The organism is Streptomyces coeruleofuscus (assembly GCF_039532725.1).
Taxonomy (GTDB): Bacteria; Actinomycetota; Actinomycetes; order Streptomycetales; family Streptomycetaceae; genus Streptomyces; species Streptomyces coeruleofuscus.
The window spans coordinates 280,299-325,888 of record NZ_BAAASE010000009.1; the positions used below are offsets into that span (position 1 = coordinate 280,299).

The 45,590-nt window shown below is 72.4% G+C and carries 44 protein-coding genes and 2 pseudogenes (1 of these 46 only partly in view); 27 read left to right on the plus strand and 19 right to left on the minus strand.

Annotation, left to right across the window (positions count from 1 at the left end):
* On the minus strand, window positions 1-1,223 hold the 5' portion of the coding sequence (locus tag ABFX81_RS32135) for a catalase (protein WP_086854321.1). Its footprint begins 436 nt before the window's first position; only the first 1,223 of its 1,659 coding nucleotides appear in the window; it begins with the start codon at window positions 1,221-1,223; its stop codon lies off the left edge, out of view.
* A 244-nt stretch (window positions 1,224-1,467) separates the two neighbouring features.
* Window positions 1,468-2,748 carry a hypothetical protein gene (locus ABFX81_RS32140; protein ID WP_086854326.1) on the minus strand — a complete coding sequence of 427 codons (1,281 nt, stop codon included), beginning with the start codon at window positions 2,746-2,748 and terminating at the stop codon, window positions 1,468-1,470.
* Window positions 2,749-2,838: 90 nt separating this feature from the next.
* Between ABFX81_RS32140 and ABFX81_RS32145 the strand changes: the two genes are divergently transcribed.
* Entirely contained in the window at window positions 2,839-3,453 is a 615-nt protein-coding gene (locus tag ABFX81_RS32145; RefSeq protein ID WP_086854320.1) for a hypothetical protein, read from the plus strand.
* A 78-nt stretch (window positions 3,454-3,531) separates the two neighbouring features.
* Here the strand turns inward: ABFX81_RS32145 and ABFX81_RS32150 are convergent, their stop codons facing one another.
* On the minus strand, window positions 3,532-3,768 hold the full coding sequence (locus tag ABFX81_RS32150) for a hypothetical protein (RefSeq protein ID WP_020276938.1): 237 nt from the start codon (window positions 3,766-3,768) through the stop codon (window positions 3,532-3,534).
* Between the two features lie 344 nt (window positions 3,769-4,112).
* Here ABFX81_RS32150 and ABFX81_RS32155 point away from each other — a divergent pair, with 344 nt between their 5' ends.
* Genes ABFX81_RS32155 through ABFX81_RS32180 form a run of 6 tightly spaced genes read left to right on the plus strand, consistent with a single transcriptional unit; the run spans window position 4,113 to window position 9,608 of the window.
* A complete protein-coding gene (locus ABFX81_RS32155; RefSeq protein WP_346139041.1) occupies window positions 4,113-5,777 on the plus strand; it encodes an ATP-binding protein in 1,665 nt (554 codons plus the stop codon).
* Window positions 5,774-6,196 (plus strand): roadblock/LC7 domain-containing protein, encoded by a 423-nt coding sequence (locus tag ABFX81_RS32160; protein WP_086855613.1) that lies wholly within the window; start codon window positions 5,774-5,776, stop codon window positions 6,194-6,196. The genes ABFX81_RS32155 and ABFX81_RS32160 overlap by 4 nt, the downstream gene beginning before the upstream one ends.
* Window positions 6,193-6,555 (plus strand): DUF742 domain-containing protein, encoded by a 363-nt coding sequence (locus tag ABFX81_RS32165; protein WP_086855612.1) that lies wholly within the window; start codon window positions 6,193-6,195, stop codon window positions 6,553-6,555. The genes ABFX81_RS32160 and ABFX81_RS32165 overlap by 4 nt, the downstream gene beginning before the upstream one ends.
* On the plus strand, window positions 6,527-7,150 hold the full coding sequence (locus ABFX81_RS32170; RefSeq protein WP_086855611.1) for an ATP/GTP-binding protein: 624 nt from the start codon (window positions 6,527-6,529) through the stop codon (window positions 7,148-7,150). The genes ABFX81_RS32165 and ABFX81_RS32170 overlap by 29 nt, the downstream gene beginning before the upstream one ends.
* Entirely contained in the window at window positions 7,147-8,385 is a 1,239-nt protein-coding gene (locus ABFX81_RS32175; protein ID WP_086855610.1) for a cytochrome P450 family protein, read from the plus strand. Before ABFX81_RS32170 ends, ABFX81_RS32175 begins: the two co-directional genes overlap by 4 nt.
* Complete coding sequence (locus ABFX81_RS32180) at window positions 8,382-9,608, plus strand: cytochrome P450 (RefSeq protein WP_086855609.1); 1,227 nt, start codon at window positions 8,382-8,384, stop codon at window positions 9,606-9,608. Before ABFX81_RS32175 ends, ABFX81_RS32180 begins: the two co-directional genes overlap by 4 nt.
* 228 nt (window positions 9,609-9,836) lie before the next feature.
* On the opposite strand, the gene ABFX81_RS32185 is transcribed toward ABFX81_RS32180, so the two are convergent.
* Window positions 9,837-11,330, minus strand: a complete 1,494-nt coding sequence (locus ABFX81_RS32185; protein WP_086855608.1) for a helix-turn-helix domain-containing protein — start codon at window positions 11,328-11,330, stop codon at window positions 9,837-9,839.
* A gap of 165 nt (window positions 11,331-11,495) precedes the next feature.
* On the opposite strand from ABFX81_RS32185, the gene ABFX81_RS32190 reads away from it, so the two are divergent.
* The 4 genes from ABFX81_RS32190 (at window position 11,496) to ABFX81_RS32205 (ending at window position 15,547) form a co-directional block, all read left to right on the plus strand.
* Window positions 11,496-12,116 carry an L-threonylcarbamoyladenylate synthase gene (locus ABFX81_RS32190; RefSeq protein WP_059416624.1) on the plus strand — a complete coding sequence of 207 codons (621 nt, stop codon included), beginning with the start codon at window positions 11,496-11,498 and terminating at the stop codon, window positions 12,114-12,116.
* A 145-nt stretch (window positions 12,117-12,261) separates the two neighbouring features.
* The gene (locus ABFX81_RS32195; protein ID WP_346139042.1) at window positions 12,262-13,017 is read left to right on the plus strand and encodes a dienelactone hydrolase family protein; all 756 of its coding nucleotides are present in this window, start codon (window positions 12,262-12,264) and stop codon (window positions 13,015-13,017) included.
* 120 nt (window positions 13,018-13,137) lie between these two features.
* Window positions 13,138-13,995, plus strand: coding sequence for an MHYT domain-containing protein (locus ABFX81_RS32200; RefSeq protein WP_346139043.1), 858 nt, complete (start codon window positions 13,138-13,140; stop codon window positions 13,993-13,995).
* 46 nt (window positions 13,996-14,041) lie between these two features.
* A complete protein-coding gene (locus ABFX81_RS32205) occupies window positions 14,042-15,547 on the plus strand; it encodes a metallophosphoesterase family protein (RefSeq protein ID WP_346139044.1) in 1,506 nt (501 codons plus the stop codon).
* A 138-nt stretch (window positions 15,548-15,685) separates the two neighbouring features.
* On the opposite strand, the gene ABFX81_RS32210 is transcribed toward ABFX81_RS32205, so the two are convergent.
* Together ABFX81_RS32210 and ABFX81_RS32215 are read right to left on the minus strand one after the other, a co-directional pair.
* On the minus strand, window positions 15,686-16,660 hold the full coding sequence (locus ABFX81_RS32210) for a TauD/TfdA dioxygenase family protein (RefSeq protein WP_346139045.1): 975 nt from the start codon (window positions 16,658-16,660) through the stop codon (window positions 15,686-15,688).
* 94 nt (window positions 16,661-16,754) lie between these two features.
* Window positions 16,755-18,299, minus strand: a complete 1,545-nt coding sequence (locus tag ABFX81_RS32215) for a GH32 C-terminal domain-containing protein (protein WP_086851954.1) — start codon at window positions 18,297-18,299, stop codon at window positions 16,755-16,757.
* A 159-nt stretch (window positions 18,300-18,458) separates the two neighbouring features.
* On the opposite strand from ABFX81_RS32215, the gene ABFX81_RS32220 reads away from it, so the two are divergent.
* The 4 genes from ABFX81_RS32220 to ABFX81_RS32235 are packed head-to-tail and all read left to right on the plus strand — an operon-like array spanning window position 18,459 to window position 23,063.
* Entirely contained in the window at window positions 18,459-19,868 is a 1,410-nt protein-coding gene (locus ABFX81_RS32220) for an extracellular solute-binding protein (RefSeq protein ID WP_086851953.1), read from the plus strand.
* On the plus strand, window positions 19,865-20,821 hold the full coding sequence (locus tag ABFX81_RS32225) for an ABC transporter permease subunit (protein ID WP_086851952.1): 957 nt from the start codon (window positions 19,865-19,867) through the stop codon (window positions 20,819-20,821). The genes ABFX81_RS32220 and ABFX81_RS32225 overlap by 4 nt, the downstream gene beginning before the upstream one ends.
* A gap of 14 nt (window positions 20,822-20,835) precedes the next feature.
* Entirely contained in the window at window positions 20,836-21,690 is an 855-nt protein-coding gene (locus tag ABFX81_RS32230; protein ID WP_086851951.1) for a carbohydrate ABC transporter permease, read from the plus strand.
* The gene (locus tag ABFX81_RS32235; RefSeq protein WP_086851950.1) at window positions 21,687-23,063 is read left to right on the plus strand and encodes a GH32 C-terminal domain-containing protein; all 1,377 of its coding nucleotides are present in this window, start codon (window positions 21,687-21,689) and stop codon (window positions 23,061-23,063) included. The genes ABFX81_RS32230 and ABFX81_RS32235 overlap by 4 nt, the downstream gene beginning before the upstream one ends.
* Here ABFX81_RS32235 and ABFX81_RS32240 read toward each other — a convergent pair.
* Window positions 23,026-24,090 (minus strand): substrate-binding domain-containing protein, encoded by a 1,065-nt coding sequence (locus ABFX81_RS32240; protein ID WP_086851949.1) that lies wholly within the window; start codon window positions 24,088-24,090, stop codon window positions 23,026-23,028. The genes ABFX81_RS32235 and ABFX81_RS32240 overlap by 38 nt on opposite strands.
* 97 nt (window positions 24,091-24,187) lie before the next feature.
* Here ABFX81_RS32240 and ABFX81_RS32245 point away from each other — a divergent pair, with 97 nt between their 5' ends.
* The 3 genes from ABFX81_RS32245 to ligD (ABFX81_RS32255) are packed head-to-tail and all read left to right on the plus strand — an operon-like array spanning window position 24,188 to window position 26,706.
* A complete protein-coding gene (locus ABFX81_RS32245; RefSeq protein WP_086851948.1) occupies window positions 24,188-25,018 on the plus strand; it encodes an aldo/keto reductase in 831 nt (276 codons plus the stop codon).
* A gap of 38 nt (window positions 25,019-25,056) precedes the next feature.
* Window positions 25,057-25,668: a DNA polymerase ligase N-terminal domain-containing protein gene (locus tag ABFX81_RS32250; protein WP_086851947.1), complete on the plus strand. Its 612-nt coding sequence runs from the start codon at window positions 25,057-25,059 to the stop codon at window positions 25,666-25,668.
* A gap of 6 nt (window positions 25,669-25,674) precedes the next feature.
* On the plus strand, window positions 25,675-26,706 hold the full coding sequence (gene ligD / locus ABFX81_RS32255; RefSeq protein WP_086851946.1) for a non-homologous end-joining DNA ligase: 1,032 nt from the start codon (window positions 25,675-25,677) through the stop codon (window positions 26,704-26,706).
* A gap of 9 nt (window positions 26,707-26,715) precedes the next feature.
* Here the strand turns inward: ligD (ABFX81_RS32255) and ABFX81_RS32260 are convergent, their stop codons facing one another.
* The 4 genes from ABFX81_RS32260 to ABFX81_RS32275 form a co-directional block, all read right to left on the minus strand.
* Window positions 26,716-29,058: an ATP-binding SpoIIE family protein phosphatase gene (locus ABFX81_RS32260; RefSeq protein ID WP_346139058.1), complete on the minus strand. Its 2,343-nt coding sequence runs from the start codon at window positions 29,056-29,058 to the stop codon at window positions 26,716-26,718.
* Window positions 29,059-29,119: 61 nt separating this feature from the next.
* Window positions 29,120-29,587 (minus strand): redoxin domain-containing protein, encoded by a 468-nt coding sequence (locus ABFX81_RS32265; protein WP_086855585.1) that lies wholly within the window; start codon window positions 29,585-29,587, stop codon window positions 29,120-29,122.
* On the minus strand, window positions 29,584-29,964 hold the full coding sequence (locus ABFX81_RS32270) for a DoxX family protein (protein WP_086855584.1): 381 nt from the start codon (window positions 29,962-29,964) through the stop codon (window positions 29,584-29,586). Before ABFX81_RS32270 ends, ABFX81_RS32265 begins: the two co-directional genes overlap by 4 nt.
* A gap of 76 nt (window positions 29,965-30,040) precedes the next feature.
* On the minus strand, window positions 30,041-30,787 hold the full coding sequence (locus ABFX81_RS32275; protein WP_346139046.1) for an AraC family transcriptional regulator: 747 nt from the start codon (window positions 30,785-30,787) through the stop codon (window positions 30,041-30,043).
* A 54-nt stretch (window positions 30,788-30,841) separates the two neighbouring features.
* On the opposite strand from ABFX81_RS32275, the gene ABFX81_RS32280 reads away from it, so the two are divergent.
* Window positions 30,842-32,035 (plus strand): MFS transporter, encoded by a 1,194-nt coding sequence (locus ABFX81_RS32280; RefSeq protein ID WP_086855583.1) that lies wholly within the window; start codon window positions 30,842-30,844, stop codon window positions 32,033-32,035.
* A gap of 8 nt (window positions 32,036-32,043) precedes the next feature.
* On the opposite strand, the gene ABFX81_RS32285 is transcribed toward ABFX81_RS32280, so the two are convergent.
* Window positions 32,044-32,559 (minus strand): MarR family transcriptional regulator, encoded by a 516-nt coding sequence (locus ABFX81_RS32285; RefSeq protein WP_086855582.1) that lies wholly within the window; start codon window positions 32,557-32,559, stop codon window positions 32,044-32,046.
* A gap of 171 nt (window positions 32,560-32,730) precedes the next feature.
* Between ABFX81_RS32285 and ligD (ABFX81_RS32290) the strand changes: the two genes are divergently transcribed.
* From ligD (ABFX81_RS32290) to hemC, 4 genes are all read left to right on the plus strand, one after another.
* On the plus strand, window positions 32,731-33,711 hold the full coding sequence (gene ligD, locus ABFX81_RS32290; protein WP_346139059.1) for a non-homologous end-joining DNA ligase: 981 nt from the start codon (window positions 32,731-32,733) through the stop codon (window positions 33,709-33,711).
* Between the two features lie 140 nt (window positions 33,712-33,851).
* Window positions 33,852-34,625 carry an NPP1 family protein gene (locus ABFX81_RS32295; protein WP_086855082.1) on the plus strand — a complete coding sequence of 258 codons (774 nt, stop codon included), beginning with the start codon at window positions 33,852-33,854 and terminating at the stop codon, window positions 34,623-34,625.
* 99 nt (window positions 34,626-34,724) lie between these two features.
* Window positions 34,725-35,747 carry a questin oxidase family protein gene (locus tag ABFX81_RS32300; RefSeq protein ID WP_086855083.1) on the plus strand — a complete coding sequence of 341 codons (1,023 nt, stop codon included), beginning with the start codon at window positions 34,725-34,727 and terminating at the stop codon, window positions 35,745-35,747.
* Between the two features lie 68 nt (window positions 35,748-35,815).
* Entirely contained in the window at window positions 35,816-36,751 is a 936-nt protein-coding gene (hemC, locus tag ABFX81_RS32305) for a hydroxymethylbilane synthase (RefSeq protein WP_086855084.1), read from the plus strand.
* Between the two features lie 27 nt (window positions 36,752-36,778).
* On the opposite strand, the gene ABFX81_RS32310 is transcribed toward hemC, so the two are convergent.
* The 4 genes and pseudogenes from ABFX81_RS32310 to ABFX81_RS32325 form a co-directional block, all read right to left on the minus strand.
* The gene (locus ABFX81_RS32310; protein ID WP_086855085.1) at window positions 36,779-37,300 is read right to left on the minus strand and encodes a hypothetical protein; all 522 of its coding nucleotides are present in this window, start codon (window positions 37,298-37,300) and stop codon (window positions 36,779-36,781) included.
* Window positions 37,301-37,491: 191 nt separating this feature from the next.
* Window positions 37,492-37,728 (minus strand): annotated as a pseudogene (locus ABFX81_RS32315) (ABC transporter permease); the annotation flags it as partial.
* A pseudogene (locus tag ABFX81_RS32320) lies at window positions 37,716-37,904 on the minus strand (ATP-binding cassette domain-containing protein); the annotation flags it as partial. The pseudogenes ABFX81_RS32320 and ABFX81_RS32315, both read right to left, overlap by 13 nt.
* Window positions 37,901-38,356 carry a MarR family transcriptional regulator gene (locus ABFX81_RS32325; protein WP_086855086.1) on the minus strand — a complete coding sequence of 152 codons (456 nt, stop codon included), beginning with the start codon at window positions 38,354-38,356 and terminating at the stop codon, window positions 37,901-37,903. The gene ABFX81_RS32325 and the pseudogene ABFX81_RS32320, both read right to left, overlap by 4 nt.
* 277 nt (window positions 38,357-38,633) lie before the next feature.
* On the opposite strand from ABFX81_RS32325, the gene ABFX81_RS32330 reads away from it, so the two are divergent.
* Window positions 38,634-39,425 (plus strand): SigB/SigF/SigG family RNA polymerase sigma factor, encoded by a 792-nt coding sequence (locus ABFX81_RS32330; RefSeq protein ID WP_086855087.1) that lies wholly within the window; start codon window positions 38,634-38,636, stop codon window positions 39,423-39,425.
* A gap of 33 nt (window positions 39,426-39,458) precedes the next feature.
* On the opposite strand, the gene ABFX81_RS32335 is transcribed toward ABFX81_RS32330, so the two are convergent.
* Window positions 39,459-39,779, minus strand: coding sequence for an ANTAR domain-containing protein (locus ABFX81_RS32335; RefSeq protein WP_346139047.1), 321 nt, complete (start codon window positions 39,777-39,779; stop codon window positions 39,459-39,461).
* A gap of 252 nt (window positions 39,780-40,031) precedes the next feature.
* Here ABFX81_RS32335 and ABFX81_RS32340 point away from each other — a divergent pair, with 252 nt between their 5' ends.
* Window positions 40,032-40,835, plus strand: coding sequence for a VOC family protein (locus ABFX81_RS32340; protein ID WP_086855090.1), 804 nt, complete (start codon window positions 40,032-40,034; stop codon window positions 40,833-40,835).
* A 676-nt stretch (window positions 40,836-41,511) separates the two neighbouring features.
* Here ABFX81_RS32340 and glgX read toward each other — a convergent pair.
* Window positions 41,512-43,668: a glycogen debranching protein GlgX gene (glgX, locus tag ABFX81_RS32345; RefSeq protein WP_346139049.1), complete on the minus strand. Its 2,157-nt coding sequence runs from the start codon at window positions 43,666-43,668 to the stop codon at window positions 41,512-41,514.
* On the minus strand, window positions 43,665-44,177 hold the full coding sequence (locus ABFX81_RS32350) for a pep a2 (RefSeq protein WP_086855088.1): 513 nt from the start codon (window positions 44,175-44,177) through the stop codon (window positions 43,665-43,667). The genes glgX and ABFX81_RS32350 overlap by 4 nt, the downstream gene beginning before the upstream one ends.
* Before the next feature lie 362 nt (window positions 44,178-44,539).
* Here ABFX81_RS32350 and ABFX81_RS32355 point away from each other — a divergent pair, with 362 nt between their 5' ends.
* Complete coding sequence (locus ABFX81_RS32355) at window positions 44,540-44,887, plus strand: DUF5133 domain-containing protein (RefSeq protein WP_086855091.1); 348 nt, start codon at window positions 44,540-44,542, stop codon at window positions 44,885-44,887.
* A gap of 71 nt (window positions 44,888-44,958) precedes the next feature.
* Window positions 44,959-45,590, plus strand: a 632-nt coding sequence (locus tag ABFX81_RS32360; RefSeq protein WP_346139051.1) for a maltotransferase domain-containing protein, incomplete at its 3' end; no start/stop codon positions are given.

Genomic DNA, 45,590 nt, shown 5'->3' on the forward strand with positions numbered 1-45,590 from the left:
GTGATCGACGGCTCGTAGTTGACCTGCGGGTTCTCGCCGCCGCCGTCCACGTGGTACGCCATCTGGCCGTCGCGCTGGTTGGTGCGCACGTCCGCGTTCTTGGCCTGGTTGACGGGCAGTTGCAGGTAGTTCGGGCCGACCCGGTAGCGCTGGGTGTCGCTGTAGGAGAAGGTCCGGCCGACGAGCATCTTGTCGTCGGAGAAGTCCAGGCCGTCGACGAGGACGCCGGTGCCGAAGGAGATCTGCTCGTTCTCGGCGAAGAAGTCCTCCGGCATCCGGTCGAGCACCATCCGGCCGACCGGCTTCGGCGGGAAGTCCTGCTCGGGCCAGGTCTTGGTGTCGTCCAGCGGGTCGAAGTCGAGCTCGGGGTGGTCGTGGTCGTCCATCATCTGGACGAGCAGCTCCCACTCCGGGTGGTCGCCGCGCCCGACGGCCTCGTACAGGTCCTTGGTGGCGTGGCCGAGGGAGTCGGCCTGGACGTTGGCCGCGTCCTCCTCGGTCATGCTGCGCACGCCCTGCTTGGGCATCCAGTGGTACTTGACGAGCTTGGTGTCGCCGTCGGCGTTGACCCACTTGTAGGTGTTGACGCCGAAGCCCTGCATGTGGCGGTAGTCCGCGGGGATGCCGCGCGGGCTGAACAGGTTGACGAGCATGTGCATGGACTCGGGCGTCTGCGACATGAAGTCGAAGATGCGGCGGGGCTGCTGCTCGAAGGTCACCGGGTCCGGCTTGAGGGCGTGGATGACGTCCGGGAACTTGATGGCGTCACGGATGAAGAAGACGCCGAGGTTGTTGCCGACCAGGTCCCAGTTGCCGTCCTCCGTGTAGAACTTCACCGCGAAACCACGCGGGTCGCGGGCGGCCTCGGAGGAGTCGCGTCCGCCGATGACGGTCGAGAAGCGGACGGCCAGGTCCGTGCGTTTGCCGCGCTCCTGGAAGAGTTTGGCCCGGGTGTAGCGGCTGATCGGCTCGTCGCCCCAGGTGCCGTAGGCCTCGAAGTGCCCGTAGGCGGTGACGCCGCGGGCGTGCACGACGCGCTCGGGGATGCGTTCCCGGTCGAAGTGGCTGATCTTCTCCAGGAACTGGTAGTTCTCCAGCGTGGCGGGGCCGCGGGGGCCGACGGTGCGCTGGTTCTGGTTGTCGTAGACCGGATGGCCCTGGCGGTTGGTGAGGACCCTGCGGTCGTCGCCCGGAGCGGGACCGGTACCGGATACGTCCGTCATATGCATGGGCTCCTTCGGCTCATGACCGGCGGCCGACCGGGTCGGCGCCGCGAGCGGCCGCCCGGCCGGTCCTGGCGGAACGCCCGGGTACCCGGCGGAGCGGGGTCAGTCACGTGCCGCTGCCGTACGTGCCGCACTTGCGCGCCGCGACCAGTTGTGCTGGCACGGCCGCCGCGATCCTCGTTTCCAGGGCGCTGCCGGCCTTGGTCGGAGTGCGTGAACCGGGGCCCCGGTCGGGCCCCGACTACCCGTGCCGCCCCTCGCACACGGACCAAACCTCCGCGAGGAGGACCGGGTGGTCCTCGCCGTACGTGACGACGGCCGCGAACACCGCGTCGAGGGCTGCCCGGAGCGGGTCGGGTTCGGCAGCACCGGTCACCGCGGGGAGGGCCATGTGCGGCTGCGACATCCGCAGGGACGGGTCCGGTCGGCCGATGGTGAACGCCCCGGCGCGCATGGCGGAGTCGGCGGCCGCCGCTTCCACCACGGCGGCCGCCGGGCCCACCACAGTCCGTGCCGCATCGTGGGGCTGCGGGACGGGATCGTCCGCAGACGCGGGCGGCCGGAAGGGAGGCCGCTCGGGTGGGACGGCCCGGCCGACGGTCCGGTCCGGGACACGCGGGTCGGTGGCAAGCCTCTGCCACATGCGGGCTTCGTCGTCGAACGGCGGCGGCAGCGGGCGGCCTTCGGCCAGGGCCGTGAGCGCGTCCGCGACCCAGTCGAGGGCGGTGAGACCGGCCCCCTCACACGCCCGGCGGGCCGCGAACACGGCCACCGCGCGCTGGGTGGCGGGGCCGCAGGCGTCGATCGCGTGGACCAGGGCGGGGTCGAATTCGAGCAGGCCGCGGACGTTGCCGCCGACGTCGCGCAGGGCCTGGCTCGGTGGCTGTCCGCCCCATTGCCACCGTTCGAAGGCGAGCCGGCGTTCCCGTTGCGCCGTCTCCTGCGCGAGGCGGGCCTGGCGTTCGGCTTCGGCGCGTTCGGCGGGCGTGGGCGGCGGCGGCAGTTCGCGGGCGTAGCGGTGCCAGTAGGCGGCGGCCTGCGAGGTCTGCTTCAGAACACGGTCCGGCTCGGGCGGAGCGGGCCAGAACTGGAGGAGGTAGCAGTCGAGCGGGGGCTCGCCGTCCAGGCGGACGTCCCGCTCGCTCGCCCGGTCCATGCCCTCGGCGCAGTACCGCACCCGGTAGTCGGTCTCCTCCAGGCCGAGCTGCCAGGAGGCTCCCCCTCCCCATTCCACCAGCGCGCTGTCCGCCGACACCGGACGGAAGGACACCTCCACCACGTCCTCCCAGGCCGGGTCCAGCGGCGGCGCCTGCTCGTGCACCTCGACCGTGAAGCCCACGTCGCCCGTGTGCAGCCCGGTGTTCAGCCACAGGGTGCCCGGTATCGCCGCCCCGCACAGTCCCGCACGCTGCCCGGCGAACGCCTCCGAGAGGCCCAGCTCGAAATTGTCCGGATCTGTCTCGACGTAGATCTGGCCGTAATGCACATGGACCTCTCCCTCGACCGGCCTGCGCACGATCAGCTCCTCCTCGTCCGGGGATGGGATGGTGAGCTGTCGGCATCGTGGCACCCACCACTGACAGTCAGAGCGCGATCAGGGGAGAGCACAGGCATGCGGCACGTCTACTGGGTCGGGGGCGGGAGCGGCGGGGGCAAGTCCACGATCGCCCGCAGGCTCGCCGAACGGCAGGGCTGGCGTGTGTACTCGACCGACGATGTGATGGGGGATCACGCCCGCCGTACCATTCCCGACGAGGCCCCGCTGCTGCACGAGTTCATGGCCATGGACATGGACGAGCGCTGGGTGAAGCGGTCTCCGGAGACCATGCTCGAGACGTTCCACTGGTTTCGCGGTGAGGGCTTCGGGCTGATCGTCGAGGACCTGCTGCGCATGCCGCGGGAGACGTGTGTCGTCGTCGAGGGCTTCCGCCTGCTGCCGCACCTCGTGCGGCCCCTGCTCACCGAGCCCGGACACGCGGTCTGGCTCCTGCCCACACCGCAGTTCCGGCAGGCCGCGCTCACGAGCCGGGCCACGCCGGGAGGGAGCTTCACGGCGAGGACCAGTGACCCGGAGAGGGCGAACCGCAACACCGCCGCACGGGACCACATGTTCACGGAACGCCTCCGCGAGGAGACCGCACGCCTCCGGCTGCCCACCGTCACCGTCGACCTCACGATCTCGGAGGACGAACTCGCCGAGCGGGTGAGCCAGGTCTTCCGGCTCTGACCTCACGGAAGATCGGGCACCAAAAGGGCCCGGACCCGCCGACCGGCGGTGTCCGGGCCCGGTGACCCCGGTGGGGCCTCAGCCGCCGTTGAGGCGTGCGCGCAGCAGGTTCTTGCCCAGTTCGGCACCCTTGCGGCTGTCCGCCTGGGCCTTGCGGAACAGGTCCGCTACCTCGGTGTCCTTGGCGCGCTCCGCGTCCTGGATGTAGCTCTCCAGGCGCAGGGCGTTGTTCAGGCACGCCTCGACGTACCAGATCAGGTTGTAGTCCTTGTCCTGCGTACCGGTCACGCCGCCGGTCTCCGTCTCGCTGGTCATTCGGACCTCCTTCTCGCGGAGCGGACCTCTCTTCAGGCGCCGGACGGGTACCCGCCCTCAGGACGGACACACAGCCCGACCGCATCACTTTCAGTGACCATCCGATCACGCCCTCCCGGAGCGAGCCGCCGACCAGGGAGTCAGATCCGTACGCACCACCAACTCCCCTCCCCCGTAAGGCAATCCCGACAGTTGCCACAGAAGCGAACAGACGCCGGTCACTTTCCGAAGGAAGTGCCGATCCACCGTGCGAGATCGGTCGATGACGGTGTGTACTGTGCTGCGGGTGGCTCGTCAGACCACCTCGGACTCCGCCATGCCCGACTCCCCCTGGACTCGACTCGATGATCGACATACCGGACCTGGTCGTCGGCGGTCTCGCCGTCGGCACACTGTCCGCGTTCGCCCTCGGCGGCGGGTGGCTGCGCTCACGACGGCAACTGGCCGCGCAGCGCGCCAAGACGGCCGCACTGCGGGCTCAACTCGACGGCACCACGAGGACGTTCACGGCCGAGGTCGAGCACCTGGCGGCGCGGCGTGTGCCCGCCGCGGCCCGGCAGGCGGCCCATCCGCACGTCACCGTGCCCGGCCCGCTCAACCCGCAGCTCGCCGGTTCGCCCCTGGGCGTCGCGCTGGAGCAGGTACTGAAGGGGCTGCACGCCGAACTCGCCGCGCAGCGCACCCGGATCGACGCCGCCGCGCAGGCCGGGATGCGCGGGGCCACGCGGGAGATCCAGGCGGCGCTGTACCGGTTGCAGGACGCCCTGCGCGGTCTGCAACAGCGCTATGACGACCCCGAGTTGGCACAGACCCTGTTCGAGCTGGACCACGAGAACGAGCAGTCGCTGCGGCGCGCACAGATCGCCGCGGTGGTGTGCGGGGCCTGGGTGGGACTCGCCCGGGAGGAGTCCCACCTCGTGGACGCGGTGACGGGCGGTCAGGCCCGGCTCGCGGGCTACCGGCGCGTCCGGGTCCACAACCACCTGGCGGCCGGCACCGCCCTGGTGTCCCACGCCGTCGAACCGGTCGCCATCATCGTCGCCGAGCTCCTCGACAACGCGCTGCGGCACTCCGCGCCCGACACCGAGGTCGTGGTCAACCTCGAGGACGTCCACCACGGTGTCTGTGTCACCGTGGACGACGCCGGGCTGGGCATGACGCAGGACGAACGGGCCCGTGCCCAGTGGTTGGTGGCCGGCTCCGAACCGATCCTGCTCACCGAGCTCGGCGATCCGCCGCGCATGGGACTCGCCGCCATCGGCCAGCTGACCCGGCAGTTCGATCTGAGCGTGGACCTGTCCTCCCCCTCCCCGTACGGCGGTGTGCGGGCGGTGCTGCGGGTCGACAGTCACCTGCTGACCCGTATCGACCCCGCCGAACTGCCCCCGGCGGCCAGCGCCCCGCGTCCGACGCGCAGGGCGGAGCGCGAGACGGCGGGCGGTGCCGCCTCGTCCGTCAGTGGCGTCCCGGCCGCCGGCGGCGCCCCGTCCCTCAGTGCCGAGCCGGACGCCTCCGCCCGAGCCACCCCTGCCACCCCAGCCGCCCCTTCCGGCCCGGCCCGTGAACCCGAGCCGGCCACGGACACCGCGTCCCGGAGGCCCGAGCAGCCGTCCACCACCACCGCCACCCATCCCACCCCGTCCGACGATCACGGCTACGGAACGGACCAGGACGACCAGGCCACCGCCCCGGCCCCCGGCCACCACGGCCCCCGTGACAGCGGTGGCCTCCCCCAGCGGCGCCGCCGCAGCCGGGCCACGTCCCTGCCGAACACCCCGGCCTCCGAACCCGCACCCGCACCGCAGCACCGGCCCCGGCGCCCCGAAGAGTCCGCCGCCGCCCTCGGCGCCCTCCAGTCCGGCACGGCTGCCGCACGTTTCGCCGCCCGGCCGAACAACGGCGCCGTTCCAGCCGTACCTGATGATGCCCCGGCCGCGACCACGGCCGACGGAGCGACCGACGACACCGGCCGAGACCGGAACGACCACGAAGGGGGAACGGCTCGATGACCAGCCGCGCAACGGGGGACACGGCCTGGGTGCTCGAACCGGTCTTGGAGGTGCCCCACGTCGTGGCGGCCGTCCTGCTCACCCGGGACGGGCTCGTGAAGGGCTACACCGACGCGCTGTCGCAGCCGTCGGCCGAGCGGGTCGCCGCCATCACCAGCACCGTGCAGGGCGCGTGCCGTACCGCGGCGGCGGCGTTCGCGGACACCGACCGGGCCGACATCCGGCAGGTCGTGATCGAGTCGGACCACGGCTATGTGCTCATCGTGCCGACGGACCACGGCACGTGTGTGGCCGCGTACGGCGACCCCGAGGTGCGACTGGACCTGCTCGCGCACCGGGTGCACTCGCAGGTGGCGCGGCTGGGTGAGAAGGCGATGGCCGCCGGGCCCCGAGGTGCCGACGGCGACACGCCGGCATGACCGGCCGCCGAGGCGGCCGTCCCCTGGTTCCCGCGTACCTGTCGACCGGCGGGGTGGCCCGGCCCAGCCGTGCCCATCTGGAGCGGCTCTCGGTCCTCACCGGCAGCGGCGAGCCGGCTCCCGCCGATCTGCCCGCCGCGCAGGCGGCCCTGCTGGAGGAACTGGAGCACGGGTCGCTGACGGTGGTGGAGGCCGCGGCCCTCCTGCGGCTGCCCGTCTCCGCCGTGCTGGTGCTGGCCGCCGGCCTCATCGACCGCGACCTGGTGCTGGCCCGCGCGCCGATCCCGCCCGCCCGGCGCTTCGACCCCGACCTGCTGAAGAGAGTGGCCGATGGCCTCCGCGACCTCAAGCACCGTTGACACCACCGCCGGCGGTGGTGGCATCCACCTCCCGGACACCGCCCGCGACCTGGTGAAGATCCTGGTCACCGGGCCTTTCGGGGTGGGCAAGACCACCCTGATCGGCTCCGTCTCGGAGATCCGCCCGCTGCACACGGAGGAGCAGCTCACCGAGGCGTCCGCGCCGGTCGACGATCTCGCCGGGGTCCGGGACAAGTCGACCACCACGGTCGCCATCGACTTCGGCCGGATCAGCCTGCCGGGCGGAATCGTGCTGTATCTGTTCGGCACGCCCGGGCAGGAGCGGTTCCGGTCGCTGTGGGACGACATCGCCCACGGGGCGCTCGGCGCGCTCGTGCTGGTCGACGCCCGCCGGATCGACGCCTCGTTCGACGTGCTCGGGCTGGTGGAGGAGAGCGGGCTGCCGTACGCGGTCGCCTTCAACACCTTTCCGGACGCGCCCCGCCACCACACGCCCGAGCAGTTGCGCGCCGCCCTGGACCTGGAACCGACGACCCCGATGGTGACCTGCGACGCGCGCGAGGCGGACTCCTCGATCGACTCCCTGCTCGCCCTCGTCCAGCACCTGATCGACCGACCCGCGGAGCACCGGTGACCCACCCGTCCCCTGCCGAGCAGGCCTTCTCCCTCGCGGCGCCCGTCCGCCTGTGGGAGGACGGCTTCGCCCGCGACCCCCGTCCGTACTACGCCGCCCTGCGCGCCCAGGGCCCGGTCGGCTGGGCGGAACTCGCGCCCGGTGTGCCGGCGTACGTCGTCACGGACCGGCGGGCGGCGCTTGACCTGCTGCACGACACGAAGACGTTCTCGCACGATCCCCGGCCGTGGCAGGCGACCGTCCCCGACGACTCCCCGGTGCTCGGGATGATGCGCTGGCGGCCCAACACCCTGTTCGCCGACGGGGCCGCCCACATCCGCTACCGCACCACGCTGATCGACGCCTTCGACCTGGTGGAGCCGCACGACCTGCGGGCCCGGGTACACCGGGCGGTGCACCTGCTGGTGAGCCGGATCGGACCGCGGGGCGAGGCCGACCTGGTCGGCGAGTTCACCCGGCCGCTGATGGCGCTGGTGTTCAACAGCCTGTTCGGGTTGCCGGACAGCGCGAGCGACCGGCTCGACGCCGCGCTCGGCAAGCTGATCGAGGGCGGCGCGCAGGCGGCACAGGGCGAGGCGGAGTACGCCGGGTACGTCCTGGAGCTGATCGCGGCCAAGACCGAGCGGCGCGGCGACGACCTGCCGAGCTGGCTGCTGGACCATCCGGCGGGGCTGACCCCCGAGGAGGTCACCTGGCAGGTGTTCCTCACGCTCGGCGCGGGCCACGAGCCGACGGCCAACCTGGTGTCCAACGCGCTGTCCAGGGTCCTCGGCAACCCGGCCTACTACTCGACGCTCACCAGCGGCGCGCGGCCGGTGACGGACGCGGTGCTGGAGGTGCTGCACCACGAGACGCCGCTCGCCAACTACGGCATCCACTACGCCCGCACGCCCGTCACCTTCCACGGCGTGTGGATCAGGGCCGCGGTGCCGGTGGTGATCTCCTACGGGGCGCTGGCGCAGGCCACCGAGCAGGAACGCGGCGCGGACCGGCACCCGGGCGACGCCTCCCACCTGTCCTGGTCGGCGGGCCCGCACGCCTGCCCGGTCAAGCAGCACACCCTGCTCATCGCCACCGAGGCGATCGAACGGCTCACCCAGTGGCTGCCCGACCTCGAACCCGTCCTGCCCCGCGAGCGACTGACCTGGCGGCCCGGCCCGTTCCACCGCTCGCTGACGGCGCTGCCCGTCCGTTTCAGTCCCCGCTCCCCCGACCAGCCAGGAGGACGACCGTGACCGTCACCGACCGCATCACTCTCGACCCGTTGGGCGCCGACATCGCCGCCGAGAGCGCCCGGCTGCGCGCCCTCGGCCCGATCGTGCCCGTGGAGCTGCCCGGCGGCATCCCTGCCTGGGCGCCCACGCGCTACGGCACTCTCAAGGAACTCATCCTCGACCCGCGGGTGAGCAAGGACCCGCGGCTGCACTGGCGGCTGTGGCCCGAGATCGGCGAACATCCGTCCTGGGGCTGGATCCTGGGCTGGGTGGGCGTGGTCAACATGCTCTCCACCTACGGCGCGGACCACACGCGGCTGCGCAAGCTGGTGGCGCCCAGCTTCACGCACCGGCGCACCGAGGCGATGCGGCCCCGGGTGGAGGCGATCACCGCGGAGCTGCTGGACGCGCTCGACGCGGCCGACGGCGAGGTCGTGGACCTCAAGGAGGGGTTCGCCCATCCGCTGCCGATGCGGATCATCTGCGAACTGTTCGGCGTGCCGGACGAGTTGTGGGAGGACACCGGTCGGCTCGTCGCGGCCATCATGGACACCTCCGACCCGAGCCCGGAGCACGCGGCGTCCGTGCAGCGGCAGATCGGCACGGTGCTGCCCGCGCTGATCGCGTACAAGGCCGCGCATCCCGGTGACGACATGACCACCGAGCTGATCCGGGTCCGGGACGAGGACGGCGACCGGCTCAGCGACGAGGAGCTGCTGTACACGCTGCTGCTGGTCATCGGGGCCGGCTTCGAGACCACCGTCAACCTGATCGGCAACGCGGCCGTCGCCCTGCTCCGCCGCCCCGAGCAGCTCGCCGCCGTACGGTCCGGGGAGATCGGCTGGGACGCCGTCGTCGACGAGACGCTGCGCGCGCACCCGTCGATCGCGTCGCTGCCGCTCCGGTTCGCCGTCAGCGACCTCACCGTCGGCGGCGTCACGATCCCGGCCGGTGACGCCATCATCACGACGTACGCCGCCGCGGGGCTCGACCCCGAGCACTACGGGCCGGACGCCGACGTCTTCGACGCCACCCGCGCCGCCGACGACCATCTGGCGTTCGGGATCGGGGTCCACCGCTGCATCGGGGCACCCCTGGCCCGTCTGGAGGCGCTGACCGCGCTGCCGGCGCTGTTCGAACGGTTCCCCGGCCTGAGCCTGGCCACCGGTGACGAGGGCCTGCGGCAGGTGCCGTCCTTCATCGCCTTCGGCTGGCAGGAGATCCCGGTGCGGCTGCGGGGCTGAGGCCACCGGCAGACGGGCCTCACGGGGCGGCTCGCGGGAGCGCGACCGGTCCCCCGTTCCGGTCGAGCCCCCGCGGCTCGTCGAAACTACGTGCATGGCGGAGGCCTTGTGAATCGCGTCGATGCCCGTTGCGCGCTCAACAGGGCTCACCCGTGCACAGCTGAGTCCGGATAGCCCTGTTTCGTCCCGCCCCGACCTGGTCGGCCGGTTGCCTCCGAGGCAAACCGGTCAGTCGTGGCGGTGGAGAACCGGCAGGTCGAGGTCGCCGACGGCCAGGTGCGCCAGCACGACCTCGTACAGGTCGGTGCCCGCGGCGAGCAGCTGGCGTTCCAGGACGGGTTCGGCGCTGCGGACGTGCTCGCGCACGGTCTGCGCGTGCATGCCCAGGGCCTGCGCGGCCCGTTCGGCGTTGCCGCCGGCGGCGATCCAGGTGCGCAGCGTCCGCCGCGGGTTCCTGGCGTCCGCGTCCAGCCGGCCCAGCAGGTTCTGGGCCCAGTTGCGTACGGCGGGTCCGGACAGCAGGTCGGAGAGCCGGAGCGTGGAGTCCGCGGTGGTGTCGCTGAACTGGGCGTCGGTCAGGCCGATCTGGGTGTTGAGCGCCAGGTGGACCACGGTCCGGACGGTGAGGTCGGCGAAGTCGGTGCCGAGCAGGGCCTCCACGCGTTCCATGCGGGCGCGGACGGTGTTGCGGCTGACGCCGAGGACCTTGGCGGCGTTGACGGCGGTGAATTCCAGGCCGAGGCGGGTGGTGGCGAGGAGTTCGGCGCGGGTGTGGTGCGGCAGGGTGTCGAGCGGGCGCAGCACCCGGGCGGTCCAGCCGCGCAGCGCCTGCGGGTCCATGAGGCGTTCGGGGTGGGTGCGCTCGGCGTAGACAGCGGTCTTGTCGGGCCGGAAGTGGGCGACGGCGAGGGCGCTGACGGCCTGTCCGTAGGCGGTGGCGGTCCGGGCGAGGCTCTGCCGGGCGCTGCCGCCGAGGAAGATGTCCGGGTGCCGGCCGACCAGTGACCGCAGGGCCTCGCCGGCGGCTTCGCGGGGGCTGACGACGATCACGTGGCCGTCCATGGCCGGGCAGCGCACGACCAGGGCGTCCTCCCTGGTGCTGTCCAGGCACTCCTCGGCGATCCGGTCGCGTACGGCGGGGTCGGACTCGACGACATACACGCACGCCGTGTCGGCGTCGAGCAGTCCGGGCCAGAGTCCGGCGGCGACGCGGCGGGCTGCGATGGTGTCCTCGACCATCAGCAGTTGGAGGATCGCCAGGCGCAGGTCGGAGGTGGCCCGCCGGAGCCGGTGTCCGGCGGCGGTCGACTCGCGCGCGGTCAGCAGGAGCTCGATCACCTGGGCGGTGTGCGTGACGACGTCGGCGGCCCGGCGGTCGAAGGGGGCCTCGCGGGAGACGGCCAGGACGCAGGTGTGGGACGGGTGCTCCACCCTGACCAGGCGCAGATGACGCTCCCGGCTCTCCCAGGCGGCGGAGGCGATCCGGCCGGCCGTGATGTCCGTGACGAGGTCCTCGTCCAGCGGGATCCGGGTTCCGGCCATGAGGTTCCCGGCGGCGTCCTGAAGGGCCACGGACCCGCGCACGGCACCGGAGAGCCAGCCCACGACCCTGCGCACGTCCCGTCCCGCCGGGCGCAGGTGCTCGAGCAGTTCCTCCGCCCACGCCGGACCCTGCCCGGCCTGCGTCTCCCGCTGCCGGTTCCCGTCCTCTCGGCCAGTCACCTCGGCCTTCCCCTCGCTCCTCGCACCGCCTCCGGCGCACCGGTCGGGGACGTTACCTCACCCGTCCCGCGCTCTCACCCCGGGCGAACGCGCCCCGGCGCCCGCCCGCAGGCCCGACACCCCACCCTGCGCCGCCGCGCCCCGCGGGCGGCATAAGCTCGACGGATGGCGAAGTACTACGACGTGCACCCCGACAACCCCCAGCCCCGCACCATCGGCCAGATCGCCGACAGCATCCGCGCGGACGCTCTCGTCGCGTACCCCACGGACTCCTGTTACGCACTGGGCTGCCGCCTGGGCAGCCGTGACGGCATCGAGCGGATCCGGACGATCCGCAAGCTGGACGACCGGCACCACTTCACCCTGGTGTGTCAGGACTTCGCGCAGCTCGGCCAGTTCGTGCGGATCGACAACGACGTGTTCCGCGCGATCAAGGCGTCGACGCCCGGCAGCTACACGTTCATCCTGCCCGCGACGAAGGAGGTGCCGCGCATGCTCCAGCACCCCAAGAAGAAGACGGTCGGTGTGCGGATCCCCGACCACGTCGTCACCCAGGCCCTGCTCGCCGAGCTCGGTGAGCCGCTGCTGTCCAGCACCCTGCTGCTGCCCGGCGAGGAGGAGCCGATGACGCAGGGCTGGGAGATCAAGGACCTGCTAGACCATGTGCTGGACGGGGTGGTCGACTCCGGTGACTGCGGCACCGAACCGACGACGGTGATCGACTTCTCCGGCGGTGAGGCCGAGATCGTGCGGCACGGCGCGGGCGACACGACACGGTTCGAGTAAAGGGCGCGCCAAGGGGCGTTCACGGTTGCACCGCCTGCGAGGGGTGGGCGAAATGCCCCGGGAAGCGGCGTGTCACGATGCCCGTGATCCGCCCGGTCACGCGGACGGGTCCCTGGCCGAGACCCCGCAGAGAGGCAGCACAGCCATGACCGCCGTACAGGGAACCGCTGTCGACATCCCCACCGAGGACGGCACCGCCGACGCGTATCTGACCCACCCCGCCGACGGGGCCGCCCACCCGGCGGTCCTGCTCTACATGGACGCCTTCGGACTGCGTCCCCGACTGCGGTCGATGGCCGACCGGCTGGCCGGCGAGGGCTACACGGTGCTGGTGCCCAACGTGTTCTACCGGCACGGCCGCGCCCCGCTGTTCGATCTGCCCGAGTTCATCGACCCGGGTGCCCGGCCGGAGATATTCGAGCGCATCATGCCGGTCATGCGGGCCCTGACGCCCGAGCTGGCGATGCGGGACGCCGGTGCCTATCTGCGCCGGCTGGCCGAGTCGCCCGCGGTGGCCGACGGTCCGGTCGCGGTGACCGGTTACTGCATGGGGGCGCGCCTGTCGCTGTTCACGGCAGGGACCTACCCGGAGCGGGTCGCGGCCGCGGCCGGCTTCCACGGCGGGCGGCTGGCGACGGACACGCCGGACAGCCCGCACCTGGTGGCCGGCGAGGTCACCGCCGAGCTGTACTTCGGCCACGCCGACCAGGACCCCTCGCTGCCCGAGGAGCAGATCGAGCGCCTGGAGGAGGCCCTGACCGCGGCGGGCGTCCGCCACCGGTGCGAGGTGTACACCGGCGCGCCCCACGGTTTCACGCAGGCCGACACCGCGTCGTACGACAAGGAGGCCGACGAGCGGCACTGGTCGGCTCTGCTCGACCTGCTGAAGCGTACATTCTGACCTCAATCGACTCCTGCTGAACAGAAGTTGCCGTCCTACCGACGGTAAGGGCTTGCTTTCCCTCGATCACTGCGCGTAGACCTTGCTGAAAACCAGCCATGACTCGGGGGGAGTTGGCTCATGGACGGCACGGTCGACGGGTTCCGCTACGGTGCGGTGACTCCGGTGGCGGCGTATCTGATGGCCTGTCTGGGAGGGGCGCTGGGGCTGCGGTGCATCGTGCGCTCGCTGCCCGACGCGCGGTCGTGGAAGCCCGGCTGGCTTGCGTTAGGCGCTGCCTCCATCGGGTGCGGCATCTGGACGATGCACTTCATCGCCATGATCGGCTTCCACGTGGAGGAGACCCGGGTCCGTTATGACGCGGCCACGACGGTGCTCAGTCTCGTCGTGGCCGTCGCCGTTGTGGGCATCGGCGTGTTCATCGTCGGCTACCGCGGCACGGGGGGTGTCACCCTGGCGGTCGCGGGTGTCGTCACCGGACTGGGGGTGGCGGCCATGCACTACCTGGGCATGGCCGCGATGCGGCTGCACGGCGACATCGGCTACGACCCGGTCGGCGTCGCCCTGTCCGTGCTGATCGCCATCGCCGCCGCGACGGCCGCGCTGTGGTCGGCCGTCACGATCCGCGGCTTCCTGACGAGCGTCGGGGCGAGCCTGGTGATGGGCGTGGCGGTGTCCGGGATGCACTACACGGGCATGGCCGCCGTCAGCGTCCATGTGCACGACACGACCGGCGGGACCTGGGAGGGCGACTCGCCCCTGTCCCTGCTGCTGCCGATGCTGCTGGGGCCGGTCGTCTTCCTGCTGCTGGCCGGGGTCGTGGTCATGTTCGACCCGATGCTGGTACAAGGCGAGCGGCCCGGGAAGCGGAGCCCCGCCCCGCACCCGGGGGCCTCCGCCAGGGACCGGGCCGCCAACTCGATTCCCTCCCCGCGCACTTCGTGGCACGACACGGACTCACCCAGTCGCAGCCGGTGAACGACCCGCCCGCGGACGGCGCGTAGATCATTGTTACGGTGCAGCGGTGTCCGACTCCTCACGCGATACCGCCGAGGGCGCCGGCTGGGGTACCGACGAACGCGGCGCGTACCAGCAGTTGATGCCTCCGAAGGCCGAGAAGATCTCCTGGCTGGACCCGAAGATGCTGTGGGCCGCCCGCAACGGCGTGCTGGCCTCATGGTTCGGGGACCCGACCGGCCGCACCCGCGGCCGGTGGGTGGCGCAACGCGCGGCCGCCGGCGCCCCGGGCGACAAGGTGATCCGGCGCGACGACCCGGACCGGTTCTCCTTCCTGGTCATCGGTGACACCGGCGAGGGCGACGACCCCCAGTACGCCGTCGTGCCGGGCTTTCTGAAGACCGGTCAGGACACCAGCTTCGCCGTGCTGGCCAGTGACGTGATCTACCCGGTGGGCAGCGCGGACGACTACGGCACCAAGTTCTTCCGCCCGTACCGGGACTACCGGGCGCCGATCTACGCGATACCCGGCAACCACGACTGGTACGAGGACCTCGGCGGCTTCATGCGCGTCTTCTGCGACGACGCCCCGCCGCTGCCGCCCGAACCCCGGCCGCGCCCCCTGACCCGCGCCTGGCTGCGGTCCCTGCTGTGGCACCGGCCGCGTCCCGACGACGGCCGGCACCTCGCAGAGGCACGCGAGTTGCGCTCCGCACCCGCCCAGCAGTCCGTCCAGCCGGGCCCGTACTGGGCGATCGACGCCGGGCCGGTACGGATCATAGGCATCGACACGGGCCTGCTGGGCACCCTCGACGCCGAGCAGGGCGCCTGGCTGCGCGAGGTCTCCCGGGGATCCCGCCCGAAGATCCTGGTCACCGGCTCCCCCCTGTACGTGGACGGCAGGCACGAGCCGTGCGCCATCGCAGGGGGCGGCACCGTCGACGACATCGTCCGCGACCCGGCGCACCACTACGTGGCGGCGATCGGCGGCGACATCCACAACTACCAGCGGTACCCGGTCCGGCTGGACGACGGACGCACCCTCCAGTACGTGGTAGCGGGCGGCGGCGGGGCGTTCATGCACGCCACCCACACCATCCCCCGCGTCGACGTCGCGAACGTGACCGAGCGGGACTTCCGCTGCTATCCGCTGCGCGGCGACTCCCTCGCCTTCTACAGCCGGCTCTACGGCCGCCGACTGCGCATGCCCCGCTTCTTCACGCTCACCGAGGCGGAGGCGACGGCCGTGATCGCCGAGCGCCTCGGCATCCCGCCGACCCGGGTGCCGGGCGCGGCCACCCGCGTCACCCGGCGCGTCCGGCTGGTCGCCGGGCTGCTCGGCACCGGCCGCCGGCCCGACCGGGCCAAGCGGTTCCGGCTGCCCGTGCGCAAGATCTACACGTCGCTGTTCTCGCCGAGCTCGGCGACCTACAGCCCGCCGTTCTTCAAGTGCTTCCTGCGCCTGGACGTCTCCCCGGAGGCGATCCGGCTGCGCTGCTTCGCGGCCACCGGCAACCGGGCCCAGGAGCTCGACCCGCCGGTCGAGGACGAGGTGACGATTCCGCTGCGCTGACCCGGTCCCCCGGGAACATCGCGGTCCGCCGCCGGGGCGCACAGGTGCACAGGTGCACACCACTGACCTGTGTCCCCACCGGTCCCGAGCCACCCCGACGGCACCGCTCCCCCGTCCGACCCGCCGGACCGGCGCAGGTCACCAGCGCCCGGGCGCAGTCCCGGTGATCGGCTCCGACGCCCTGCCGTCCACCCCGACCGGCACGTCCCCGGCGAGCATCACCCGGTGCATGATCCGCGGGTGGTCGAGGTGCGCGGTGTCGCCGGGCGCCAGATGCATCGTCGCGCGGTTGTCCCAGAACGCCACGCTGCCCGGCTCCCAGCGGAACCGGACCGTGTACTCGGGCCGTACCGCCTGCTCCAGCAGCATGTCCAGGATCGCGCCGCTCTCGGGCCGGGAGAGGCCGGCGATCTGCTCGACGTAGTAGCCGTTGACGTAGAGGATCCGTTCGCCCGTCTCCGGGTGGACGCGCACCAGGGGGTGCAGCGAGGCGACCTGGCGGTCCAGCAGGTGGCGGACGTACGCGTCGTCGCCGGGCCGGGGCTGGTAGCCGACGCCGAGCCGGTGCTCGGCCCGCAGGCCGTCGACGAACTCCCGCAGCGGCGCGGAGAGTCCGGCGTAGGCCGCCGCGAGGTTCGACCAGGTGGTGTCGCCGCCGTAGGGCGGCACGGTCTCGGCGCGCAGGATCGTCGCGGCGGGCGGGTCGACGCGGGCGCCGTGGTCGCAGTGCCAGCCGCGCAGCAGGGTGTGGCGGCGGCGCCGCAGCCACTCGTCGTGCTCCATGCCGAACCGCCCGCCGAGCTCCAGCCGGTCGGCGGTCGTCTCGATCTCCGGGAAGTCCGGGGGCGAGGCCTTGCCGCGTCGCGGCAGCACGACCGGTCCCCCGAACCTGCGCGCGAACGCCACATGCCCGGCGTGGTCCAGCCGCTGCCCCCGGAAGAACACCACCTTCCACCGCAGCGCCACCGCCCTGATCGCGGCGATCACGGTGTCGTCGAGGTCGGCGGCCAGGTCGACCCCGCCGATCTCGGCGCCGATGTGCCCCGCGACCGGCTTCACCTCCACCCCGGCGTCCCGCACCGCCTCGTCCGTCATCGGGCTGTCCGTCGTCATGCGCACTCCGCTGGTCGTGGGCGTGGTCGTGCCTACCGGAAGATCGTGACAGCGATCCCCGCCCAGGGCGACACCGCACCAGCGCCCGCGCCCCTCACACCTCGAACTCCCGGATCACGGTGTTCCGGAACACCGCCCTCCCGTCGACCGTGAACAGGGCGAGCCCGGTGTCGACCAGGTACGGGAAGACCTCCGACGCGTGCGCGTACCGGCCGTCGTCGATGAACAGCTCCACGGATGTCCGGTCGACCAGGATGCGCAGCCTCACCGTCCGCCGGGCCGGGTCGAAGGGGCTCCGGCTCTCCTGCCATCTGCCCGACAGGTCGGGTGACACGGTGGGGCGGCGGTTGAGGTAGGCGTAGTCGCGGTGGACGCCGGCGTCGATGTGCCGGACGCCGTCCGGGGAGCGCCGCAGCTGCACTCCCGCGCCCGTGAGCTGGTCCCAGGTGATCTCGCAGGTCAGCTCGTAGGCGGTGCCCCGGTAGTCGAGGACGCGGGTGCCCTCGACCACCAGGTCGCCGAGCGGCACCGTGCGGGAGACGTACCGGTCGAGCGCGGCGACCGGCCGGGACGCCAGGTGGTACGTGCCGTCGGCCGCGCGCTTCAGCGTGATCTCGCGGACGATCGAGTCGGTGCCGTTGAAGCCGTCGCTGTCGATGGTGGGCGTGATGTGGGCGTAGTCCCAGTTGTTCAGCCAGCCGATCGCGTAGCGCGTCCGCTCGTCGAGGGCGCCGTTCGCCGTCCGCTTCTCGAAGGTGACGGCCCCGTACCAGTCCCAGCCGTGGTCGAGCCACTGCGGCTCTTCGGCGTCGGCCGTGAAGGCGCTGCCGTCGAAGGAGCCCGTCCAGTACGCGTACGTGTTGGGCAGCCCGGCTCCCTTGCCGTTGGCGCTCACCCCGAGCACCCACTTGGCCGTGCCGTCCCCGGCGCGGATCCGGAACAGGTCCGGGCACTCCAGCACGCCGATGCCGCTCTTGACGAAGCCGCCCACGTACGTCCAGGACTTGAGGTCGGCGGAGTGGTAGAAGCCCACCTTGTCGTTCTCGGCGAGGGTCATCACCCACCGGCCGCGTTCCTCGTCGCGGATCACCTTCGGGTCGCGGAAGTCGCGCACGCCCGGATTGGGCAGCACCGGGTCGGTGCCGTGCGGGGTGAACGTCCGGCCGCCGTCGGTGGAGTAGTACAGGTACTGCGCCTGGTCGCTCGGGCCGTCGTGCGGCGACATCGTGGCCAGGACGACGACCGCCCCCGCCCCGAAACCCGCCGTGTTCTCCGTGTCGACCACCGCGGAGCCCGACCAGACATCGCCGTTGGGGGTGGTGTCCTTGGGCACGGCGATCCCCCGGTCGGTGAAGGAGACCAGGTCGGTGCTGGTGGCCAGCCGCCAGGCGGTGCCGATCGCGCCGGACAGGTAGTCGGCGTTGTGCAGGTAGTAGTAGTGGTACGCGCCGTCGATCCAGACGGGGCGCTGCGGGTCGTTCTTCCACTGCTCGGGGACGGTGAAGTGGTAGGCCGCGCGGTAGCTCGCGCAGCCGTTCCGCGGCCTGGCCTCGGCCGTGCCCGCCGCGGCGGGCAGCAACGCGCCGGCCGTGCCCAGGGCCGACCCGGCGAACAGGGCCCTCCTCGTGATCCCGCTCATCACACCTGGTTCCTCTCGTCGGAAACGGTGGCTCATGTGCATCAGGACTGTGGGACCTAACTCGTTAAAGGTCAAGCGGTCACGCGCTCTTGACACGTCCGGGCGGCGCTCACATCATCTGGGGCATCAGTCCTCAACTAACACGAGTTAGGCCCCACGATGACCGACTCGCACCTCACCCGCCGCAGGCTGTTGCGGTACGGCGCCTACGGCGCGGGTGCCGCCGCCCTGGGCAGCACCGCCGCGAGCTGGGAGCGGCTCACCGGAGCCGACATCCCCGGACGTGACGACGGTTCCCTCGTCGTCGCCACCCTCGGCCCCGCCTACGGGCCGGAGGCCATCCGCACGCTCCGCGAGGGCTTCCGCGAGCTGCACCCCGACATCAAGCTCGAGATCAACGCGGTGCAGGCCGTGGACTGGTCGGACTTCTTCGCGAAGATCCTCACGCAGGTGGCCGCGGGCACCGCCCCGGACCTGGTGTATGTGGCCACCGAGGGCGTGCAGTTGTTCGCGCAGCGGCTCGGCGTGGCCCTGGACAAGTGGGTGAAGCGGGACGCGGCCGAGCTGAAGGAGTACTTCGCCGACGTCCACCCGTCGCTGGTGGAGTCGATGATGTACGAAGGCAGCCTCTACCAGCTGCCGGTGGAGTTCAACGCGGCCGACATGTACCTCAACCGCCAGGTGCTGCGGCGGGCAGGTGCGGAGTACCCGCCGGCCGACTGGACCCGCGACGACTTCACGTCGCTGCTGCGGGACATGAAGCAGGCGAGCGGCTCCCGCTTCACTCCCTACTTCTGGACCAACCGGCTGTGGGGCGGTGTGGTGCCCTGGCTCTTCGCGAACGGCACCAATCTGCTCGCGGAGTCCAAGGCGCCCGGCGGCGAGTGGCTGTGGGACTCCTTCTACCCGGCCGGCCGGCGCAGGGGCCGCGGGGGCGGCTTCCGGTGGACGACTCCGCAGGCCACGCACGACCGGGTGGAGGAGGTCTACGACTATCTCGCCTCGCTCGTGCGGGACGGCCTGTGCACCCGCCCCGAGGGCGGCAACGGCCAGAACCTCATCGGCGTGTTCTCCACCGGCCGGGTCGGTGTCACCCCGGCGGGCGGCTTCTGGGCGGGCGGCCTGCACCTGGCGGGGATGGAGCGGGACGGGTTCGACGTGCAGTACTTCCCGCGCTGGCGCACCCAGCGCATGCAGTACGGCGCGGCGGGCTACGCGCTGCTGCGCACCTCGAAGAGGCAGGAAGAGGCCTGGGAGTTCATCAAGTACGCGGCCCGCAAGGACACCCTGACCCAGCTGTTCACGACGAACCAGACCACCCCGGCCCGGCGCTCGATGCTGACCGCCGGACGCTACGAGGAGACCGGCCCGGCGAACTGGCAGGTCTTCTACGACACCCTCGACCGGTTCCCCGACACGGGGCCGATCCCGGCGCCACCGCAGGTCGCCGAGGTCGAGCAGCTGCTGCTCAAGCACACCGGCACGGCCCTGGCCTCCTCGCGCTCGGTGCGTCCCGCGCTGCGCCGGTTGCAGGGCGACCTGGAGAAGGCCATGGGGCGTGACGCATGACGGACACCCGGATACCGCCCGCCCGAGCCGAACGGCCCGAGGCCCCACCCGCCGAGAAGGCACCGCGTCCCTCGGCCCGCGACCGCGGCACCCGCCTGCTGGCCACGCTGTTCCTGGCCCCGACGATCGTCGGCATCGTCGTCTTCACGGTCGTCCCCATCGTCGGCTCGGTGGTGCTGAGCCTCTTCCACTGGAACGTGATCGACTCGCCGCGCTTCGCCGGCGGTTCCAACTACGGCGCGGTGTTCGGTGACGAGACCGTGCTGGTGTCCTTCCGCAACACCCTCGTCTTCATGGTGCTCGCGGTGGCCCTGCAACTGCTCGTCGCGCTGGCGCTCGCCCTGACGCTGACCGGGCGGATGCCCGTGTGGCTGCGGTCGGTGTTCCGCTCGGCGTTCTTCTTCCCGCTGGTGCTGTCCGCCGCGTCGATCTCGGTGGTGATGAAGTACCTGTTCAACCAGGACTTCGGGGTGATCAACTGGCTGCTCGGCTTCGTCGGGATCGCGCCGGTGCCGTGGCTGACGTCGGAGAACGCGGCCATGGCGACCGTGGTGCTGGTCTACGTCTGGCAGCAGTTCGGCTTCTCGTTCCTGCTGTTCGTCGGCGGTCTGAACAACATCCCCAAGGAGATCCACGAGGCCGCCGCCCTGGACGGCGCGACCGGCCTGCGCAAGCACCTCTCCGTCACGCTGCCGCTGCTGTCGCCGACGCTGCTGGTCGCCTCGGTGGTCGGCATCATCAACGCGCTCCAGGTCTTCGAGCAGCCGTACGTCCTGACCAACGGCGGTCCCGGCGACTCGACCCGCACGGTCGTGATGGTGATCTACGAGACCGCGTTCGAGCAGCTCCGCTTCGGCGAGGCGTCCGCCGTGGGTGTGCTGCTGTTCGTGCTGATCATGGCGGTCACGGCCCTCCAGTTCCGGCTCAGCCGGCGTTTCGTCCACTACCAGTGAGCCGGGTGAGTCCCTTGAGCCAAGCAACCCTGTCCTTCAGCCGCGCGCGCCACGGGCTGGCGCCGTGGGCGCGGATCGCCGGGCTGACGGTGTGCGCCCTGCTCACGCTCGGCCCGGTGGTGTGGACGGTGTCCACCTCGCTCCGCACACCCGCCGAGGCGTTCGACCTGCCGCCGCAGCTCATCCCGTCCGACCCGTCGACGGAGGCGTACCGGGGGGTGTTCGGCCAGATCGACGTGTGGCTGCTCGCCCTCAACTCCACGCTGGTCACGGGTCTGATCGCGGTCGGCCAGATGATCACGGCTGGGCTGGCCGGATACGCCTTCGCCCGCCTGGAGTTCCGCTTCAAGAAGTCGCTGTTCGCCCTGGTCCTGGCGACGATGATGGTGCCCTTGCAGGTCACGATCGTGCCGGTGTTCCTGGTCCTGAAGTCGATGAGCCTGACCGACACCCTGCTCGGGCTGATCATCCCGGCGTTCCCGACGGCGTTCGGCACGTTCCTGATGCGGCAGTACTTCCTGGGCATGCCCAAGGATCTCGGCGAGGCGGCGATGCTGGACGGTGCCGGCCCCTGGCGGACGTTCCGGTCGGTGTACGCCCCGCTGGCCGCGCCCGGCCTCGCGATCGTCGGCGTCCTGGCCTTCAACTACCACTGGAACGAGTTCTTCCGGCCGCTGATCCTCGAAACGTCCGGGCAGAACTACACGTTGCCGCTGGGTCTGGTCTCCCTCCAGGGCAACCTGGGCACCGGCTCCGTCTCCGTGGTGCTCGCCGGTGTCGTCCTCTCCATGATTCCCGCCGTCGCCGTGTTCGTCGTCGGCCAGCGCCCTCTGCGTGAGGGCATCACGTCCGCAGGAGTCAACCGTTGAGCCTCGCCGCTCCCCCGCAGGACCCGCACGCCCCGCGCTTCAGGGTCCGCCCGCCCGCCAACTGGATGAACGACCCCAACGGGCCGTTCCGCTGGCGCGGCCGCTACCACCTCTTCTACCAGCACAACCCGGACGCCCCGGTGCACGCCAACGTCCACTGGGGCCACGCCTCCAGCCTCGACCTAGCCCGCTGGGAGCACCATCCGATCGCCCTCACCCCGACCCCGGGCGGCCCGGACGAGGCGGGCTGCTGGTCCGGTTGCGTGGTCGACGACGGGGGCGTGCCGACGGCCGTCTACACCGGGGTCGACCGTGACCACAGCGGGCTCGGCACGATCTGCCTGGCCCGGGCGGCGGATCCGGACGACCCGGCGCTGACCGACTGGACTCCCCTGCCCACGCCGGTGGTGACGGGCCCGCCCGAGGGCCTGGACGTGGTGATGTTCCGCGACCCGTTCGTCTTCCGGCACGACGGCCGGCGCCGGGCGCTGGTCGGCGCGGGGCACGGCGACGGCACGCCGTCGGTCCTGCTGTACGACTGCGACGACTTGGCCGACTGGCGTTTCGCGGGTGTGCTCCTGGACGGCCGGGACCCGGCCGCCGCGGCGGTGTTCGGCGACCGGGCGACCGGCTGGGAGTGCCCCCAGCTGTTCGCGACGCGGGGCGGCGAGTGGGTGCTGGTCGTGTCCCTGTGGGACGGCGACCCGTGGACCACCGGCTATCTGACGGGACGTCTGGATGCGGACCTGTGCTTCTCCGCCCGGGCGGGCGGTCTGCTCGACCACGGCCGTGACTTCTACGCGCCCGCCGTGCTCCAGGAGCCGGACCGGGCCCTGATGTGGGGCTGGTCCTGGGAGGCCCGCGAGCAGGACAGGGCCGGCTGGGCCGGCGTCCTGACCGCGCCCCGGGTCGTCGACGTCCATCCGGACGGGGCGCTGCGGGTGACCCCGGCCCCGGAGCTGCGCCGGCTGCGCGCCGCCGAACCGTTCGTCACCGCCCCGGGCCGGGCCGCGCTGCCGGCGGCCTACGACCTGACGGTCGGCGCCCGCGGTCACACCACCGTGAGTCTGCTGCGGTCGGCCTCGGGCGCCGAGCTGACGGTCCGGCTGGACCCGGGCGAGGGCCTCGTGACCCTGGACCGTGGCGACTGGCCCCGTGCGGAGGCCGGGGCGCCGGTCTCCGTCCATGTGCCGCCCGGCGAGGAGCTCACGGTACGCGTTCTCGTCGACGGCTCGCTGTACGAGCTGTTCGTCGGTGACCGGGCCATGGTCACCGAGCGGGTCTACCACCGGCCCGACGACCTACGGGAGTTGAGCGTGACGCCCGGCGCGACGGTCACCGGATGGGAGCTGGTCCCACCGACGCACGGCTGATCACCGGGCAGGCCAGGCGCCGCACGGTGGCGGGCGGGGTCCGGCCGGTGACGATGGAGTCCAGCAGGAGCCGGGCGGCGGCCTCGCCCATCTCCCGGTGGGGCAGCGCGACGGTGGTGAGGGGCGGCGTGAGGTACGCGGCCATGTGCTCCTGGTCGTCGTAGCCCACCACCGACAGGTCGCCGGGTACGGCGATCCCGAGCCGGGTCGCGGCGTGCAGGACGCCCGCCGCGACCCGGTCGTTGTAGGTGAAGATCCCGGTGGGCCGGAGGTCGGCCGGGGCGCCGTCGAGGAGGCGGACGGCACCCTCGTAGCCGCTGGAGATCTCGCCTCCGGTCCGTACGACCCAGTCCTTGGGCACGGTGATGCCCTCGGCGCGCAGCGCGTCGCGGAAGCCGCGCAGCCGCTCCGCCGAGGCGATGTCGTCCTGCCCGCCGACGACCGCGACCCGCCGGTGCCCTTGTTCCAGCAGCAGCCGGGCCGCCGTACGGCCGCCGGCGCGCTCGGCGGGGATGACGGCGGGCAGCGAACCGTCCTCGGGCAGGCAGTTGGCCAGCACGGAGTGGGTGCGGTGCAGGCCCTCGGGGACGCGGACGCGGCGCAGGGACATGGCCGCGTAGATGATGCCGTCGACGCGCCGGTCGAGGAGTTCGGCGACCGCCGCGTCTTCCTTGGCCGGGTCGCCGCCGGAGTCGACGGTGAGGACCAGGTGCTCGCCGGCCCAGGCGGTGTCCATGGCGCCGCGCAGCAGCCGCCCGGCGAACGGTGAGGAGGCGATCTCGTCGGTGACCAGGCCGATCACGGCCGTACGGCTGCGGCGCAGACCGCGGGCGACGGGGTCGGGCCGGTAGCCGAGCTGGACCGCGGCCTGCCGGATGCGCTCCTGCGTGGCGGGCGAGAGGTTGCCCTCGGCGCGGCCGTTGAAGACGAAGGACACCGCGGTGTGCGACACGCCGGCGAGCCGGGCGACGTCCCGCGAGGTGGGACGCCCCGGTCGTGTCGCCGGTTTCTCCTCGGCGCTGCCCATGCCGTCCGCCGTCCTCATCCCCCACCCGTCCGGTTGATCATTGCTCACCCTATCCGTGACGCTGGAGGGACGACACAGTCAACGGGAAGGTCCGACGGTGATCAGCATCCCGACGCACACGCTCAACGACGGCACGACACTCCCCGCACTGGGCCTGGGCACCTGGCCGCTCGGCGACGACGAGGCGCAGCAGGCGGTGCTCTCGGCTCTGGAAGCGGGCTACCGCCTGATCGACACGGCGACGAACTACCGCAACGAGACGGGGGTCGGCCGGGCCGTGGCCTCCGGCGTGGTGCCGCGCGAGGAGATCGTCGTGACGACGAAGCTCCCGGGCCGGCACCACGGCTACGAGGAGACCCTCGCCTCTTTCGAGGAGTCCCGGGCGCGTCTGGGGCTGGAGTACGTCGACCTGTACCTGATCCACTGGCCGCTGCCGCGGGTGGACCGGTACGTCGACTCGTGGAAGGCCATGATCAAGCTGCGCGAGGAGGGGCTCGTGCGGTCCGTCGGCGTCTCGAACTTCACGGCCGGGCACATCGAGCGGCTGGAGAAGGAGACCGGGGTGCTGCCCTCCGTCAACCAGATCGAGCTGCACCCGTTCCTGCCGCAGGAGGACCTGCGGGCCTTCCACGCGGGCAAGGGCGTGCTCACCGAGAGCTGGACCCCGCTGGGCCGGGGCACGTCCCTGCTTCAGGACGCCGCCGTGGCGCGGATCGCCGAGGCGCACGGGGTGACGCCCGGGCAGGTCGTGCTGCGCTGGCACACGCAGCTCGGCGCGGTGCCCATCCCGAAGTCGGCGAACCCCGAGCGGCAGCGCGAGAACCTCGACGTGTTCGGCTTCGAGCTGAGCGAGGACGAGGTGACCGCCGTCGCGGACCGGACGCACCGGCGCGTCGGCGGGGACCCCGAGGTGCACGAGGAGTTCTGACGGGTACCCGGGGCCCGCGCGGCAGGAAGGAGCCGCAGGTGACTGAGCGGGACCGGCTGCGGGACTACCGCGGCAAGCGCGATTTCGACCGGACCGGCGAGCCCCGGGGCAGCGGGGAGTCCGCCGGGGACCGGCCCCGGTTCGTGGTGCAGATCCATGACGCGAGCACGATGCACTTCGACTTCCGGTTGCAGGTGGACGACGTCCTGAAGTCCTGGTCGATCCCCAAGGGCCCGTCGGCGGACCCGAAGGACAAGCGGCTGGCCGTGCCCACGGAGGACCATCCGCTGGAGTACGAGGAGTTCGAGGGCGTGATCCCCCGCGGCGAGTACGGCGGCGGCACGGTGATCGTCTGGGACCACGGCACGTACGAGCCGCTGAGCCACGACCGCAAGGGGCGGCCCGTCGACTTCGCGGAGTCACTGGAGCGCGGGCACGCCACGTTCCGGCTGAGCGGGGCGAAACTGCGCGGCGAGTACGCCCTCACCCGGTTCCGCGGTGGTCAGGGCGGTGACGGCGAGGAGGCCTGGCTGCTGGTGAAGCGGGCCGGCGGCGCCCGTACGCACGGGGCTCCCGATCCGCGCCGGGCGCGTTCGGCCATGTCCGGCCGGACCCTCGCCCAGGTCGCCTCGGACGCGGCCGGGGAGTGAAGGGTGATGGCCGGTCTCCTCGACGCGCTGCCCGACGGACAGCGGCGGCTGCTGGGCCGGGCACGTCCGGGGGCGGAACTGGCCGCGCGTCCGATGCTCGCCACGCTGAGCGACCGGCGGGACTTCTCGGACGCGGACGAGGAGTGGATGTTCGAGCGGAAGCTGGACGGCATCCGGGTGCTGGCGGTCCGGGAGGGCGAGCGGGTAACGCTGCTGTCCCGGTCGGGCCGTCGGCTGAACGACACCTACCCGGAGATCGTGGAGGCGCTCGCGGCGCAGTCGTGTGCGGACTTCGTGCTCGACGGGGAGATCGTCGCCTTCTCGGGCGGGCGCACGGACTTCGGGCGGCTCCAGCAGCGCATGGGGCTGACCCGCCGTCAGGACGTGGCGGCGAGCGGGGTGGCCGTGACGTACTACGTGTTCGACCTGCTCCGGCTGGACGGGGCCGACACCAGGGAACTGCCGCTGCGGGCCCGCAAGTCGCTGTTGCGCCGGGCGCTGGCGTACCGCTCCCCGCTCCGGCTGACCCCGCATCGCAACGCGGGCGGTGCCGGGTTGCTGGCGGACGTCTGCGCCCGGGGCTGGGAGGGTCTGATCGCCAAGCGCGCCGACGGTGTCTACGAGCCGCGCCGGTCGGCGGGCTGGCTGAAGCTCAAGTGCTCCTTGGGCCAGGAGTTCGTCGTCGGCGGTTTCACCGAGCCGGCCGGGAGCCGCCTGGGGCTGGGCGCGCTGCTTCTGGGCCACTACGAGGGCGGGCGGCTGCGGTACGCGGGCAAGGTCGGCACCGGTTTCGGCCGGCGCACGCTGCTCGACCTGCGCGAGCGGCTCGACGGGCTGCGGGAGTCCGGCTCGCCGTTCGACGGGCCGGTGCGGGAGGCGGGCGCGCGATGGGTGCGGCCGGAGCTGGTGGCGCAGATCGCGTTCGCCGAGTGGACCCGTGACGGCATGCTGCGCCACCCGCGGTACCTGGGGCTGCGGGACGACAAGAAGCCGCGGGACGTGGTGCGGGAACGCCCGTCGGGGCGCGCTGCCGCGTGAGCGGTCCGGTCAGAACAGCGGCGTGAGCGGCTGTTCGCACCAGATGGTCTTGCCCCGGGTGGTCTGCCGGCTGCCCCAGCGCTGGGTGAGCTGGGCGACCAGCAGCAGTCCGCGTCCGCCCTCGTCGTCCTGGTGGGCCCGCCGCAGGTGCGGGGAGGTCGAACTGCCGTCGGACACCTCACAGATGAGGGTCTGGTCGCGGATCAGACGGAGCTCGATGGGCGTGGAGCCGTACCGGATGGCGTTGGTGACCAGTTCGCTGACGACGAGTTCGGTGACGAAGGCCGTCTCGTCCAGCCCCCACGCGGTGAGCTGTTCGGTGGCGGCCTGGCGGGTGGCGGCCACCTGCGCCGGGTCCGGGTCCACGTCCCAGGTGGCGACCTGGTCGGCGCCCAGCGCCCGGGTGCGGGCGAGCAGCAGGGCCACGTCGTCGCTGGGTTCCTCCGGCAGTACGGCCTTCAGCACGATGTCGCACTGGGCGTCGAGCGATTCGGCGGGCACGGTCAGCGCGCGGCACAGCTCGTCGGTGGCGTGGTCGACGTCGCGGTCGCGGTCCTCGACGAGTCCGTCGGTGTAGAGGGCGACGACGGAGCCCTCGGGCAGCTGGAGCTCCGTCGCCTCGAAGGGCAGCCCCCCGACGCCCAGCGGCGGCCCCGCACTCATGGGGATCAGCCGCGCGGACCCGTCGGGCAGCACCAGGGCGGGGGCGGGGTGCCCGGCGGCGGCCAGGTTCAGCCGGCGCGTGACGGGGTCGTAGACGGCGTACAGGCAGGTCGCGCCGAGTTCGGCGACCTCGTCGCCGTCGTCGTCCGACGCGAGATGGGTGACCAGGTCGTCGAGGTGGGTGAGGAGTTCGTCCGGTGGCAGGTCCACGTCGGCGAGGGTGCGTACGGCCGTGACCAGCCGGCCCATGGTCGCCGTGGAGGGGATGCCGTGGCCCACGACGTCACCGACGACGAGCGCGACCCGGCTGCCGGACAGCGGGATCACGTCGAACCAGTCGCCGCCGATGCCGGCCGCCGAGCCGGAGGGCAGATAGCGGTGGGCGACCTGGACGGCGGCCTGGCCGGGCAGTCCCCTCGGCAGCAGGCTGTGCTGGAGGGCCAGTGCGGTGGTGCGTTCGCGGGCGAAGCGGCGGGCGTTGTCGACGCAGACCGCGGCGCGGCTGGCGAGTTCCTCGGCGAACACGGCGTCGTCGGCGGCGTAGTCGTCCACCTGCCGGATGCGCACGGCCACGGCGACACCGAGGGTGGTGCCGCGGGCCCGCAGCGGCACCGCCATCATCGAGTGGACGCCCTGGCGGTAGGGGCGGCCCTGGGGAGCGCGTGTGTTGCGCTCCGCGACCCAGCGCATGAAGGACGGCTCCCCCGCCTGGCTGACGATCGCCCGGCCCTCCCGCATCGCCCGCGCGATGGGCGAGAACGCGGGGTAGACGTCCACTTCTCCCAGGTGGACGGCCGCTTCGGGGGTGCCCTCGCTGACGGAGCCGTGGGCGACACGGCGCAACACGATCTCCTCGGTGGACACGGTCGGCGACTCCTCCGCGCCGAGGACCCAGTCGAACAGGTCCACGCTGGCGAAGTCGGCGAACCGGGGCACCACGACCTCGATCAGCTCCTCGGCCGTGCGCACCACGTCCAGGGTGGTGCCGATGACCGCCGCGGCCTCGTTCAGCAGGGCCAGCCGCTGCCGCGCCCAGTACTGCTCGGTGCTGTCGATCGCGGCCAGGGCGGTGCCCAGGAGGTCGCCGGAGGGGTGGCGGACCGGCCACATCTCGGTGACCCAGGCGTGCTCCCGGTTCAGGGCCGGGGCACCCGTGTAGCTCTCGTAGCGGAGCGGGCGGCCGGTCTCGACGACGTGGCGGAGGTGCCAGTTGAAGCCGCGGCTGTGCTCGGCCTCCTCGACGGTCTCCGGGAAGTGCCGCCCCAGCAGGGTCTCCTCCGGCACGCCCATCACATGGCAGGCCGCGTCGTTGAGCCGCAGGTAGCGCTGGTCGGTGTCGAACACGGACATCGATATGGACGCCTGCTGGAAGGCCTGTCCGGCCAGGGACGTCTCGGCGCTGCCGGGCGGCTCGGCGGTGATCACGTAGCCGTCCGGTGTCCCGTCCCGGCCGGTCACGACGCAGGCTCTGATGCGGAGGCCCACCAGATAGCCGTCGTGGTGCCGCACCATGACGGTGCCCGACCGCGCGGACACCGCCCCGGACGGCACGTCCTCGGCGAGCAGTCCCCGTACGGACCGGCCCACGGCCTCCTCGGCCGAGTAGCCGGTCAGTCGCCGGGCACCCTCGCTCCACCCCGTCACGGTGCCGCGGGCGTCGATGATCGCAGCAGCGGAGGCGTCCTCCATATCATCCAGGATCATCCCTTTGCCGCCCTGTATCAACCGCGACGGAGTATTCGTGACAGTGTCAGGCCCGGTGAGCCCGCAGGACGGCGAGCGCCCGGTCGGCGTGCGCGTTCATGCGCAGCTCGCTGCGTACGACGTCGAGCACGGTGTGGTCGCGCGCTATGACGAACGTGGTGCGCTTGGTCGGCGCCAGGGAGAAGCCGCGCTTCACACCGAACCGCTCGCGGACCGTGCCGTCGGCGTCGGACAGCAGGGGCATGCCGAGGGCGTGCTGTCCGACGAACTCCTGCTGGCGCTCGACGGTGTCCCCGCTGATGCCGACGGGGCGTGCGCCGACGGCGGCGAACTCGGCGGCGAGATCGCGGAAGTGACAGGCCTGTGCGGTGCAGCCGGGGGTCAGGGCGGCCGGGTAGAAGAACAGCACGACCGGCCCTTCGGCGAGCAGTCCGGACAGGCTGCGGACGGTGCCGGTCTCGTCGGGCAGGGAGAAGTCCTCGACCTTGTCCCCGGCCTCCACGCGCGCGGTCACGACCGGCCCTCGGCGTTCCGTGCGACGCCGCGCGCCCAGAGCACGAGGGGGACTTGGAGGGGCAGGCGTCCGAAGGCCGCGGCCTTCTGCGGCGCGGGGCGGTGGCGCCAGTCGGCCGCCATCTTCACGTTGGCGGGGAAGACCCCGACGAAGAAGGCCGCCGTGGCCAGCGCCGCCGCCTTGCGGGTACGCGGCAGCGCCAGTCCCGCGGCCAGCGCGAGCTCGGCGGCGCCGCTGGCGTAGGTCCAGGTCCTGGGCGTGCCCGGCAGGCCGCGCGGGATGGTCGCGTCGAACGGGCGTGGGGCGGCGAAGTGGGCGACGCCCGCTGCGGCCAGCAGGCCGGCGAGCAGCAGGGGCGAGCGTTCGGACCGGGACACGGTTTTCTCCTCTGATGGCCTGCCGCGCGATATTACTGGACGGTAAAGGGGTGGCCGCGGCGGGGGTTTCGACGGGTCAGGCGCGGCTCTTGTGCGTGCCCGGGGTGTAGCCGAACGAGCGGCGGAAGACGTCGATGAAGGCGCTGGCGGAGGACCAGCCGCAGCGGTGGGCGACGGTCGTGACGGGCAGGCCGTCTGCCAGCATCCGCAGGGCGTGGTAGAGCCGCGACTGGGTGCGCCACTGCGGGAACGTCATGCCGAACTCGCTGCGGAAGAGCCGGCTGAGGGTGCGCTCCCCCACCCCGGTCGCGGCGCCGAGGGCAGCGAGGGTGCGCGCGTCGGCCGGGTCGGCGTGCACGAGCGCGCAGACGGCGGCCAGGCGCGGGTCGGCGGGCGTGGGCAGGCGCAGCGGCTGCTGAGGCGAGTGCCGCAGCTGGTCGCGGAGGACGGCACGCAGCCTGCGGCGCTCGGGGCTGTCGTCGCCGGGGTCGCGGGTGTAGGCGAGGATCAGCTCGCGCAGCAGCGGGCTGACGGCGACGACGGCCGGGTGGTGCAGGCCGAGGGGGTTGTCCTCGGCGGGCAGGCCGACCAGGTGCAGGTCGAGCCGGCCGTGTGCGCGGTGGGCGTGCACGGTACCGGCCGGGACCCAGATGGCGCGGGTGCCGGGCGCGAACCAGGTGCCTGCGTCGGTGGTGACGGCGACGACGCCGGAGCCCGCGTAGACGATCTGGTGGTCGTCGTGCCGGTGTGCGTCGATGCGGCCGCCCGCGGTCAGCCGCTGCGCCCGGGTCGGCGCCGTGGGGGTGTGGCGGATGTTCGGCACAGTCCGGCAGATTATCGGAAGCGGGCCGGCCGCCCCGGCGGCGACGATCGCCGGGTGACCGCTTCCCGCCGCAACCGGCCCGTCGCTCTGCTGTCCCTGGGACACGCCTGCGTGGACGTGTACCAGGGCGCCGTGGCCGCTCTGGTGCCGTACTTCGTCGCCGAGCGCGCCTACTCCTACGCCGCCGCCTCCGGCGTCGTGCTGGCCGCTTCCCTGCTCTCGTCGCTGGTGCAGCCGCTGTTCGGGGTGCTCACCGACCGGTGGGCGATGCCGTGGCTGCTGCCGCTCAGCGCGCTGACGGCCGGGGCGGGCGTCGCCCTGAGCGGCGTGACCGGCTCGTACGCGTCGACGCTGACGGTGGTCGCCGTGTCGGGGGTCGGCGTGGCCGCCTACCATCCGGAGGCCGCCCGGGTGGCCCGGGCCGTCGCGCACGGCCGGCACTCGGCGATGGGCTGGTTCTCCTTCGGCGGCAACGCCGGTTTCGCCCTGGCACCGCTGCTGGTCTTCGCCGTGGTGGCGACGGGCGGGCTACGGGCCTCTCCCCTGCTGGCCGTCCCGGCGGTGGCGGGAGCGGCACTGTGTGCGGCGGCGGTACGCGCGGCCGCGCCCGGGGCGGCGGGGGCCGGTGCGTCCGTCGCCGAGGGCCGGGACGACTGGGTGTCCTTTCTGCGGCTGTCCGGGGCCGTGGTCTGCCGCTCGGTCGTGTTCGTCGGCCTGAGCGCGTTCGTCTCGCTGTACGTGCGGAACCGGACCGGTGGCGGTGAGGTGGCCGGTACGGCGGCGTTGTTCATGCTCTACGCCGGTGGTGCGGTGGGCACGCTGGCCGGGGGACGGCTGGCCGAGCGGTACGGGCGGCTGGCGGTGGTGCGCCGGTCGTACGCCCTGACAGTGCTCGCCGTGGCCGGTCTGGTCCTGGTGCCCGGGCCGCCGGTGTACCTGTTCGTCGCGTTGACGTCGGCGGGCCTTTATGTGCCGTTCTCGCTGCACATCACGCTGGGCCAGGACTGTCTGCCCCGGCGGGTGGGCACCGCGAGCGGGGTCACGCTGGGGCTGACGGTGAGCGTCGGCGGCCTCGCCGCTCCCCTGCTCGGGGCGCTGGCCGACGCGACGTCCCTGCGGACGGCCCTGCTGCCGCTCATCGCCCTGCCCGCGGTGGGCCGGCTGCTGCTGTGCCGGCTGCGCGAGCCCGGACCGCCGGGACCCGCTGTCGCCGAGCGGGCGGATCCGCGTGACCCGGCCGCACGGTGACCGGGGGATCAGGATCGGCCCGCCGGGGCGGACTGGGGCTCGGGCATCTCGTCGACGGAGTGGGCGAGGAAGTCGTCGACCATGCGGTGGAAGAGCGTGGCGAGCTGCCGCAGCTCCTCGGGGGACCAGTCGGACAGGGCCATCTGCATGCCGCGGACTCCGACCTCGCGGATCTTGGTGATGGCCTGCCGGCCCGCGTCGGTGAGCTCGATGCGCTGGGCGCGCCGGTCGTCGGGGTCGGGGACGCGGGTGACGTAGCCCGACTTCTGCAACTGCTGCACCGTCCGCGTGACGTGCGAGGCCTCCACTCCCAGCCGGGCGGCGAGCTCCCCCGGCCGCAGCGGCTCGGAGTCGGCGACCTGCCGCAGCAGCGCGACGGCGGCACGGTCGAGCGGCACTCCCGCCAGGGCCATCAGCCGGTCGTGCTGGCGGGCGCGCGTGCTCAGGTAGGTGATGCGGGTGAGCGCACGCTCGATCTCGGTGACTTCCGGGGAGGGGACGTCGGGGAGCGGGGGTGTGGACATACGAGCCACTTTACCATCTCGTTGCCTAACTCAAGCAATGTAGCTTCCGAGTCAGGTCGAGCACCCGCCCGCGGCGGCGTGCCGGTGAGGCCGGCGCCCACATCGACGCCGTTCAGGGGAAAGACCCGCAGAACGCGCGTGAGCGAACCCCGGGACGTCCACAACTCACCCGTGGACCTGCCCCTGATCCCGCCCATGCTCGCCACGCCGGGCACCCTGCCGCCCGCCGCGCAGGACGCGCGCTGGGCCTATGAGACCAAGCAGGACGGCCAGCGCGTGGTGGCCTACCTCCCCGGGGACGGCAGCGTGCTGCTGCGCGCCCGGTCCGGGGAGGACATCACGGCCGCGTACCCAGAACTGCGGCCGCTGGGCGCCGCCTCGGGCCCCGTGCCGGCCGTGCTGGACGGCGAGGTCCTGGCCCTGGACGAACAAGGCCGGGCGAGCTTCCAGTTGCTCCAGTCCCGCATGGGGCTGGCGCACGCGCCCGCGAGGGCGGCGCGGCGTGCGGCCGAGGTGCCGGTCCATCTCGTGCTGTTCGACCTGATGCATCTGGAGGGCCGGTCACTGATCCGGCTCCCCTACGCACGACGCCGCGCGGCGCTGGAGGACCTCGGCCTCGCCGGGCCCTCCTGGTCGACCCCGGCCGCGATCGTCGGCCACGGCGCCGAGGCCCTGGCCGCCACACGCGAGCACGGACTGGAGGGCCTGGTCTGCAAGCGGCTGGACTCGGTGTACGAACCGGGGGTGCGCTCCCGGGCCTGGATCAAGATCCGCAACATGCGCACCGAGGACGTCCTGGTCGGCGGCTGGCAGCCCGGCAAGGGACGGCTCACCGGCCTGCCCGGAGCGGTGCTGGTCGGGCAGCGTGCCGCGGGGCGGCTGCGCTACGTCGGAAGTGTGGGCACGGGCTGGAGCGAGGCCGAGCGGACGGAACTCGCCGGGCTGCTGCGGGCCGCCGCGACCGACGTCTGCCCCTTCGACCCCGCCCCGCGCGCCCCGGGTGCGCACTGGGTCGTCCCCCGGCTGGTCGGCGAGGTCCGCTACAGCACCCGCACCCGGGAGGGCCTGCTGCGGCAGCCGTCCTGGCTGCGGCTCCGGCCGGATCTCGCGCCCGAGGAGGCCGCGGCCGACATCCCGGACGACACGGTCTGAAACGGCGTCCGGACGCCGGTTGTTGGACCGCGATTCACCTCTGAGATCACTCCTCCCTCTTGGCATGGACGCGTTCAGCCAGGAAGCTGAACCTCCCTTTCCCCCCACAGCCGTTGGGCTGCGCCCAAGAGGAGGACGCAGTGTCGTCACGCCCGTTCGTACCCCCCAGGAGATGGCTCACCGGACTGGCCGGTGCCGCCGCCCTCGTCCTCGCCTTCCCCGCCACGGCCTTCGCCGCCCCGCCGCGGGCGCTGCCCGCCAACGCGGAGACGCTGGAGCAGACGTTCCAGCCCGCCTACGACTACGACACCGACGGCTGTTACTCCACTCCCGCCGTCGGCGCGGACGGCACCGTCAACGGCGGGCTCAACCCGACCGGCGCCCTCAACGGCGACTGCCGCGACGCCTCGGACCTGGACAACACCAACGGCTACTCGCGCTACAAGTGCAACAACGGCTGGTGCGCCATCCTGTACGCCCTCTACTTCGAGAAGGACCAGGCGGTGGCCGGCAGCGGCATCGGCGGCCACCGGCACGACTTCGAGCACGTCGCGGTGTTCGTACAGGACAACCAGGTCAAGTACGTGTCGGCGTCCGCCCACGGTTCGTTCAGCGTGCACGCGGCGTCGCAGGTCCGCTTCGACGGCACGCACCCGAAGATCGTCTACCACAAGGACGGCGTGAGCACCCACTGCTTCCGTCTCGCCAACTCGAACGACGAGCCGCCGGAGAACCACGAGCGCACCTGGCAGTACCCGCCGCTGGTCGGCTGGAACGGCTACCCCGCCGGAGTGCGCGACAAGCTCACGTCCTACAACTTCGGCAGCGCCAACTTCGGCCTCAAGGACGGCAACTTCGCGAACCACCTCGCGTCGGCGAAGCCCTCCGGCATCGCCTTCGACCCCTACGCCTGATCCGGGCCAACTCCTGCCGGGGGCTTAGGTCCCCGGCCGGGTCCGGTTTCCGCCCCGCGTCCGATCCGTCGGCGCGGGGCGGCCGCATAGCGTCCCCTCATGGACACGCACGACACGACAGGGACACTCGAAGAAGCCCTCGAACGGCTCCACGCCTCGGGGCCGGAGCGGCTCGGCCGGCTCACCAACCACGCCCCCATGGTCGTGGAGGCGCTCACCGCGCACGGGCAGGCGGGCGCCGTGCACCGCTGGCTGGATCTGTACCGGCCCAAGCTGGAGGACTTCCCCACGCCCGTGGCACCCGTGACCGACGCCAACTGGCGCGAGGCGCTGGGAGATCCACGCCGGGCCGCCGACTGGATCGGGCATTTCGGCCGGGCACTCGCCGAAGAGCCGTGGCGGGACGTCCTCGCGACATGGTGGCCACGGCTGCTGCCCGGGCTGTACGGCGGCTCCACGCACCCCGTCATCCGCGTCGGCCACGCCGTACGGGCCCTGGAAGCCGGCGAGAGCGCGCCGCGGCTCGCCGAACTCGCCCACGGGCTGGGCTACTGGGCCGCCCGGCACCGCCCCGTGTCCGGCATCACCGCGCTGCCCGCCGCGCCGGGTGCGGCACGGTCCCTGGACGCCGTGCCGCCGATCACCGATCCCCGAGGGGGATTCCCCGACCGGCTGGCGGCCGTACGGCGGTTGCCGCTGTGGGCGGGCGACGTGACCGACCCGGACACGGCACGGGCACGCCTGACCGAGCTGGTCCGGGCCGCGACCCATCGGTACGCCACTCATGGCCACGGGGAGGAGACCATGCTGGTGCACGCGGCGACGGCGCCCAACGCCGTGCTGCGCGCCCTCGGTTCCCTGCCCCGCGAGCTGTGGGCACCGAGCCTGCACGCGGCGTGGACCGCGTCCGCCGCGGTCACCGCCATGTACGCCCCCGCCGAGCCCGTCACCCATGTCCCCGCACCCGGCCGCACCGCCCAGGAGGTGCTGGAACGAGCCCTCGCCCACGGCGACGAACACGTCATCAAACTCACCGACACCGCCCTCGACGTCGGCGACGAGCGGGCCCTGGCCGCGGCCCTGCGCGCGGTCGAACTCAGCGAGCCCCTCGTCCCGAACTGACGTACGTCGACGGGCGGTCGGGGGAGGAACGGCACGGGCGGACCCCCGGGAGGGACTATCGTGTCCGCATGTCCGTCCCCGAACTGATCCGCATCGTCTCCCGCGACTCCCCCATGGCGCTCGCCCAGGTGGAGCGAGTCCGGGCCGAGCTGGCCGCCGCCCATCCCGGAGTGCGCACCGAGGTCGTACCGGTGAAGACCACCGGCGACAAGTGGATGGGCGACCTGTCCAAGGTCGAGGGCAAGGGCGCGTTCACCAAGGAGGTCGACGCGGCGCTGCTGGCCGGTGAGGCCGATCTCGCCGTGCACTGCGTGAAGGACGTGCCCGCCGACCGGCCGCTGCCGGCGGGGACGGTGTTCGCCGCGTTCCTCAAGCGGGACGACGTCCGGGACGCCCTCATCCACCCGGGCGGCCTCACCCTGGACGAGCTGCCGGCCGGGACCCGGATCGGCACCTCCTCGGTGCGCCGGGTCGCCCAACTGGCCGCCACGCATCCGCATCTGGAGTGCGTGCCGTTCCGGGGCAACGCCAACCGGCGCCTGGCGAAGCTGGCCGCCGGAGAGGCCGACGCGCTGCTGCTCGCGGTCTCCGGTCTGGAGCGCATCGGCCGGCAGGACGTGATCAGCGAGATCCTCTCCACCGAGACGATGATGCCGCCCATCGGCGCGGGCGTACTGGCGCTGCAATGCCGTGAGGACGACGCCGACCTGATCGACGCGGTGAGCGGTCTCGGCGACCCGGACACCCACCGGGAGACCACCGCCGAGCGCATGTTCCTGCACGTGCTCCAGGGGCACTGCAACAGCCCGATCGCCGGGTTCGCGCAGGTGGACCGCAGCGGTGAACTGTCCCTCCGGGCCTGTGTGTTCACCCCGGACGGCAAGACCCGGCTGAACGCCCACGAGTGGGCGGGCCGGCTCGACCCGGCCACGCTCGGCACGTCGGTGGCCGTGGCGCTGCTGCGCCAGGGTGCCCGCGAGATCATCGACGGCATCCCGCACTGACCGGCCGGGCGACGCCCTGACGCGGGATCAGGCGGTGCCTTCCCCCGCCTGATCCTGGAGGAAGACGCTCACCTGGTGGGCGAGGCTGTCGCGCACCGCGCCCTGCTGGGCCCCCGCGGGTCCCTCGTGCGCACCGATGCCGCCCGACCACAGCCGGCGGTCGGCCCACTCCTCCTCGACGCGCAGCTGGACCTGGACGTCCACGAGGCTCAGGGACGCCTCGGCGCCGGCTGCGTACAGCACGGCGGTGGCCCGGCGCAGCGGGTAGACGTCGAAGCCCTCGATGAACTGCGAGTTGCGCCAGTCGAGGAAGGCACTCTCCCCCTCCGGCCCGATCCGCACGTCGATCTGGCCGTCCTCGAGGTGGATGCCGAGATGCCGGCTGCCGCGGTTCTCGACGGTCACGCGGAGGCTGAAGTACGTCAGCCCCTCTGCGGCGTCGTCGCGGCCGCGGGGCGGCTCGGTCAGTTCCAGACGGTGGACGCGGACGCGCAGACCGGCATGCTCGTCGTACTCCTGCCAGTCCCCGACCACGTTCGGCTCGTACACGCTGCACCTCTCGACCTCTGGAAGCTGCTTCCTATCTGTGCTCTCAGCGCACTGTCAAATGAGCAGAATGCGCTGTGGCCAGGCAGTTCATCCCTTTTGATCGGTGATCAAGCCGTGCCCAGCGGTTATCCGGAAACAGTTCGCGAAAGCGCTTGCCCCGGCGTGCCGCACATCACTTCCACGAGTGAAGATCAACGGGCCAGACGGCCCAGCAGGGCCGAGGCCGCGGTGACGCCGAGGGCGGCGGCCACGAGCAGCACCGCGACGTCGGAGGCCAAGCGGTGGGGCGTGCCGAGGAGGAGCCCGCGCAGGGCGTCCACCTCGTAGCTGAGCGGGTTGGCCTTGCTGACCGCCTGGAGCCAGCCCGGCATCACGGAGACCGGGTACAGGGCGTTGGAACCGGAGAACAGCGGCATGGGGATCGCCTGGTGAGGCAGCGGATGGCCGTGGTCTTGCCGGCGCTGTTGGGGCCGAGCAGCCCGGAGACCTCGCCCTGCCGGACGGTGAGATCGAGCCCGTCCACGGCCCGGGTCTCGCCGAAGGCGTGGACGAGCCCGGCGCAGGCGACGGCGTCGGCCTGTGGTCGGTCGGTGCCGGGGGTCATGTCTCCTCGGCCTCCTCGTGCAGGGTGCCGGCCAGCCTAAGCAGGGCCGGGATCGCCGCGTGCAGCGCTTGGCGGTCCGTCTCGTCGAGCCGCGACACATGGCGTCGTACGAGATCGGCGCGGCGGCGGCGCCACTCGCGCAGCCGTGTCCCGGCGGCGGGCGTGGGCAGCAGCCGGGCGGCCCGCCGGTCGGCCAGGTCGGTCTCGCGGACCAGACAGCCCGCCTGCACCAGCTGGTTGACCAGGGTGGACACCGAGTTGGCCGCCAGTCCGAGGTCCTTGGCCGCGTCGGAGATGCCGATGCCGGGCCGCGTCACGACCAGGCGCAGCAGCTCCACCTCGGCGCCGCGCAGCCGGGGGTCGGGCATCTCGCGGCGCAGGCGCCGCCGCATCAGCCGCTGGACCCCGACGAGCGCGTCGGCCAGGTCTTCGGGGAAGGTCTCCGGCTCCATGCGGCGAGATTAGCTCTGCTAAAGAGGTAAGCGGCCCAAGGCGGGGTCAAGAGACGCACTCGAAACGGCAGCCGCCCTCAGGGACGCCTGGGATCACAAATGAGCGTATTGTCGGAAATGTTTCGTAGTCTCCCCGCCCGGGAATGGGCGATGAAGTGCTTCGGACAGGAGGCACGTCCGTGGGAGCCGCCCCGGCCCGCGGTGCCCTCCGTGAGGTCCGAGTCCGCGCTTCCCACGGTGTCTGTCCTTTCGGCACCTGCTCAGGGAGGTGCGCACCATGCGTATCGCCGGCAGCACCAGAACGCACCCCCACGACGACGCCCCCGACACCGCAGAGGCGTTCGAACGTCTCGCGCGGCTGCCCGAGGGGCCCGAGCGCAAGACCCTGCGCGACGAACTGGTCGAGGCCTGGCTGCCCATGGCCGAGCGGATCGCCGTCCGCTTCCGGGGCCGTGGCGAGGCCCTGGAGGACCTCTACCAGGTGGCGGCCCTCGGTCTCGTCAAGGCCGTCGACCACTACGACCCGGCGCGCGGCAACGCCTTCGAGGCCTACGCCGTGCCGACGGTCACCGGCGAGATCAAACGCCACTTCCGCGACCACATGTGGACGCTGCACGTCCCCCGCCGGGTCCAGGACCTGCGCAACCGGGTGCGGCACGCCGCCAAGGAACTGTCGCAGACCACCCCCGGCCGCTCCCCCACGGTCGCCGAGATCGCCGAGTACGCCCACCTCACCGAAGGGGAGGTGCGCACCGGCATGGAGGCCCTGGAGTGCTTCTCCGCCCTGTCGCTGGAGGCGGAGATGCCCGGCACGGACGGCTACGCCCTCGGGGACGCGATCGGCGGGCCGGATCCGGCCTTCGACACCGTCGTCAACCGCGTGGCCGTCAAGCCCTGTCTGGAGGCGCTGCCGGAACGCGAGCGGATCATCCTCTACCTGCGGTTCTTCAAGGGCATGACGCAGAGCCGCATCGCGGAGCAGCTCGGGATCTCGCAGATGCACGTCTCGCGGCTGCTCAGCAGCTGCTTCGCCCATCTGCGTGAGGAGCTGCTGACCGAGGCCGGGTGAGGCCACAACCCCAGGCCGGCGCCGCCGGGCAGGTCACTGCTCCGGCGGCGCTTCGGGGATCTGGGTCGGTCCGGCACGGTCGAGGGCGTCCTCCAGCTCGGCCCGTATCTCCCGGGGCATCACACCGGTGCGTCCCCAGACGAGGATCAGTTCCGCGACGTTGCGCAGCTTGGTGTTGGTGTGCTGGGAGACCTCCTTCAGCACGGCCCAGCCCTGGTCCGGCGAGATCCGGCCGAGCACGACGACCATCCCGATCGCCTGGTCCACGACCGCGTGGGAGACGACCGCCTCCTTCAGCTGCCGGACCTCTTCCTGCAACTCGAAGATCCGCTCCGAGCCCCCGTCCGTGGGCATGGTCACCTCCGGGTCCGGTGCGCCGCTGTCCCCATGGCCTCGTGGGGTGCTTGAGTGCCTTGACGCAGTGTCCGACGCCTCCATCGTCGTCACTCGGCCCGCCCGGTGCCACCGGGGCGGTCCAGGCCGGTCCACCACACCGTTTCGGCGCCGTCGCCGGGGTACTCGGCAGGCGCCCACAGCGGTTCCGGTTGGACACTGGTGTCATTCCTCCGGTGGCTGCCAGGCCGACGAGATCAGGACGCGACTGCCATGAACCACGACACCCCCATCCCCTCCGGCACGAAGGACGTCGTCTCATCACACTCCGTATTCGGCGCGCCCTGTTGGGTGAGTCTGACCAGCAGGGACGTGAAGGCGACCGAGGAGTTCTACGGCGCCGTGCTGGGCTGGCAATGGCGGCCGGCCAAGCTGGGCGACCGGTTCCGGATCGCGCTGGCGGACGGCTCGCCCGTGGCCGGGATCGCGGGGGTGGCCACCATGTGGCAGATGGCGGTGGCGTGGACGCCGTACTTCGCCGTGCGGAGCGCGGACGACGCGGTGGCGCGGGTGCAGGAGCGCATGGGAACGGTCGCGGTCGGGCCGATCTCGCTGCCGCCGGGGCGGGCGGCGCTGCTGGCCGACCGGGACGGGGCGACCTTCGGGATCTGGGAGGGCGACCTGTTCACCGACTGGGAGACCTGGCGCAACGCGCAGCCGGCCTTCATCACGCTGCACACGCGTGACGCCTTCGACGCCGCCATCTTCTACGGCGAGGTCCTCGACTGGGCGTCGGAGAGTCCCGGTTGCTGCGAGGTCCACTACGAGGGCGGCGAGGTCGTCCTGCGCAGCCGCGGCGACGTGGTGGCGCGGATCGAGTCAGGAGCGCTGGAAGCGGCCCCCGACCCGACGATCCGGCCGCACTGGCAGGTCCACTTCACCGTCGACGACGTCGAGGCCTGCACCAGGGCCGCGGAACTGCACGGCGGCAGCGTGCTGTCCAAGGGCAGCGATGAGGCCGTGCTGCGCGACCACGACGGCGCACAGTTCACGGTGACGAGCCGCCGGGAACGGTGACGGCCCCGCCGGGAACGGCGACCCGCCCCCCAGGAACGGTGACGCGCCCGCCTGGAGCGGTGGCTCGCGCGACGGGACGGTGACTCGCCCACCGGGAGCGGCGACGGCCCCGCCGGGAGCCGTGACTCGCCCACCAGGAACGTGGCTCGCCCACCGGGAACGGTGACGGCCCACCGGTGACCGCCCGCCAGGAACGGCGGCTCGCCCGCCGGGGACGGTGACGGTCCCACTGGGAACGGCGGCTCGCCCACCAGGAATGGTGACGCGCCCGCCGGGGGTGACTCGCGCGCCGGGACGGTGGCTCGCCCACCGGGAGCGGCGACGGCCCACCGGTGACCACCCGCCAAGAACGGCGGCTCGCCCGCCGGGAACGGTGACGGCCCCGCCGGGAACGGCGACCCGCCCACCAGGAACGGTGACGCGCCCGCCGGGGGTGACTCGCGCGCCGGGTGGCTCGCCCACCGGGAGCGGTGACGGCCCACCGGTGACCGCCCGTAGGAACGGCGACAGCCCACCCGTGACCGCCCGCCAGGAACAGCGGCTCGCCCACCGGGGACGGTGACGGTGACGGGCCCGCCGGCCCACCAGGAACAGTGACGCGCCCGCCAGGAGCGGCGACAGCCCGTCGGGAACGGCGGCTCGGGCGTCGGTGTCCGTGTCGGGTCGGCTGCCCCTCTCACTCCGCCTCGTCTCGGGCGCGTCGGGACGGCCGGGACAGCAGGACCATGCTGCGGGGCCCGACCGTCAGGGCCGTGCCCGCCTTGTGTTCCGATTCGTCGGGGGTGCCCTCCGGTTCGGCGGTGTCGATCAGGGCCGTCCAGCGTTCGCCGTAGGTGGCGTCCGGGAGACGGAAGGCGACCGGCTCCCAGTGGCTGTTGAACAGCAGGAGGAACGAGTCGTCGATCACGGGGCGGCCGCGCGGGTCGGGCTCGGCGATGGCGTCGCCGTTGAGGAAGACGCCGACGCAGTGCGCGTCGCCGCGCTGCCAGTCCTCGTCGGTCATCTCCTGGGCGTCCGGCGCCAGCCACACCAGGTCCGGCAGCGGCTGGTCCGCACGGGTCAGGGTCTCGCCGAGGAAGAAACGGCGCCGGCGCAGCACGGGGTGACCGGTGCGCAGCCGGATGACGTACCGGGTGAACTCCAGCAGGTCGCGCTGTTCCTCGGTGAGCCGCCAGTCGATCCAGGAGATCTCGTTGTCCTGGCAGTAGGCGTTGTTGTTGCCGCGCTGGGTGCGACCCAGTTCGTCGCCGTGGCAGAGCATCGGGATGCCCTGGGAGAGCAGCAGCGTGGCGAGGAGGTTGCGCTGCTGGCGGATGCGCAGCTCCAGCACGGCCGGGTCCCGGGTCGCGCCCTCGGCGCCGCAGTTCCACGACCGGTTGGTGCTCTCGCCGTCCTGGTTGTCCTCGCCGTTGGCGTCGTTGTGCTTGTCGTTGTAGGAGACGAGGTCGCGCAGGGTGAATCCGTCGTGCGCGGTGACGAAGTTGACGCTGGCCCGGGGCCGGCGCCTGCTGTGCTGGTACAGGTCGGAGGACCCGGTCAGCCGGGAGGCGAACTCGCCCAGCGTGTGGTCCTCACCGCGCCAGAAGTCCCGCACCGCGTCGCGGTACATGCCGTTCCACTCCGACCACAGCGGCGGGAAGTTGCCCACCTGGTAGCCGCCCTCGCCGACGTCCCACGGCTCCGCGATCAGCTTCACGCGGCTGATCACCGGGTCCTGCTGGATCAGGTCGAAGAACGCCGACAGCCGGTCCACCTCGTGGAACTGCCGTGCCAGGGTGGCCGCGAGGTCGAAGCGGAAGCCGTCGACGTGCATCTCGGTGACCCAGTACCGCAGCGAGTCCATGATCAGCTGAAGCACGTAGGGGTGGCGCATCAGCAGGCTGTTGCCGGTGCCGGTGGTGTCGTAGTAGTGCTCCCAGTCGCCGTCGACCAGGCGGTAGTACGAGGAGTTGTCGATGCCGCGGAAGGACAGGGTGGGGCCCTTCTCATTGCCCTCGGCGGTGTGGTTGTAGACCACGTCGAGGATCACCTCGAGCCCGGCCGCGTGCAGGGTCTTCACCATCGACTTGAACTCGGCGACCTGCTGGCCGCGGGTGCCGTGGGCGGCGTAGCCGTTGTGCGGCGCGAAGAAGCCGATCGTGTTGTAGCCCCAGTAGTTGGCCAGGCCGCGGTCGTGCAGCACGCCGTCGTGCACGAACTGGTGCACCGGCATCAGCTCCACCGCGGTGACACCCAGCGAGGTGAGGTGCTCGACGGCCGCGGGGTGCGCCAGTCCGGCGTAGGTGCCGCGGAGTTCGGCGGGGACGTCGGGGTGGGTGCGGGTCAGGCCCTTGACGTGTGCCTCGTAGATCACCGTGTCGGCGTAGGGCCGGCCGGGCCGGGTGTCGTCGCCCCAGTCGAAAGCCGGGTCGGTCACGACCCCGAGCATGGTGTGCCCGGCGCTGTCGGCCGGGTCGGGGCCGTCCGGGTTCCGTTCGTAGAGCGAGGGGTGGTTGTCGATCTGCCCGTAGACCGCGCGTGCGTAGGGGTCGAGGAGCAGCTTCGCCGGGTTGCAGCGGTGGCCGGCGGCCGGGGCCCACGGCCCGTGCACGCGGTAGCCGTAGCGCTGGCCGGGGCCGACGCCGGGGAGGTAGCCGTGCCAGACGAAGCCGTCGACCTCGGTCAGCGGCACCTGGGTGTGGGTGCCGTCGTCGTCGACGAGGACCAGCTCGACACGTTCGGCCACCTCGCTGAAGAGGGCGAAGTTCGTGCCCTCCCCGTCGTACTCCGCACCCAGCGGGTAGGGGCGTCCGCTCCACGCGGACACCCCTTTCCGGGTCCGCCGCCGGGTCACCGGGCGTCCTCCAGGACCTCGTCCGGGGTACTGGCCGGACCGGCCAGCTGGGCGATCCGCACTTCGCGGGGCACGTCGAGACCCTCGCGCAGGTGCGGGGCGGGCGCGGTCGGCACCAGCGGGACGCGCTCGCCGGCCCGGGCGCGCTGCGAGAACCAGATGACCTTGCTGCCGGTCTCGGTGGCGCAGCACCCCCAGCCGTCGCTCATCGCCGCGAGGTGCTCCAGGCACCCACGCAGTTCCTGGTCCGGGCGCAGGGCGCGGTCGTTGTCCCCGATGGCGGTGATCAGGTGCTGGCCGTTCCACCACATCTCGATCGACGTGTTCTTGTCCGTGGCGTGTTCGTCGATGGCCTTGAGCAGCATCTCGGTACCGCCGCAGACGGGCTGGACCAGGTTGTCCAGGTCCCAGAACTTCAGGTGAGCGGCCAGAATGCGGCTGACCTGTCCCACCCGTTCCGGGCTGACTTCCACATCGAGGTGGTAGTAGCAGGGCACTGCGGTCTTCATCGGTCGGCTCCTCACCGCGAAGCTCAGCTCCTCCTCGCTCCCGCGGTCCTGCGGGACGAGCCCCGAACACGGAACGTGAGCGTGTATCGCTTCTGAGTCACCCTCAGCCTGAGGGTGCTAGCCCGTTCGTGCAACACGAGCGCACAGTTGAGGCGCGTGAACACCCAAGTGAGCATTCCCGGATCGCCTCAACGGCTCAGTCGAGCCGCCATTGGTTGAGCATCCAACAAGACGCTGCGTCGTCACACGTGCACCATGTGTGAAGAACTCGATCGCCGTTACGGGTCCGTGCCGCTGTGGGCACGGCCGCCGTCCGACCGTCGGGAGACCGTGCCCCTCGAGCCCGAAAGGTGATCGGCGCCATGCTGCTACCCGCCAAAGCCGAAGTCGCCCGGCAGTTGCGGCGTTACCGGGCCTGGGAACGCGTGATGCTCGCGGCACCGAACGACCGCACGGTGCGGACCACGTTCGAGGACTCCGGCTACACGCTCTGCGTGCTGATGGGCAAGCGCTGCGCGCGGGAGGCGGCGGACGCGGCCGAGCGGTACCTGCGCACGAACCAGGTCACCTATCTGGAGGAACAGCAGGTCACCTGTCTCCAGGAACAGCACGTCACCTGTCTGCAGGACCAGAACGAACGGCCCCGTCCGGCCACCGCGGTCCGGCGAAGACCGCCGGCGGCGGAGCGGCGCTCCCCCGCGGGACGGTAGCCGCCCCGCACATCTCGTCCCCTGAACCGGGCCCGTGGGCCCGGCTTCCGAGCACGGTGGAGGTGAGGACCATGAGTAGGACCCGGGCCATCGGCCGCATCCCGGTACGGGACGTCCGCCCGGCCGTGGAGTGCGGCAACCGGCCGGCCAAGGCGGTCGTGGGAGAGACGTTCGAGGTCACCGCCACCGTGTTCCGGGAGGGGCACGACGCGGTCGCCGCCAATGTCGTCCTGAAGGATCCCGAGGGCCGCCCCGGGCCGTGGACGCCGATGCGTGAACTGGCCCCGGGCAGCGACCGCTGGGGCGCCGAGGTCACCGCGGACGCCGTCGGCCGCTGGACGTACCGGGTGGAGGCCTGGAGCGATCCGGTGGCCACCTGGCGCCACACGGCGGGCATAAAGGTGCCGGCCGGCATCGACCCCGGTCTGGTCCTCGAAGAGGGCGCCGATCTCTACGAGCGAGCGGCGGCCGGCGTTCCCAGGGAAGCCGGCCGCGGCGTGCTGCTCGACGCGGCGAAGGCGCTGCGCGACGACTCGCTGGCCCCGGCGGCGCGGCTGGCGGCGGCGCTGACGCCTCAGGTGGACGAGGTGCTGGCCCGGCATCCGCTGCGGGACCTGGTCACCACCTCAGAGCCGCTGCCCCTGCTCGTCGAGCGGGAGCGGGCCCTGTACGGCTCCTGGTACGAGTTCTTCCCCCGCTCGGA

What these genes read in the sequence shown, in the direction of transcription:
- ABFX81_RS32145 (WP_086854320.1), top strand. Translation starts at nt 2,839, where the DNA reads ATGCGGCACGTCTACTGGGTCGGGGGCGGGAGCGGCGGGGGCAAGTCC.
- ABFX81_RS32150 (WP_020276938.1), bottom strand. Translation starts at nt 3,768, where the DNA reads ATGACCAGCGAGACGGAGACCGGCGGCGTGACCGGTACGCAGGACAAG.
- ABFX81_RS32155 (WP_346139041.1), top strand. Translation starts at nt 4,113, where the DNA reads ATGATCGACATACCGGACCTGGTCGTCGGCGGTCTCGCCGTCGGCACA.
- ABFX81_RS32160 (WP_086855613.1), top strand. Translation starts at nt 5,774, where the DNA reads ATGACCAGCCGCGCAACGGGGGACACGGCCTGGGTGCTCGAACCGGTC.
- ABFX81_RS32165 (WP_086855612.1), top strand. Translation starts at nt 6,193, where the DNA reads ATGACCGGCCGCCGAGGCGGCCGTCCCCTGGTTCCCGCGTACCTGTCG.
- ABFX81_RS32170 (WP_086855611.1), top strand. Translation starts at nt 6,527, where the DNA reads ATGGCCTCCGCGACCTCAAGCACCGTTGACACCACCGCCGGCGGTGGT.
- ABFX81_RS32190 (WP_059416624.1), top strand. Translation starts at nt 11,496, where the DNA reads ATGGCGAAGTACTACGACGTGCACCCCGACAACCCCCAGCCCCGCACC.
- ABFX81_RS32195 (WP_346139042.1), top strand. Translation starts at nt 12,262, where the DNA reads ATGACCGCCGTACAGGGAACCGCTGTCGACATCCCCACCGAGGACGGC.
- ABFX81_RS32200 (WP_346139043.1), top strand. Translation starts at nt 13,138, where the DNA reads ATGGACGGCACGGTCGACGGGTTCCGCTACGGTGCGGTGACTCCGGTG.
- ABFX81_RS32210 (WP_346139045.1), bottom strand. Translation starts at nt 16,660, where the DNA reads ATGACGACGGACAGCCCGATGACGGACGAGGCGGTGCGGGACGCCGGG.
- ABFX81_RS32215 (WP_086851954.1), bottom strand. Translation starts at nt 18,299, where the DNA reads ATGAGCGGGATCACGAGGAGGGCCCTGTTCGCCGGGTCGGCCCTGGGC.
- ABFX81_RS32220 (WP_086851953.1), top strand. Translation starts at nt 18,459, where the DNA reads ATGACCGACTCGCACCTCACCCGCCGCAGGCTGTTGCGGTACGGCGCC.
- ABFX81_RS32225 (WP_086851952.1), top strand. Translation starts at nt 19,865, where the DNA reads ATGACGGACACCCGGATACCGCCCGCCCGAGCCGAACGGCCCGAGGCC.
- ABFX81_RS32240 (WP_086851949.1), bottom strand. Translation starts at nt 24,090, where the DNA reads ATGGGCAGCGCCGAGGAGAAACCGGCGACACGACCGGGGCGTCCCACC.
- ligD (WP_086851946.1), top strand. Translation starts at nt 25,675, where the DNA reads ATGGCCGGTCTCCTCGACGCGCTGCCCGACGGACAGCGGCGGCTGCTG.
- ABFX81_RS32260 (WP_346139058.1), bottom strand. Translation starts at nt 29,058, where the DNA reads ATGGAGGACGCCTCCGCTGCTGCGATCATCGACGCCCGCGGCACCGTG.
- ABFX81_RS32285 (WP_086855582.1), bottom strand. Translation starts at nt 32,559, where the DNA reads ATGTCCACACCCCCGCTCCCCGACGTCCCCTCCCCGGAAGTCACCGAG.
- ABFX81_RS32300 (WP_086855083.1), top strand. Translation starts at nt 34,725, where the DNA reads ATGGACACGCACGACACGACAGGGACACTCGAAGAAGCCCTCGAACGG.
- hemC (WP_086855084.1), top strand. Translation starts at nt 35,816, where the DNA reads ATGTCCGTCCCCGAACTGATCCGCATCGTCTCCCGCGACTCCCCCATG.
- ABFX81_RS32325 (WP_086855086.1), bottom strand. Translation starts at nt 38,356, where the DNA reads ATGGAGCCGGAGACCTTCCCCGAAGACCTGGCCGACGCGCTCGTCGGG.
- ABFX81_RS32330 (WP_086855087.1), top strand. Translation starts at nt 38,634, where the DNA reads ATGCGTATCGCCGGCAGCACCAGAACGCACCCCCACGACGACGCCCCC.
- ABFX81_RS32335 (WP_346139047.1), bottom strand. Translation starts at nt 39,779, where the DNA reads ATGCCCACGGACGGGGGCTCGGAGCGGATCTTCGAGTTGCAGGAAGAG.
- ABFX81_RS32340 (WP_086855090.1), top strand. Translation starts at nt 40,032, where the DNA reads ATGAACCACGACACCCCCATCCCCTCCGGCACGAAGGACGTCGTCTCA.
- ABFX81_RS32350 (WP_086855088.1), bottom strand. Translation starts at nt 44,177, where the DNA reads ATGAAGACCGCAGTGCCCTGCTACTACCACCTCGATGTGGAAGTCAGC.
- ABFX81_RS32355 (WP_086855091.1), top strand. Translation starts at nt 44,540, where the DNA reads ATGCTGCTACCCGCCAAAGCCGAAGTCGCCCGGCAGTTGCGGCGTTAC.